Raw genomic sequence first — 57396 nt, 5'->3', positions numbered from 1 at the left:
GTGGCGCTGGGCGATCCCAAAAAGCTGGGTTCCATCGGTCTGAAGACCATGGCGCTTTATTTCGCCACTACCTTCTTCGCCAACATTATCGGCATCATCTTCGGCCTGCTCTTCAAGCCCGGCGAGGGTGTGGACCTGGGCGGCGCCGACGCGGTTCCGGTGTCCGGAGAAGCGCCGACTCTGGTCGAGCGCCTTCTGGGCATCGTGCCGGAAAACCCGGTGGCGGCGCTGGCGGACGGCGATGTTCTGGCGATCATCTTCTTCGCCGTGCTGCTCGGCATCGGCATCCTGATGGCCGGCCGTGACGGCAAGCTGGTGGGCGATCTGTTCACCCAGGCCGCCAATGTGGTCCTGAAGGTCACCCATCTGGTGATGGAAGTGGCGCCGTTCGGCGTGTTTGCGCTCGTCAGCCACACCGTCGCCTCGCAAGGCCTTGAGGCCCTCGCCTCCATCGCGATCCTGATCGCGGCGGTTTATCTGGGCCTTCTCACCCATGCGGTGCTGATCTATGGCGGCATTATCCGATTCGTGCTGAACCTGCCGGTGATGAACTTCCTGCGCGGCATGCTGGACGCCATAGCGGTGGCCTATTCCACCGCCTCCTCCAGCGCGACCCTGCCGGTGACCATCACGAACGCCACCGAAAACCTCGGCGTCAAACGCTCCATCGCGGGCTCGGTCCTCCCCTTGGGCGCGACCATCAATATGGACGGCACGGCGCTGTACCTGGGCATCTTGGCGCTCTTCACCGCCCAGGCCTTCGGCTATGACCTGACGCTGGCCAATTACATCCTGATCGCCTTCACCGCCGCCATCGTCTCCATCGGCGCGGCCGGCATCCCGTCGGCGTCTCTCTTCCTGCTGGCGATCGTGCTCGACACCTTCGGCGTCAGCCCCGAGCAGGTGGCGATCATTGTCGGCTTCATCCTGCCGGTGGACCGGATCATGGACATGGCCCGCACGGCGCTCAACGTCACCGGCGACGCCACCGTGGCGACGGCGGTGGCCAAATGGGAAGGCGAACTGGACGAGGACATCTATCGTCACCCGGCCGATGTCCCCTATGAGCCGAAGGTCAAACCCGACATCGCCGACGCCGACCGGGAATAGGCTTCGATGCGCTCAAGCCGCATCCGTGTGATCGAGATCATCGTGGCGATCGCCGTCACGACGATCTCGGTCGCCTCGCTGTTTGTGGCCGTGTTCCAGGGCGTGATCATGCAGCGCCAGCTGGAAGCCAGCGTACTGCCCATCCCCACCGTCGCCCACGGCAATTACGACAGCGATGAGCAGGCCTACCGGCTGAGCTTCATCATCGGAAATCGCGGTCTCGGTCCCGTCGATATCCGTTGGATGCACTTCATCCATGAGGGCGTGACCTATCCCGGCCCCGAATCCTATTTCGCCAGCCTTGTCGAAGGCCATGACGATGATCCCGAGGAGCGGATCGTGGCCATGCAGCGCATTTTCGATACCAATCAGGTGCTCACCAGTCCCGTCGCGCCGCAATTGCTGGCGCCCAATGATGAGAACACATTCATCGCCTTCACCCGGCCGCCCGAAGACACGCCCGATCGCGCGTATTGGGAGCGGCTGAACGCCGCCCGATGGCAAACTGATATTCAAGTCTGTTATTGCTCGGTCTTCGACCAGTGCTGGATCGGAACCTTCCCGCAAAACCATCGTGAGCGCGTAAACAGCTGCGAGGTGGACGGGTAATCCAGAACGCCCGCCGTCCCGTATTACCTTGTGACGCATTCACAGGAGCGGGACATGACAGCCTTTCGGATTATCGCAGCCTTGGGCGCGATCGCGCTCGCCGTCTCCATCGTCTGGGCGTCGATGACGGCGGGGCAATCGCTGTCAGAAGCGGTGGGATGGCTGGTCTCTGAGCCCTGGGGCGTGGTCAGCCTGATCGATCTCTATCTGGGCTTTGTGCTTCTGGCGATCCTGATCTGGGTGTTTGAACCCAACAAGCTGATCGCGCTGGCGTTCATCCTGCCGTTGCCGGTCCTGGGCAATGTGTGGAGCGCCGTCTGGGTCGCCTGGCGGCTGGGCCATGCCCTGGCCCGGACACGGCAGCCTGCTGACTGAAACAACAACTGAGCAGGAAGTGGAATGACAGGGCGCAGGCGCGGCTCTAGACAGAGACGATGTCCATTCCGCCCCTCACCCCTGATCGCCTGGATCCCAAACGCGCGGGCGCGGCGGCCCTGTCGGGCTATTTCATCTGGGGTCTCTCGCCGATCTTTTACAAGTTTCTGGCCTTCGCCAATCCCAGCGAGATCGTGCTGTGGCGGGCCATCTGGTCGGCGCCGGTCCTGCTCTTGCTCTTGTATATGGGACGGCGGATCGGGCCGGCCTTCGCGGTGCTCAATGATCGCAAGACCTTGCTGGTCATGCTGGCGACCTCGCTGCTGATCGCGGCGAACTGGTGGCTCTTTATCTTTGCGGTCAATTCCGGCCGGGTGCTGGAAGTCTCGCTGGGCTATTTCATCAACCCCCTGATGGTGGTCGCGGTGGGCGTCTTCGTGGCGCGCGAACGCTTTGGACCCTTGCGCGCCGTGGCGGTGGGTCTGGCGGTGATGGGCGTGCTGAACCAGGTGATCACCGTGGGCGAGCTGCCCTGGCTGGCCCTGGTGCTGGCGGGCTCGTTCACCGCCTATGGCTATGTGCGCAAGACGATCCAGGTGGACGCCCGCATCGGCCTGTTCTGGGAGACGGTGATCATCGCCATCCCGTCCATGTTCGTCTTGAGCTTTCTTGAAATCCAGGGCGGGGCCAATGCCGGGCATTTCCTCGACGGTCCGTATGAGACGATTCTGCTGATGATGACCGGCCCGATGACCGTGGCGCCCTTGCTCCTGTTCCTGCTGGGGGCGCGCGGGCTGACCTTCGCCACCATCGGCGTGTTGCAATTCATCGCCCCCACCCTGCAATTCATCGTCGGGCTGGTGTATGGCGAGCCGTTCAGCGTCGCCTATCTGTTCACCTTCATTTTCATCTGGTCGGGGCTGGCCGTTTTCGTGTTCGACCTTTTACACTTCGAGCGAAAACAAAAACGTGCGGGGATACGGCCCGCCTAGTTCGCCCCGGAGGACATCATGACTCACCCGCCCATGCCGCCTGCGCAAAAGATCAATGTGGGCGAGGTGAACCTCTCGGTGCATCTGGCCGGTCCCGAGGACGGCGTGCCGGTGCTGTTGATGCATGGCTGGCCGGAGCTGGCGCTGAGCTGGGCGCAGCAGATCGAGGATCTGGCGAACGCCGGCTATCGCGTCATCGCCGCGGATAATCGCGGGTTCGGCGCCTCTGACGCCCCCCATCCGGTCGAGGCCTATGGCGTGGATCATCTGGTGGGCGATTTCACCGGGCTTCTGGATGCGCTTGGGATCGATAAGGCCGTCTGGGTCGGCCATGACTGGGGCGGCATTCTGATGTGGCACGCGGCCTGTCTGGTTCCGGAGCGTTTTCTGGGCGCCATCGGTGTGAACACGCCGCATCTGCCGCGCGGATCGGTCCCGCCCTCCGAAGTCTTCAAGGAGCGCGGCGGGGAGGACCATTACATCATCGCCTTTCAGGACGAGGCGATGGACGACTATTTCAAGGGCCGCGAGGCGGACTTCTTCGCCTTCAGTTTCGGCGCGCCGGCCCCGGTCGCCGATCTCGACAAACTGCCCGCCTCGATCACCCATCTGCCCAAACGCTTTGATAAATTCGTCGAGCGCGGCGGCCTCAAGACCGAAGACGATTGCGTCGTCCCGCCCGAGACCCGCAAGATCTATGCGGACGCCTACGCCAGATCCGGCTTCCGCGGCGGGATGAACTGGTATCGCAATTTCGATGCGAACTGGGAGCGTCTGGGCGGCGTGGATCACCGCCTGTCGATGCCCTGCCAGATGATCGCGGCGGAGTGCGATTACATGCTGCCGCCCAAGCTCGCCGCCTGGATGCCCATGCTGTGCTCGAATCTCGACATGAATGTGATTGAAGGGATCGGGCACTGGACCCAGTATGAAGCCCCGCAGGAACTCTCTGAGCTGATGCTGGGCTGGCTCACACACCGTTTCCCCAGCGTTTGAGGCCCGAATGGCGCGTTCTGATCGTATCGTCATCCTCACCGGCGCGGGCGTCTCCGCCGAGTCAGGGCTCGGCACCTTTCGCGATGAAGGCGGGCTGTGGGCCAAGTTCGACCCGATGAAGCTCGCCACCCCCGAAGCCTTCGCCGCCGACCCGGAAACCGTGCTGGGCTTTTATAACGCGCGCCGCGCGAACCTGTCTGACGCCAAGGCCAACGCCGCCCATCATGCGCTGGCCGAGCTTGAGCAGAACTGGATGATGGACGGGCGGTCCGATTTCCTGCTGGTCACCCAGAATATCGACGATCTGCACGAGCAGGCGGGGTCAGCGAGCCTGCTGCACATGCATGGCGAACTCCTCAGAACCCGCTGCAGCCTGTGTGATCACCTGTTTTACGACCGTGAGGACATGGCGATCGACCGCCTGTGCCCCGCCTGCACCAAGGCGGGCGGCCTGCGCCCCCATGTGGTCTGGTTCGGCGAGATGCCGCTCGGGCTCGATCAGATTTACGCGGCGCTTTCCCGCTGCGACCTGTTCGTCGCCATCGGCACGTCGGGCACGGTCTACCCCGCCGCCGGTTTTGTCAGTGAAGCCCGCCGCAACGGCGCCCACACCGTCGAGCTGACGCTCGAGCCCGGCGAGATCAGCGACCTCTTCGCCGAACGCCATTACGGCCCCGCGACGGAAATCGTGCCGGAGTGGGTGCAGGGATTGGGGTGAGCGGAGACGTCCTCTCGGTCCTCGGGCTTGACCCGGGGACCCATGAACCCCTGCCACAAAAACAAAAACCCCGGCCAAGCGAGCGCCGGGCCGGGGTTCCAGATCGTAGAACGCAGACGCCTAGGCATCCACCTCCGCTTCCAGGGCGAATTCCTGGATGAAGTCGCGGCGGGGTTCGACCACGTCGCCCATGAGCTTGGAGAACAGCTCGTCGGCCACATCGGCTTCGGTCACCGACACGCGCAGCAGGGAGCGCGCTTCGGGATCGAGGGTGGTTTCCCACAGCTGGTCGGGGTTCATCTCGCCCAGCCCTTTATAGCGCTGGATTTTCAGGCCCTTGGCGCCGGCGGCTTGTACCGCGCTGACGAGCGCGTTCGGGGAGAAGATCTCGGTCTCCTCGCCCTTGCGGCGGAAGATGGCGAGGCCCTGATAATCGGCCGCGATCGCGTCGGCGCGATCAGACAGGCGCTTGGCGTCGGGGCTGGCGAGGATCTTGTCGTCCAGCGTGATGGATTCCACCACGTCGCGCACGGTGCGTTTGAACACCATGCCGCCTTCGGGCAGAAGCTGACCGACCCAGCCGTCTTCGCCTTCATCAGACTGCGCGGCGAGGCGCTCAGCGGCGGCGTCCACTTGCTCTTGCGTGGCGTCGGGATGCAGCGCGCCGGTGAGGGCGGCGGCTTCCAGCGCGAATTTCGGCGCACGCGCCGCGAGACGGTCGAGCGACAGGGCGATGCCGCGCGCGGCCTTCACCCGTTCGGCCAGATCCTGACCATAGACTTTTTCGCCGGTCGCCAGCTCCAGCACCGCTTCGGAGCTGCCTTCCTCGATCAGGAAGGCGTCCATTTCAGCCTGGTCGGTGAGGTAGCGCTCGGACTTGCCGCGCATCACCTTGTAGAGGGGCGGCTGGGCGATGAAGAGATGACCGCGTTCGATCAGCTCTGGCATCTGCCGGTAGAAGAAGGTCAGCAGTAGCGTCCGGATGTGCGCGCCGTCCACGTCAGCATCGGTCATGATGATGACCTTGTGGTAGCGCAGCTTGTCATAGTCGATCTGGTCGCGGCCGATGCCGGTGCCCAACGCCGTGATCAGCGTGCCGACCTGATCAGAGGACAGCATCTTGTCAAAGCGGGCGCGCTCCACATTAAGGATCTTGCCGCGCAGCGGCAGCACGGCCTGGTTCTCGCGGTGACGGCCCTGTTTGGCGGAGCCGCCGGCGGAATCCCCCTCCACGATGAACAGCTCGGATTTCGCCGGGTCCTTTTGCGAGCAATCCGCCAGCTTGCCGGGCAAGGACGTGATGTCGAGCGCGGATTTGCGCCGGGTCAGCTCGCGCGCCTTGCGGGCGGCTTCACGGGCGGAGGCGGCCTCGACGATTTTCGTCACGATCTGGCGCGCTTCGGCGGGGTGTTCCTCAAACCATTCGGTCAGCGTGTCATAGACCGCGCTTTCCACCGCCGGACGCACTTCAGACGAGACCAGCTTGTCCTTGGTTTGCGAGGAAAATTTCGGATCCGGCACTTTCACCGACAGAACGCAGGTCAGGCCCTCGCGCGCATCATCGCCGGTGATGGACACCTTGGCTTTGGTCGCAATGCCCGAATTGCCCGCATACTGGTTCACCACACGCGTCAGCGCGCCGCGGAAGCCCGCCAGGTGCGTGCCGCCATCGCGCTGGGGGATGTTGTTGGTGAAGCACAGAACGTTCTCGTGATAGCTGTCATTCCACTCAAGCGCGGCTTCGACGGTGACGCCTTCGCGCTCGCCGGTGATCAGCACCGGATCGGGGAAGATCGCGGTCTTGGTGCGGTCGAGGTGTTTGACGAAGGCGGCGACGCCGCCCTCATATTCCAGCACTTCTTCAAACGGTTCGGCGTCGCGTTCGTCGCGCAGCACGATTTTCACGCCGGAATTGAGGAAGGCCAGCTCGCGCAAGCGATGCAGCAGCCGGTTTCGCTCAAAATCAATGTTGGAGAAGGTTTCCTCAGACGGCATGAAGCGCACCTGGGTGCCTTTTTTACCGCCCGCATCGCCCACTTCGCGCAGATCCTGACCGTTCTCGGGATCACCGCGCCGGAACCGCATGGTGTGTTCGCGGCCATTGCGCCAGATCGTCAGGTCGAGCCAGTCCGACAGCGCATTCACCACAGATACGCCCACGCCGTGCAGGCCGCCGGACACCTTGTAGGAGTTCTGGTCGAATTTCCCGCCCGCGTGCAGCTGGGTCATGATGACCTGGGCTGCGGACACGCCTTCTTCGGCGTGGATCTGGGTGGGAATGCCGCGGCCGTCATCGGTCACGCTGGCGGAGCCGTCGGCGTGCAGGCAAACGGTCACTTGCGAGCAATGCCCGGCCAGCGCCTCGTCGATGGCGTTATCCACCACCTCATAGACCATGTGATGCAGACCCGAGCCGTCATCGGTGTCGCCGATATACATGCCGGGGCGTTTGCGCACGGCGTCGAGGCCCTTGAGGACCTTGATCGACTCCGCGCCGTATTCCTGATTCGGTGTCTCTGACATGACATACTTTTACCGCGTTCGCGGCGTTGTCACCATGTCTGAACGCACTGCAGGTGTGGACTTTTTTGAGGACCGCTCTACCGGACCAGCAGCAAGACCGCCACAGCCGCCATGATCACCGCCGTGACGAGGTCCGCCCAGCGTTTGACGCCCTTCGCCTTGAGCCAGCCGCGGGCTTTGTGCGCCAGCCCCACATAGACGAGCGCGAACAGCACGAACATTGCGCCCATCACGCCAATCATCGCCAGATAGCTGAGCGGGCCGACGACTGTCAGGTCAAAAAACGCAGGTAGGAAAGTGAGATAGAAGATGATCGGCTTGGGGTTGGTCAAAGGCATAGCGACGCCCGCCGCATAGGTCATCGCCAGACCCCGCTTGCTGACCGGCGCCAGGGGCGCGTCCGCCGGCGCCGGATTCCGCCAGCCCTGAAAGGCGCCCCAGGCGAACCACAGCAAGATGCCGGCGCCGATGATCTTGGCGATCCAGAAAAACTGCGCGTACTCGCCCGCGACCTCTGCGGCGGCGGCGAGGCCGAACACCGCCAGCGTCAGCCAGAAGATGTCACCCGTCAGAATGCCCAGACCATAGGTCACCCCATGGACCGGCCCGGCATCCAGCGTCCGGCCCACCATGGCGATATTGCCCGGTCCGGGGGTGAGAAACAGGATGAAGATGGCGCCGGCGAACGCGGCCAGGGTGATCAGGCTCATGGGCGCGGGAGGTAACGCGGAACTCACCTCAGGGAAAGCGCCAAGATGCACGCTTCAATCATGATTGACGTATACGTCATCTATATTACCATTGGGGAAAATAGACGTTCGGGAGATCCTCATGTCCAGCGCCCCCACATCCGCCCTCGCCCGGCCCTTTGACACGCCCGAACGCAAGGCGTTCCGCGAGAGCGTTGAGGGCTTCATCAATCGCGAGATCGAACCCTATGGCGACGCCTGGGACGAGGCGGGCGATTTTCCCTGGGACTTGCATGAAAAGGCTGGCGCGCTGGGTCTGTTCGGCTTCGGCATTGACGCCACCTATGGCGGAAACGGCTTTGAAGACGCGCTGATGCGCGTCGATGCGGGGATCGCGATGGGCTATGCGGGCGTGGGCGGGGTGAACGCTTCGCTGGGCTCGCGCGGCATTATGACCGGCCCGATCCACACCCTCGCCTCTGACGAGATCAAGGCGGAAGTCTTGCCCGGCATCATCTCGGGCAAAACCGGCGGCGCGCTGGGCATGACCGAGCCTTCAGGCGGCTCGGACCTCTCTCGTATTCAGACCAAGGCCCGCAAGGACGGCGACGACTGGCTGATCAATGGCGAGAAGACCTTCATCACCGGCGGCATGAAAGCGAGCTGGTTCGTGGTCGGCGCGCGCACGGGCGGCGAGGGCTTTGGCGGCATTTCGCTGTTTCTCGTCCCCGCAGAGGCGCCGGGCTTCACCCGCACCGCCATCACCAACAAGATGGGCTGGTGGTGTTCGGACACCGCGACCTTGCATTTTGACGATTGCCGCATCCCCGCCCGCTATCAGCTGGGTCAGGAAGGCCTGTGTCTGCTGGCGATCATGGACAATTTCAATTATGAGCGCCTGACCCTGTCGGCCGGGTGCCTGGGGATGGCGAAGCGGTGCCTCGATGACGCCATCACCTATGCTCAGGCCCGCGAAACCTTCGGCAAGCCGCTGATCAAGCACCAGGCGATCCGCCACAAGATCGCGGACATGTCAGGCAAGATCGACGCGCTGGACGCCTATCTGCAAATGCTCGCCTGGCGAGTGAACGAGGCGACCGACAACGGCGCCGCCATGCCCGCTGCGGAGCTGGCGAAAATCAAGGTGTTCGCGTCCAAAACCGCGGAGTTCTGCGCCAATGAGGCCATGCAGATCCTGGGCGGCGCGGGCTATCTGCGCGGCTGCGCGATCGAGCGTATCTATCGCGAAGTGAAGGTGATGGCCATTGGCGGCGGCTCCGAAGAGATCATGCGCGATCTCGCCGTCAAGCAAATGGGGCTTTAGGGGGCTAAACCCGCGACACCAGCCCCTGACAGCCCTTTTCGATGAGGTCGAGCACGCGCTCGAAATCCGCTTCATCCCCGTAATAGGGATCAGGGATGGAGGTGCGCGCCAGGCCCACCGACCAGTCCATCAGCAAGGAAATCTTGGTTTCGGGGAGTTGCCGGCTGCTGCGCGCCTCGGCCAGCCAGCGCCGATGCCCCTCATCCATGGCCACCAGATGGTCAAAGCGGATGAAATCATCATCGGTGACGGCCCGTGCGGACATGCCTGACAGGTCATAACCGCGCGCCTGCGCCGCCTGAACGGCGCGCGGGTCAGGACGTTCGCCCACATGCCAGTCGCCCGTGCCGGCGGAATCGAGCACCAGACTCTTCTCGGCCCTTTGCGCCAGCGCCTTCGCGACCGCTTCAGCTGTGGGTGAGCGACAGATATTGCCGGTGCACACAAACAGTATGGATGTTTCGCGCGACATCTTCCCCTCCTGACGCTGCGGGCAGGGTCGCCCCGGACCCGCAGGCATCAGCAGACCGTGTTCCCCGTGAAGCTGACGTTAACGACCGCCTCAGGCGGCGGTAATCCGCGCCGGAACGCTGAATTGCGGCGCGATCTTGAGATCGCTAGCCCAGCGCAACTTCTCAAACACCAGCAAGATGGTGCCGTTATAGTCCAGCAGGCGGTTCATCAGGCCACGACGGGGCAGGTGCAGCGCACTGACCGGCTCGTCATGGTGGTGATCGTGAAACGCTTCGCCGCCCGTGAGGATCGCCAGCAGATAATCCGCCCAGCGCGGGGTCTTGAGGTGACCAAACACGTTCACGCCGAGGATTGTCGCGTGGAACTGGATCGCCCGCGCCGTCACCGCCGCCGCATGCAGGATGAAGGTCAGCAGAAGCGAGCCGCCCAGCGCCCAGACGGTCAGATAAATGGCCGCCGGCAGCACCAGGTGCACCAGAAGCGTGATCAGCGAATAATGCCGGTCGAGGATCTGCACGGTCTTGAGATCCTTGAGCCACATGGCGGTCGGGCGCTGAAGATCGTTGGGATCGCGGAAGATCAACCAGCCCATCCACGCCCACATCTTGCTTTCATGGGGGTTGTGCGGATCACCGGCCTTGTCGGACAGGCGGTGATGCTGGCTGTGATAATTCACCCAGTCCTTCAGCCGCCCCTGCATGGCGATGACGCAATTGAGCGCGGTCAGGATCTGGGCGGGGGCTTTCAGCTCGCCCGCCTTGTGCTGCCAGACCCGGTGCAGAACGCCGATGCCGAAATTACAGATCACCAGCGTCACGGCGCCGACGAACAACGCCAGAACCGGATACCACCAGTGCAGGGTCAGCCCGTTCAGAGCCAGTCCGAGCGTGAAGGCGGTGATGAGACCCAATACGCCCAGGGCGGGGTAGATGATGGCGGCGAAAACGCTCGCCCAGTCCAGAGTGCTCCAGCGCTTCTGGATCGCCACGGAGCGTGGCGTCGGAGTGGCTTTCATACGTGTCCTCAATAGTCCTGATCCGCAATCGGCGCCCGTTCGGCGCTTGATCGCCGACCCTTTGATAGTCTGACATGAAGGCAAAAGTTTAACCAACGCCAAAACGCTGTGACGGCGATCACGCTTCAGTCAATCTCGACACCCCCGCCCGGTGTGCGCTATCAGCGAGCCCTGACACCGGGCGCACCGCACCGATATGCGCTGCGCCGTCCATCCAGTTTGCGCCTGATTCACTGGCGCCACCGCACAAAGAAGGGGACGGCCATGGCCGAGACCGAGTTTCCGACCGGCACGTTGATGAAGGGCAAGCGCGGCCTGATCATGGGCGTGGCCAACAAGAACTCCATCGCCTGGGGCATCGCCCAGCAATTGCACGCCCAGGGCGCCGAGCTCGCCTTCTCCTATCAGGATGAAGCGCTCGAAAAGCGCGTGCGTCCGCTGGTGGAGAGCCTCGGCGACGAGCCCTTCATGGTCACCGCCGACGTCAGTGATGACGCGTCCATGGACGCCTGCTTCAAGACACTTGAAGACAAATGGGGCAAGCTCGACTTCCTCGTTCACGCCATCGCTTTCGCCGGCAAGGACGAGCTTCAGGGCAGCTTCACCCACAACACCACGCGTCTGGGCTTCCAGCGCGCCATGGACATTTCCGCCTTTTCCTTCGTGGACGCCGCCAAGCGCGCCAGCGCCTTGATGCCGTCCAAGGAAGAAGGCGGCGGCGCCATGGTGTCGCTGACCTATCTGGGCTCGGAACGCGTCGTTCCGAACTACAATGTGATGGGCGTCGCCAAGGCCGCTCTGGAAGCCTCCACCCGCTATATCGCCCGCGATCTCGGCCCGCAGGGCATTCGGGTGAACGCCATTTCCGCCGGTCCGATGCGGACCCTCGCCATGGCCGGCATTTCCGGCGGCCGCACCTTGATGAAGACCGGCAAGGACTGGTCCATGCTCAAGGAAGACACCACCATGGAAGGCGTCGCCGGTTCCGCGCTGTACCTGCTCAGTGATCTGGGCAAGTCGTGCACCGGTGAAATCCTGCACGTGGACGCGGGCTTCCACGCCGTGGCCGTGCCGGACATCGAAGACTAACTCAACCGCGCTGAAAGGCGCGAGCCAGAATCGGTCGAGGGCCAGACGGGCCTTGGGCATTCGCGAAGACCTACAAAGCCGACGCAACCCGAGGAGCTCTCCCATGACCGATCAACTGGCTCGCGCCTGGCGCGGGACGCGCCTTGGCGTCTTCTTCACCACCGCCGGATTTTGCCTCGGGTTCTGCGCGCTGGCGGTGTTTGACCTCGGCGCGCTGTCACACTGGGTGGATGCGGGATCAAGCCTCATCGCCCGCGGTTTCGGCCTGTACTGGCAGATCCTGCTGCCCGCCATTTTCCTGATTGCCCTGGCGATCGCGCTGTCACCCGCGGGCAAGATCCGGCTGGGCGGTCGGGACACGCCTGAATTTCCCTATTTTCAATGGTCGGCGATGATCGCCTGCACGCTTTTAGGCGCGGGCGGCGTGTTCTGGGCGGCGGCGGAACCGCTGGCGCATTTCCTGACCCCGCCGCCGAACGCCGATGTATCCGCCAGCGCTGAAGCCGCGGTGGATGTGGCGCTGGCGCAAAGCTTCCTGCACTGGGGCTTTCCCGCCTGGGCGAGCCTCGGCGCGCTGAGCGCGATCCTTCTGATGTATTACGAACAAGCCAAGGGCTTGCCGTTGGCGCCGCGGACGCTGCTTTACCCGGTATTGGGCCGCAAACTCACCGACGGCCCGCTGGGCGGGGTGGCCGACACCTTCGCGCTGATCGGCGTCATCGCGGGCACCGTCGGGCCGATCGGCTTTCTGGGGCTTCAGGTCAGCGCCGGCCTGTCCAACATGTTCGGCTTTCCCGAAGGTCTGCCGACCCAGATCGGCGTGATCATCGCCCTGGCGTCAATCTACATCACCTCCGCCCTGACCGGCCTGTCGCGCGGCATCCAGATCCTCAGCCGCTTCAACATCATCCTGACCGGCCTCTTGCTGGTCTTCATTCTGGCGGCGGGCCCGACCGGCTTCATCATCCGGCACTTCCTGTCGGGGATGGCGCATTACCTGCTGAACTTCTTCCCCATCGCCCTGCAACGCGACGGGGCGGGCCTGTTTGGCGAGAGCGGCTGGCTGAACGGCTGGACCCTGTTCTTCTGGGCCTGGTTCATCGGCTATGGGCCGATGATGGCGATCTTCATCGCGCGCATCTCGCGCGGCCGCTCGATCCGCTCGATCATCTTGACCCTGTCGGTGGTCGCCCCTCTGGCCACCCATTTCTGGTTTACCATCCTGGGCGGCAGCGGGCTGGCGTTTGAATTGGCTGAGCCCGGCTCGGTGTCGGGCGCGTTTGAGGGCTTTGACCTGCCCGCCGCCCTGCTCGCCATCACCCAGAGCCTGCCATTGGCCCTGCCGGTCTCGATCCTGTTTCTGATCCTGACCACGGTGTTCGTCGCCACGACGGGCGATTCCATGACCTTCGCCATCTCCAGCGCGCTCAGCAAAGAGGGCGAGCCGTCCGGCGGCATGCGCGCCTTCTGGGGTCTGGTGATGGCGGCCATGGCCATCGTGCTGGTGAGCGCGGGCAATGGCGGGGGCGCCGTGGGCAAGCTGCAGCAATTCATCGTCATCACCGGCGCGCCGGTATCGTTGATGCTGCTGCCCTCACTGTGGGACGCCCCGCGCATCGCGCTCAAGCTGATGCGGGAGACACAGAGCTAGCCCGCGGAGACCGCGCGCAAGATTTCGACCGCCTGCTGAGGGTCAGCGCATGGAAAGCTGGCGTCCATGACCCCGCCCGCGCTTTCGCTGTGAGACCGCGAGCCGTTGGCGAAGACTGAAAAGCCGACCTGCTCCATCGCCTCATAGCGGTAGATCAAGGAAACCACGTCGTCGCCCGCCAGCAGGTCTGTCCAGCTCAGCGGCGCGCGGTAATAGGCGATCTCTCCATGTTCCGTGGCGCTGTGAACCGTCGCCAGCGTCAGATAGAGCATCGGTTCGGACGAGCCCGCCAGGCTCTCTCCGGACATGTCATGATAGATCGCCTCGCCAAACCGAGCGTCCACGTCGAATTCCGCTGCAATCAGGGTCGTCCGTCCATCCTCAAGCGCAGCGACGCCGCCCGCGGGCGCGCAGGCCTCGACCAGGCCGTCCACGCGCGGATAGACCCAGTCTTCATAGCCGTCTCCGACCACAAAGGCGTTCAGACCTGACCGGATCGGATCCACCGCCGGGCCGGAGGCGCGAAACAACGTGTTCAGCTCCGTCGCCGCCGCTTGCGCATCCTCACACGTCAACGCGATCCGGGCGCGCTCCAGCAAAGGCTCGGTGAAGATCACTTCGCCCGCCTCATCCAGCACGAAGGTCCGGCTGTTGAAGGCCCCGTCTCCGGTTTGAACGAACAATTCGCCATATTCGCTATAGGCCACCAGATTGTCAGCTGACGCAGTGAAACTGCGCAGCACATGAGCCTCGCCCGCTTCAGCCCGGTAGACGCCCAGAACGCCGGGCGCATCGCCGACCAGCCAGAACCCGCTCTCGCCTGCAGACAGGGACTCGCCAAAGCCGCACGCCGCGTTCGCAGCCGTGGCCTGGTTCTGCAAACCCGAAGCCTGGATGAAGCGATCAAATGGCGTCGCGGCTGGCGCAACGGCGGCAGGCGCGCCCGCCTCGCCCGGTTCGGCCAGATAGCCCGCGTCGCGCAAGGCGTCCGCCCCGAACACCGCAGCTACGCTGCCCGCAAGCGTCACGCCCAGTACAATGGCGGCCCGTGAAAAAGCGCCCATAGTCATCTCCCCCCAGAAAAGCCCGACCAGTTAAGCGCTTACGCGTACAGAGTCGAGCCTTTCAGGGGAGCCGAGACCTAGAGCTTCAGCCCGAACACCGGCCTGAGCGGCTTGATCCTGCGAATGATCTCAAACCCGGCGAACGCCCCGCCATAGGTGATGAGGGTGACCAGCGCGAACTCGGTCCAGACGTCAAAGCCCATGCGGGTCAGGATATAACCGGCTGAGACCGTGATCGTCTGGTGCAGGATATAGACCGGGAAGATCGCCTCGGTCAGATAGCGCCGCACCGGGCCGTCTCCGGTCAGGAACCGCCGCGCCAGACCCAAGAGCGTCACGATCATCGCCCACGCGTAAAGCACCCGCGCAGCGCGCGCGATCCACAGTGGAACCGCATGTTCGGCGATCTGGTCCCACCAAAGCGACCAGATCGGCGTCATCACGACGCCCAGAACGACCGTCAGCCCCAGCGCCAGCGGCAGCGCACGGTCCACACACGACCAGAACCTCTCCGATTTGGCCGCGAAGACGCCGTAGAGCAGATAGGTGAAGCTGATGGCGTGGTTCGCCCAATCCCAGGTCAGATTGTGAGTGGTTTCAAAATGGGGAACCAGAACAATGCGGTAGATCATCATCGGCGCAAAACCGAGCACGATCAGCCACAGCGGCCCAAACCGGCTGTCCAGAACATGACCCAGCACAGCGCCCGGGCCGCGGCCGAAGGCTTTCAGAAGCCCCATGATCGGCGCCAGGAGCAGCGCATAGACAAACAGGTAGACCACGTACCACAGATGATTCCAGGTCGGCACGGCGACGCCGGCGATCTCCCAATCCAGAATGTAACGCGGCCAGAACGCCAGAATGCCCGGCTCGATCTCACCCGCCTCGCGCAACTGGAAATAGGTCTGGGGCATCACCACGACGATCATGCCGAAAATGATGACCGGCAGCAGTCTGAGCGTGCGTTCGCCCGCAAAAGCCCAGCCGCCCTTCTTGTCGTGCAGATAAGCAAAGGCCACGCCCGAGATGAAAAATAACAATGACAAGCGCCACGGGTTCAACAGCATCATCAAGGGCTCTGCGCCCGAGCCGGCATGCACGCTTTTCACATGCCAGCCCCAGGGCACGTAGAACATGCCCACATGGTATAAGACCAAAAGACCGAACGCGATGATGCGCAGCCAATCAAGGTCGTAACGGCGGGTCGGAGGCGCGCTGGCGCGCGGGCCGGTTTCAGTCATCTCAGTCTCCCAGTCGAACCAGCGGCGAGACTGACGCCAGCGCCTCGTTCAGGCAGTCCCGAAAGGACAAACAGCGGACCCGTGGGACCAATACCGGCGCCCCAGGGACGAACCGCGGCTTAAACGGGATGAAACACGGCGCCCCGCGCTGGCGAGGCCAGACGCATCAGGGCAAGATCAGGCCATGCACACGCCCGATCTTGAACGCCGCGTCCTTCGAGGCGCCTTTCTGTTTTATCTGATCGCCTCACTGGGCTTCTGGCTGGTGAACGGTCTGTCCCTGGCCGAGGAATGGCGCCGGGCGGGCGAAGCCGGCGTCTGGCTGCGCGCCCTGACGCTGGAAGGCACCAGCAATCTGGTCATTCTGGCTCTGTTCGTCCCCGTCGCCTTGCTGGAACGTCGCTTTCCTCTGAGCCTGGAACGCTGGCGCACCGCGCTACCGGTTCATGCGCTGGGGGTCACAGCCTTCTCACTCGTCCATATTGTGACCATGGACGGTCTGCGCGCCTTGCTCTGGCCCCTCATGTTCGGGTTTTCCTATGAAACCTATGGCGGTCTGTTCGGTGAGTTTTTCTACGAGTTTCGCAAGGATGTGCTGACTTATGCCCTGATGCTGGCTGTGCTGGCGATCGTGCGCGAACTCGAAGACGCCCGCCAACGCCTGAGAGCCGCGCGAGAAGACGCCCGTGCGGATCATGTGATCACCCTGCGCAGCGGCGGCCGGGAAATCCGATTACCGGCCAGCGAGATCATCAGCGCCAGCGCGGCGGGCAATTATGTGGAAGTCATCACGCCCACCGGCGCTCATCTGGCCCGCATGACCCTCACCCGGCTGATCGGCCTGCTGGACGCCGCCGGCGCCGACCCGGTCCGCCTTCACCGCTCTCACTTGACCGTCCGCCCGGCCATACGGGAGCTGGTCCCCACCGGCGACGGCGACGCCGAAGCGCGCCTGTCAGACGGCCGGAGCCTGCCGGTGAGCCGCGGCTACCGCACACAGGTTTAATCGCTGATCAAGTTCAGTAAATTCTTTGTTAACCCTATTGGTACTAGGCCCATTCGCCAGGGCGCATGGGACTGCGCTTCATTCATACCTTTTTGGGGACAAGCAAATGAAATCCGTACTGATCGCAGGCGTCAGCCTGCTCTCTCTGGCTGTGGCCGCGCCAGCCCTGGCTGATGACGACGCCCGCATTGAAGAACTTGAAGCCCGCCTTGCGCAACTGGAAGCCACGAACCAGCAGTTGATGAATGTTCTGGTCGCCCAGGGCCTGCTGCCGCAGTCGGATGCGCAAAGCGCGCCCGCCGCCATGCCGCATCACCCCGCGGCCGCTCCGGCGGATGCTCCGATGCACACGGCCTCCCACGGTCATCACGCTCCGCAGGGCGCGCACGGCGCCCATCATGGTGACGACTTTCACCAGAACCTCGTCGGCGTCAGCCCCGAATACGGTTATGAGATCCTGGATCACGCTGAAGGCGTGAACACGCGCGCGCTGACCATTCTGAACGCGATAGACAATGGCGAACTTGATCGCCGGGTGACCCTGAGCGGCAATGTGACGGCGCTGGCCGATTACCAGGAAAGCAATTCCAACACCAAGTTTGGCTGGCTGATGCGCCACCCGACTTCAGCCAACCAGATCGGCGAAACGGTGTCTGAATTTATCGTCCATTCCGCCCAGTTGGCGGTGACCGGACGGATGACGGACAACATCACGCTGTATTCGGAGATGCTGTACGATCCCGAGCAAAGCTTCGGATCGGGCACGCTGACCGATCTCAATCGCAACCAGATCCAGCTGCGTCGCGCCTTCGTGCTGTTCGGCAATCTGTCCGAACGCCCCTGGTACGCCGCCATCGGCAAGATGGACACGCCGTTCGGCCTGAACGACACCGTCAGCCCGTTCACCAACTCCACCAGCTGGCACGCCTTCGCCGGTCTCGCGACGGGCGGCATGGTCGGATATTACAATAACGGCCTGCATGTACGCGCCATGGCCATTCAGGGCGGCTCGCAATTCCGCGCCCATAACGCCCCGGTCGAAGACACCAATGTCCCCAGCCGGGTCAACAACTTCGCCGTGGACGTGAACTACACGGCCGCATTGTCTGAAGGCCGCACACTGATGGCGGGCGCGAGCTATACCGAAGCCACCGCCTATTGCCAGGCGTATCCGGTCTTCCACTTCAATCCGTGCGACGAGAGTAATCCGGGTTGGGCGATCTACGCGCAAGCGGATCTGGGCCGTCTGGAGCTTCTGGGCGAATACGCCTCCACCACCGAGGACTGGGCGGGCACCGCCTCTCCCGTGCCGATCTATTCCGCTTTTGAAGCGGTGGCGCCGAACGCCTTCACCCTGGGCGGACGCTACTGGTTTGATGTGCAATCGAGTGAAGACTTCGCGCTGTCGTTTGAATTCAGCCGCTTTGTGTCTGGTGATAGCGGCGCGCCCTGGGAGAAACAGGACCAATGGGTTCTGGGCGGATCCTACTTCATCAGCCCGTCAGTCAATCTCTTCGGCGAGCTGATCCGCACCGAAGGCTGGGTGCCGCTGAACTTCCTGTCCGGCGGCAATCTGCCCACCGGCGAAAGCTGGTCGGAACGCAACGCCAGCACAAACGTCCTCGCGCTGGGCGTTCAGGCGAGCTTCTAAGCTCCCTTCCATCTGGCACAGAAAACCCCGCCGGAGCGATCCGGCGGGGTTTTTTATTGAGGCTCGGAAAGGCCTTATTCGACTTCGCGCTCACCCTGATCCGGCGTGTGCGGCACCACCGGCTCGTCCGGCTTCACATAGGTGTCGAGCCAGTCGATGGATTCCGCCAGCACGTGCAGCACGCTCTCACGGGCGCGGTAGCCATGGCTTTCATAGGGCAGCATGACCAGGCGCGCCGTGCCGCCATTGCCTTTGACGGCGGCGAACATGCGTTCGGACTGAATCGGATAGGTGCCCGAATTATTGTCCATCTGCCCGTGGATCATCAGCATGGGCTCATCAATGTCATTGGCGTGCATGAAGGGCGACAGCATGAAGTAGGACTCAGGCGCTTCCCAATAGGTGCGGCGTTCGGACTGGAAACCGAACGGGGTCAGCGTCCGGTTATAGGCGCCCGAGCGCGCGATTCCGGCGCGGAACAGATCCGAGCCCGCCAGAAGGTGCGCCGTCATGAACGCGCCATAGGAATGGCCGGCGACCGCCACGCGCTCGCCATCGCCATAGCCGCGCGCCACGCTGTCGGCGATGGCGGCTTCGGCGGACATCACCAGCTGGTCCACGAACGTGTCGTTCACCGTCAACGGATCATCGCCCACGATCGGCATGGTCGCCCGCTCCATCAGCGCATAGCCCTGGGTCACCAGGAAGCGCGGGCTGGTGCCCGCCACGCGAGAGAAGCGGTATTGCGAGCCCCGCACCTGACCGGCGTCGGACGCGGAGTTGTATTCCAGCGGATACGCCCAGATCAGCAAGGGCAGGGTGTCGCCCTCTTCATAATCGGCGGGCAGATAAAGCGTCGCCGACAGCGGCACGCCGTCCTCACGCTCATAGGTGATCAGCTCCTTGCGAATATCATTGAGCTGGGGGTGCGGGTTTTCAAAATCGGTGATGCGGGTGACGGTCTCGCCGTCATGACGCTGCACGTTCGGCGGGGTGGTCGGATCCTCATAAGAGGTCAGGAACACCGAGCCGTCCTCAGTCAGGACATCAATGACACGCTCATAGTTTTCACCCGAATTGCGCCACAGGATCTCGGTGTCCAGCGTGTCGAAATCCACGCGGCTGAGGAAGGGACGGTCCCCGTCGGCGCTGGCGCCATCGCCAGTGAAATACATCGCGCCGTCCACCACGGCCGCGACCGAACGGCCATACGCATTGCGCACGCTGAGCGGCGAGCCCGGATCGGCGTAATTGTCCTGGATCGAGCGTTCATTGAGCAAGCGCGGGTCTGCGCCGGGGGCCGCGAAATCCACCAGCCAGGACCGCACCACGCGGGTGTCACGGTCATATTCGGTGGCGATGCCGATCTGACCTTCAGACGTGAACTGGGTCCCGTAATAGCGGTCCTCAAAGCGGGCGATCTCCACCGGCTCGCCGTCAAACGGCGCCTCCAGCGCCCAGGCGCTGTCGCGCTCATCAGTTTCCACCCGCGGATCACCGCCATCGAGCGCTTCCGCCCAGACCAGGCGCGCCGCTGCAGAATCCTGCCAGGTGATGGACCGGCGCCCTTCGATGACGCCGCCGATGGGCACGCCGTCAGCGATGCCATGGCTGGCGATCTCCGCAACCACATCGCCGTCCAACGTCCAGACCTCGCTGGTTTCCGCAAAGCGCGACCAGGGCACGTCATAGGAGAAGGGCTGCTCAAGCGATTCCACCAGCAGATACTCGCCGCCCGGCGCCGGATCGACCGCGTAATAGAGCCCTGGCTCGCCAATCTCACGCACGCGCAAGCGCCGCGCGGTGACCTCCACGGACACGATCTGGCTTTCGGCCAGCCAGGCGAACAACGCTGCATCATCCGCGTCAGCGAGCAAATCCTGATAGGTGCGCACCGGCGCTTCATAACCCGCCGCTTCCTGGATCACCGGGCCGGTAGGCACGCGCGCGCGTTCCGGGCGCGGGCCGCGTTCATCACTGGTGAGGGTGACGAGCAAGGTTTCGCTATCGCTCATCCAGTCGAGCGCGGAGAAGACCGCGTTGACGCCCTCGTCGATAATCTCGCGGGCCTGAGCGCGTTCCACATCGGCGACCCAGACGCCGATCGAGTCGTCATCAGTCACAAGAAATGCGGCCCTGGAGCCGTCCGGCGACCAAGTGAAACCCGACAGGCCCACATCACCGGGCGTCGTAATCGCGGTTTCCTCGCCCGTCTCCAGATCAATCACCGACAGGCCGATCACAGTCCGCGGGCCATGACGACCATTGGTCTCGGCGTCGAGACGCAAACCCGCCAGACGCTCCATCGGACGCGCCATCTCGGAAATCGGCGGCAAGCCTTCGCGATGCAACAGCAGCAAATGGCGCTTGTTCGGCGACAGCGTGGTGTACGGCGCGTTCGGCGCATCCACGATATCGACGATCTCTTGCGGCGGCAGGCGATACGCCTCCTGAGCCGTCGCCGCGCCAATGGTGACGCCTATGCTCAGCGCGCCGCCCAGCGCCGCACGGATAAGTGTGGACATAAAGCCCTCCCCGGATTTGCGTTTTCGCATTCGGGACAGAGCATAGCGGAGGAATGCTGGCCGGGGGATGACGGATTGGTAAGGTTATAAAATTACGTCTGGCGTTCAGGCGCCGACACAACCCTTGGCCCGCCTCGCTGTATTGATGCAGGCCCGTGACGCAATGGCTTCATTCAATCGCTCGGTTCGGTCCCACAACGCTTGTCGCAAGGCGGGCAGGTTCGGCGCGGGCACGTTTCTCCGCAAGCGCTTCGCAATCGAACCGCTCCAATAGTCTCAAGTTGCATCTCGCCATCTTTACCCTCCAATATGGGAATTGGAGTTTAGGGGCGGTCCTCTGGGGGGCGGATATGTTGCGCGCGATCAGTACTGTCAGCCTGATGCTGCTCGCCGGTGCGTGTTCACAACCTCAGCCCGCCGCGCCCGAACCGATTGTCCTCCCCCATTGGCGCGCTTGTCTGGAATTGTATGGCGGCGATGTTCATCAAATGGCGGATGCCGTCGATGAAGGCGACCCTGACGCTATCGTATGCACGCTCGCCCTTCACGAAGGCCGGTATGTGGAGAGCCACAGGCGAGAACTGCTCTATCGCTATTACCGCGCCACAGGGCGCGAACCAGAGGGCCTGGACGCCTCAATCCGTCAGCTGGACCGGCAGGAGCTGGCCGCGAGCTTGCGCACCATTCATCGCTTCAGCCCCGAACTCGAAATGTTCGACACCGATTCCCGGGGCTGCCCGGTCTATGATCCCATTGCACGGGGACTGCTGATGCGCGTGGAAGCGCCGGACGACACGCACTGCCTGCCCCGTCGCTGGGGGTGGCGCTAACCCGTAGAGATTACAAAAAACCCCGCCGGCTTGCGCCAGCGGGGTTTCTTTTGATCTCGCGATCAAAGGGGAGAGGATTAGTCCTCGCCGCCTTCTTCGCTGATCTCTTCGCCGGTCTCCTGGTCGATGATCTTCATCGACAGGCGCACCTTGCCGCGGTCGTCAAAGCCCAGCAGCTTCACCCAGACTTCCTGGCCTTCGCTGACCACGTCCTTGGGATGACCCACGCGCTCGTTCTTCAGCTGGGAGACGTGCACGAGGCCGTCACGCGGGCCGAAGAAGTTCACGAAGGCGCCGAAATCGACGACCTTGACCACTTTGCCTTTGTAGATCTTGCCCACTTCCGGCTCGGCGGTCAGACCGTTGATCCAGTCCAGAGCCGCCTTGATGGAGTCGGCGGACACGGCGGAGACCTTGATCAGGCCGTCATCATTGACGTCCACTTTCGCGCCGGTTTCCTCGACGATCTGGCGGATGACCTTGCCGCCCGAACCGATCACGTCGCGGATCTTGTCGACCGGGATCTGGATGGTTTCGATCTTCGGCGCGTGCTCGTTCAGAGCCTCACGGGTGCCCGAAAGCGCCTTGTTCATCTCATCCAGAATGTGGATGCGGCCGCCTTTGGCCTGGTCCAGAGCGGTCTGCATGATGTCTTTGTTGATGCCGGCGATCTTGATGTCCATCTGAAGGCTGGTGACGCCCTCGGAGGTGCCGGCCACCTTGAAGTCCATATCCCCGAGGTGATCTTCATCACCGAGGATGTCGGACAGCACGGCCACGCCTTCAGGATCCTTGATCAGACCCATGGCGATGCCGGACACCGGACGGGTGATCGGAACGCCTGCATCCATCAGCGCCAGAGAGCCGCCGCACACGGTCGCCATGGAGGACGAGCCGTTGGATTCGGTGATCTCGGACACCAGACGCACGGTGTAGGGGAAGGCTTCCGCGTTCGGCATCACAGCCGACAGCGCCCGCCAGGCGAGCTTGCCGTGACCGATTTCACGACGGCCCGGGGCCAGACGGAAGCTGGTTTCACCGACCGAATAGGGCGGGAAGTTGTAGTGCAGCAAGAAGCGTTCTTTGTAGGTGCCGGTCAGGGCGTCGATGAATTGCTCATCTTCGCCGGTGCCCAGCGTCACAACGCACAGCGCCTGGGTTTCACCGCGGGTGAACAGGGCTGAACCGTGGGTGCGCGGCAGAACGGTGGCTTCCGACACGATCGGGCGAACCTGATCGAGCGAACGGCCGTCAATGCGCTTGCCGGTCTTGATGATGCCGCCGCGCACGACGCTGGCTTCCACGCTTTTCAGGACGTCCTTGAGGACAGCCATTTCGGCGCCGTCAGGATTGTCTTCGGTGGCTGCCAGTTCAGCGACAGCTTTCTCCTTGGCGGCGGAGACAGCGGCCTGACGCTCGGTCTTGTTGGTGATGGTGTAGGCCTTGGCGATCTCGTCGCCGACCAGACCGCGCACCTTGGTTTCGAGCTCTGAATTGTCGACCGGCACGAAATCCCACGGATCTTTCGCGGCTTTCTCTGCCAGGCGGATGATCATGTCGATCACCGGCTGGAACGCCTCATGGCCGGCCATCACAGCGCCGAGCATGACTTCTTCCGACAGCTCTTTCGCTTCGGATTCCACCATCATCACGGCGTCCGAAGTGCCGGCGACCACGAGATCCAGCTCGGACTCGGTCAGCTCGTCGACGGTCGGGTTGATGACGTAGTCGCCATCCTTGTAACCCACGCGCGCCGCGCCGATGGGCCCCAGGAAGGGCAGACCGGACAGGCACAGGGCGGCGGACGCGCCGACCATGCCGACCACATCGGGATCATTTTCCAGATCGTGGCTGAGCACGGTGAGCATCACCTGGGTGTCGTTCTTGAAACCCTTGGGGAAGAGCGGACGGATCGGACGGTCGATCAGACGCGAGGTCAGCGTCTCTTTATCGGTCGGACGACCTTCACGCTTGAAATAGCCGCCCGGGATCTTGCCGGCTGCGAAGTATTTCTCTTGGTAATTCACGGTCAGCGGGAAGAAGTCCATTCCCGGCTTGACGTCTTTCTGTGCGACCGCCGTCGCAAGAACAGTGGTCTCGCCATAGGTGACGAGCACTGCGCCGTTTGCCTGGCGCGCCATGCGGCCGGTTTCGAGGGTCAGCGTACGGCCGGCCCATTCAATCGTTTCGGTTTGGATATCGAACATTTATCTCTCGTTCGTACGGTCATGTGCGGCGCCGCCGGATTGCGGTCGCCGGATATGAAAACGCCGGCGCGCCCCTTGGCGGCCGGCGTTTCATCGGGAGCGCCTAGCGGCGCAGACCCAGAGCAGCCACAATCGCCTTGTAGCGGGCTTCGTCGATTTTCTTCAGATAATCGAGAAGGCGCCGACGCTGGGAGACCAGCTTCAGCAGGCCACGACGGGAGTGGTTGTCTTTTTTGTGCGTTTTGAAGTGCTCGGTGAGGTTGGCGATACGCTCGGTCAACACCGCCACTTGCACTTCAGCAGACCCGGTGTCGTTTTCGCCACGGGCATGCTCTTTGATCAGTTCGGCTTTACGTTCTGCCGTAATCGACATCGTCTAATCGGGCTCCTAATCCCATTGAAAGACACGAACAGGCGAAAATTGACCCGCGCGTGCTTCGCCGATCGCAACGGCCCGGTCCGACCCCATGGCCACGACAGCCTTCGAATAATCCTTCCCCGCGATGTCGCGAGGTTGGCGAAGATTGCGCAGCTCTGAAGCTCGCCGGGGAGGCAAGACGATCGACCGTCCTTGCCTCAACTGAAACGCCTCGTCCTCGGTCACGGCCGTCGCCGGGATGTCGTCCAGCGCGGTCTCGACCGGAAGCAGGGCCTCCAGCGCGTGGCCCTTATGGACCAAATCCTCAAACGCGTCCAGCGAAACGGCCTGTGCGGCGCTAAACGGGCCGACCCTGGTGCGACGCAGCGCCGCCACATGTCCTTCCGCGCCCAGAGCCATCGCCAGATCGCGTGCAATCGCGCGCACATAGGCGCCCTTGCCGCATTTCATCTCCAGCACCGCCAGATCAGGGCTTGGCGCATCCAGAAGCGTCAGATCGTCAATGCGCACAGGGCGGGAGGCCAGCTCGACCTCTTCGCCGGCCCGCGCCAGATCATAGGCGCGCTCGCCATCCACCTTGATGGCGGAGAATTTGGGCGGCACCTGGTCGATCTCGCCGATGAACTGGCCCAGAGCGGCTTCAATGGCGTCACGATCGGGGCGCACATCGCTTTCGCCCGTGACCTCGCCTTCCGCGTCCAGCGTGGTGGTGGAACTGCCCCAGCGCAGGGTGAATTTATAGGTTTTCGAGCTTTCCTGGGCGAAGGGCACGGTCTTGGTGGCTTCGCCGAACGCAATCGGCAAGACGCCCGACGCCAGCGGGTCCAGCGTGCCGGCATGACCGGCCTTTTGCGCCTTCAACAGCCAGCGACAGCGCGACACCGCCTGGGTGGAGGTCATCTCCAGCGGCTTGTCGAGGATCAGCCAGCCATGGATCTTCTCGCCCTTCTTGCGACGCGCCATCAGTCCTCGCCCTCGTCATCGAGATCGCGTTTGACGGTGGGACGGTCCAGAACCGCGTCCACCTGGGCCACATCCTCGATGCGGTCATCCACGGCGAAGCGAAGCTTGGGCGTGAATTTCAGCTCGATCTGCTTGCCCAGCTCGCGCTGGATGAAGCCCGAAGCATGATTGAGCGCTTCAGCCACGGCATTGCGGTCACCGCCGCCCAGCAGGTCCACATAGACCGTCGCGTGACGCAGGTCAGGGCTGGTGCGCGCTTCGGTGATGGTCACTGCCGCCGTGTTCACATGGGGATCGTGCACGCGGCCTTCGCGAATAATGTCCGACACCGCGCGACGCACGAGCTCGCCGGCGCGCAGCTGGCGTTGGGATTGGGCTTTCATGAATTCCTCTTGGGTCGCCTGGACGCGTCCGGAGTCCAACCGGGGCGCATCGAGTTTGCGAAGGGCGGGTGTGTACGGCGCCCAGCCCTGTTATGCAAGGGCGGCGCGCCTAGTGATTGACCACCAGCCAGGCCCCGACGCTGAGAAAGCCGGCGCCCAGAACGCGCAGCAGGGTCACCGACCGTTCCTCGATCCCGAACAGGCCGAAATGGTCAATCGCCATGGCCGCGATCAGCTGGGCGGCGAATAGAAGCGCAAAGAACGATCCCGTGCCGATCTTCGGCGCCGCCCAGGAGGCCGTGGTCACAAACACCGCCCCCAACGCCCCGCCGATGACAAACAGGTGCGGCGGGGTGTTGCTGATCCGCTCAAGGCTGGGCCAGCCGGCGCGATAGGCCAGCACCGACACCGCCGCCAGCATGATCAGCGCCCCGGCGGTGAAACTGACCAGCGCCGCACGCAAGGGCGACCCCAGATGCCCGGAAAGCTGACCGTTGAACGCCGGTTGCGCAGCGACCATGGCGCCGGCGATCACGGTGAGAAGAAACGGGGCGAGCGTGTTGATCGGCATGGATCAGCCTCCTTCACAGCGGGTCAGCGCATCCAGAAGCGCGGAGTGAGGACATAGAGCGCCACCAGGATCTCCAAACGCCCCAACAGCATTTGCAGACATAAAATCCATTTTGCCGGATCGGGAAGCGTCGAGAAATTCCCTGCCGGACCAATTACCTCGCCCAGACCCGGCCCCACATTCGCAATGGCGGTGGCCGAGGCGGTCACCGCGGTCAGAAAATCAAGACCGAAGGCGGACAGGGCGACCGCCCCCGCCGCGAAGCACGCCACATACAATCCTGCAAACAAGGCCACCGAGGCGCTGTCCGTCGGCGTCAGACGCCGTCCGGCATGATGGGCCACCGTGATCGCATGGGGCGATGAGGCGGCCTGCAGACTGGCCCAGGTCGATTTGAGCATGATCTGGATGCGAAAGACCTTGAACCCGCCCGCCGTCGAGCCGGCGCACCCGCCCAGAAAGGTCAGGAAGAAGATCGTGGCCATCGCCAGCGGTCCCCAGAGCTGGTAATCGCCCGCTGCATATCCGGTGGTCGTCAGAACCGAGACCGCATTGAACAGCGCCAGACGCAGAGCGTCAGGATGCTCGGGCGGACCGCCCAGCTCGGCGGCGAACAATAATCCGCTCGCCAGGACCACGATCGCCAGCAGGCCCATGATCTCTTCGAACGCGCCCGGTCGCCGGCCTTCATGACGGCTGACCGCTCTCACATAGGCCAGAAACGGGATGGCGCCCGCCAGCATGAAGACGATCGCCACCCATTGCGCGCCGGGGGAAAAGCCGCCCATGGACTGGTCCGTCGTGGAATAGCCGCCTGTGGACACAGTGGTCAGGGCGTGCAGCACGGCGTCAAACCTGCTCATCCCGCTGAAGACATACCCCAATGCACACAGACAGGTCAGCGCCAGATAAAGCCCGGCGATGACGCCCGCCAGATGACCGGGCCGGGCGATCAGCTTGTCCGGTGAGCGATCGGAGGATTCCAGATGAAACAATTGCATTCCGCCTGAGCGCAACAAAGGCAGGATGGCGATGGACAGGCCGATGATCCCGATCCCGCCAATCCATTGCAACAGGGCGCGCCAAACCAGCAAGCTGGGCGGCTGCGCCTCCAGATGGCTGATCACCGTCGAGCCTGTGGTGGTGAGCCCGGAGACCGTTTCAAAGATGGCGTCGGTGATGCTCAGCCCCACCGCTTCTTCATGCAACGGGATCGCCATCAGCAAAGGCAGGCCGAACCAGGCGCCCAGGGTCAGAATGACAGCGCCGCGAAACCCCAGCCGCGCCCGCTCTCCCAGCCCGACCAGCGTCAGCACGCCGCCGAGAAAGCCGGAGATCAGCATGCAGGCGGCAAACCCTTCGCCGGCCCCGTCATGAACCAGAAGGTGCGAAGCCGCCATATGCAGGCCCGCCAAAACAGCCAGGCCCAGACACAAGACGCCCCAGATCAGGGACACATTTCGCAAATGGGGCATCATGCGCGCACCTCCAATGCCCATCCGGAACCGCCGGAGGAAAGGCCATGTCGCGATAAGGCGGGGTCTTTAGACCTGTGTTTGAAGGGGTTCAAGTCTGTCGCCTCCTGAAGAAGGGATATCCCCGGGCTTGAACTTGAATTGAATTCAATTCAAACTTTTGTCTGGAGGTGATGATGAACGTCCTGACACCCATGACATCCGGTCAGACTGGCCTCGTGTCAGCCCCCACCCTGCGGGGTCGGCGCACGCGAGAAAAACTGATTGATGCAGCCCGCGGCGCGTTGATTGAGGGCGCCGGAGCAGCCGAAATCACCGATATCGCCAACCGCGCCGGCGTCTCAGCCGGACTCGCCTATCATCATTTCGGCTCCAAGGACGGTCTGGTCGCGGCCGTCGTGGAAGATTTTTATGACCGGTACGCCAGCATTGCGAACCAGAACTTTCGGGGCGAGACCTGGACCCAGCGTGAAGTGCAGCGCGTGCGGGCGGTCGTCCGCTTTTTCCTGGAAGAGCCCTTTACCCGCACCCTGTTTGGCCCGCTGGGCCGTTCCAGCAGCGTCATGCAAGCCGAAAGCGTCTGCATGGCCATGCTGATCGAGCGTGGCGCGCGCAATATTTCACAAGGCCAGATGGACGGAGACCTGCCACGGCAAGCCGATCCCGAGATCGCCGCAGCCTTCGTGCTGGGAGGCTTGCGGCAATGCATGTCGATGGCGCTCAAAAACGCCGCCAATCCGGATGTGGACCAACTCGCGCACGCCATCTGGATCCTGATCGCCCAGAGCCTGGGACTGAGAGAGGGCAGCAAGTCATGAGCGAGACCCGAACCCTTGAAAGTCAGAACGATCTGTTCACGGCGGACCTGGCCGGGAAGCACAAACAGACCGCTGTGATTGGCCATCCGCCATCCAGTGATCTGCTCAAAGCCTATGATCGCGACGGCTATGTCATTTTGAAGGGGCTGCTGAGCGATGAGGTGCGCGAGACCGCTGAGGCCGCTTTGCGCAACCTGCTGGGTCCGACGGGCCGCAATGATTTTGAAGGCTTCAAGACCCAGCGTGCGTATGCGGTGTTAGCCAAGACACGCGCCCTGGACCTGCTGATCGCCCATCCGCAAATCCTGGGGATTCTCAAAGCACGGCTCCACGCCCAACCGCTATTGTCCGCCAGCCTCGCCATTAATATCGGACCCGGCGAAACGCCGCAGCTGCCCCACGCCGATGACGGGTTCTACCCGGACATGCGGCCGGACGCCCGCCATGGCCTGTCTGCGATCTGGGCGTTTGATCCCTTTACGAAAGACAATGGAGCCACGCGTATCTGGCCCGGCAGCCATCGCTGGGCTTCCGACCGCCGTCCCGGCCCTGAAGACCCCTGGACGCCCGCTGTCATGGAGCCGGGCGACGCTCTGGTTTTTCATGGCGGGCTCTGGCATGCGGGCGGCGAGAACGCCACAGGAGACGGACGGTTGGCGCTAACGGCGCAGTATTGCGCGCCCTGGCTGCGAACCCAGGAGAATATGAGCCTGTCTGTGCCGCCAGACATTGTGAGGACGCTCAGCGCTCCATTGCCTTCGCTGTTGGGCTATCAGATCCATCCCCCCTTCATGGGCCATGTGAACGGCATGCACCCCAACCGGCTTCTGGATCCGTCACCCTGATCCTGCCTGGACTCAAACCCGCAGATGCGGGGCGCGTTCGTCGCGAATCGCCATCTTCTCGGCGATGATCTCAACGGCCAGGCGCTCATAAAACGCCTGGTCTCGCACCGTCCGCCGCCAGTACAGCAACACCGGATGAATGGCGTCCGGGTGCGCCAGACGGCGAACCCGGAACGCAGGGTCCCGGATCGCCTCGCCGAGCGCATAAAGACTGGGCAGGACCGCAACAGCAGAACTGCGCGCCGCGATCTGCCGGATGGCGTCCAGACTGGATCCGCGATACTCGGTGCTGAGTTCGGCGCCAGCCTTCTGAGCCAATTCAGCGACAATCTCCGACAGGTGAAAATCCGGGCTCAGCGTCACAAGCCTGCGTCCTTTGAGAGCCTCGAGCGGCGCCGGCTCCACAGGCTGCATCAGCTCATCTTCCGGCGTGCTGCAAATCCACAGCGTCTCTTCAAACAGGGACTTGGTGCAGAAATCAGCCTGCGGTCCGCGTGAGGCGATGACAAAATCCACCTCCCCCTGAGCAAGCTTTCCCAAAAGCTCCTGGGAGGGCCCTTCAATGAAGCTGATTTGCAGATCGGGAAAAACCGACCGCAAACGCTGCGTAAATCGCGGCATGAAATAGGCGCCGATGGAGGGCAAAACCCCCGCGTTCAGATGATAGGCCTGCCGTGTCCGCAGCTCTTTGGTCTTCGCCTTGAATCCATAGGCCTGATTGAGCAGGGCGCGGGCGTCTTCCAGCAAGGCCTGGCCGGGCTGGCTGAGCGTGACCTGTCGCGATGACCGCTCAAACAGGCTTACTCCCAACTCCGCTTCAAGCGTTTGTATTTGCTTGGAGAGGCTGGGTTGAGTGACCGCCAGCTTGTCCGCCGCCTTACGGAAAGAGCACAGCTCCGCCACGGTCACAAAATACTCGATCTGGCGCAGCGTCGGCCGCATATCCACCCCTATCCATGCCCTGAAGCTATCAATCTAAGGCATAGTTTCCATTAGCAAACATCGCAACGCCTCACTAGCTCAGTGCGTATGGGCGACACGCCCTCCACAGCAAAGGGATTGTCATGAAAACATTCACTGTTTCCGCCATGCTCGCGTCGACATTGGCGCTGGGCGCCGCGCAGGCCTCCGATCATGCGATCACGGACGCTGATGTTCAGGCCGCTCAAGAGGCCTGGGGCGCAGGTATCGTCGCGATCGGCGCCGCCTATACTGCCGGTGAAGACTACGAGGCTGCTGCGCGCGCGCATATCGAACAGTTCTACGCCTATGACGGACACACGGTGTTGTTCAAACCGACTTTGGCGTCTGAAGACCAGTTCCGTGGCGACTTTGACGAAGCCCTCTCCTACTTCGTGGGCGGTGAGATCGAGGAAGATGGCGGCTTCGCCATCGCGCCCTACACCCAGGTGCGCTGGGAGAATGAAGCCACAATCATCGATTCCGACAGCGCGATGGCCATGGGCAATTACTTCTTCACGACAACCGAAAGCGAAGAAGTGAAGGTGGAATACAGCTTCGGCTATGTTCAGGATGAAGACGGCGAGCTGAAAATCGTCCTTCACCATTCCTCGCTGCCTTACACCCCGAACTAGATCGGGCAACGCAGCGCGGGGGTGACTGCTCCTCGCGCTGCGCATTCATCAAGGCATGCGACCACGGATCGTGCGGACTGCCCTGTTTGGAGCAATGTCCCCTCGCCACTCCGGTCAGACGCACGAAAAAGGGCGGCTCTATGAGCCGCCCTTAATCATTTCCAGTCCATCAAAGCGAGGTCTACAGCGAGCGCTGGATTTCCTCGACTTCGAAACATTCGATCACGTCGTTGACCTGAATGTCCTGGTAGTTCTCGAACGCCATGCCGCACTCGGTGCCGGCGCGCACTTCAGAGACTTCATCCTTGAAGCGGCGCAGCGTGGACAGGTGGCCCTGGTGGATCACCGTATCGTCACGCAGCAAACGCACGCCACAGCCGCGCTTCACCACACCCTCGGTCACGCGGCAACCCGCCACGCGTCCGGTCTTGGTGATGTTGAAGACTTCCAGCACCTGGGCGTAACCGATGAAGGTTTCGCGTTTTTCCGGCGCCAGCATGCCTTCCAGCGTGCCTTTCACGTCGTCGATCAGATCGTAGATCACCGAGTAGTAACGGATCTCCACGCCTTCTTTCTCGGCCAGGTCGCGCGCCTGCTTGTTGGCGCGGACGTTGAACGCGAAGATCGGCGAACCTGAGGCCTGGGCCAGCAGAACATCGCTTTCGGACACGCCGCCGGCGGCCGCATGGACGATCTTGGCCCGGACTTCCTCGTTGCCGACTTTTTCCAGGGCGCCGATGATCGCTTCGGCCGAACCTTGCACGTCCGCCTTGATCAGCAGCGGCAGCTCCTGAACTTCGTTGGACTTCAGCTTGGCCATCATCTGCTCAAGCGATGCGCCGCCGCCCGTCCGGGCCGCCGCAGCCTTGTCTCGCTTGACGCGTTCGCGGTATTCCACCAGCTCGCGCGCACGCGCTTCGCTGTCCACCACGGCGAAGACTTCACCGGGCTCCGGAGCGCCGTCGAGGCCGAGAATTTCGGCCGGCAGGGACGGACCCGCCTCTTTCATTTGCTGGCCGCGCTCGTTGACCAGCGCGCGCACCTTGCCCCACTGGGCGCCGGCCACGACGATGTCGCCGCGCTTCAGAGAGCCGCGCTTGACCAGACAGGTCGCAACCGGGCCGCGGCCCTTGTCGATCTGGGATTCAATCACAACGCCTTCCGCAGAGCGATCCGGGTTGGCTTTGAGCTCCAGGATCTCGGCCTGAAGGTTGATGGCGTCCATCAGCTCATCAAGGCCGGTTTTCTTCAGCGCCGAGACCGGCACCGCCTGAACGTCGCCGCCCATGTCTTCCACGAACACTTCGTACTGAAGCAGCTCCTGAAGCACTTTCTGAGGATCGGCGTCCGGCTTGTCGACCTTGTTGACCGCCACGATCATCGGCACGTTCGCCGCTTTGGCGTGGCTGATCGCCTCGATGGTCTGGGGCATGACGCCATCATCGGCCGCCACCACCAGGATCACGATATCGGTCGCCTGAGCGCCGCGAGAGCGCATGGAGGAGAACGCTGCGTGACCTGGCGTATCCAGGAAGGTGATCTTGTCACCGGATTTCAGCTCAACCTGATAGGCGCCGATATGCTGGGTGATCCCGCCCGCTTCGCCAGCGGCCACATCGGTGGACCGCAGGGCGTCGAGCAGCGAGGTCTTGCCGTGGTCGACGTGACCCATGACCGTCACCACAGGCGGGCGCGGCTTCTGGCTGTCTTCGGGATCCTCATCAGAGATGAAGCCGGTCTCCACGTCCGCCTCGGCGACGCGTTTCACGGTGTGACCGAACTCCTCGACAATCAGCTCGGCGATGTCGGCGTCCAGCATGTCGTTGGCGCGGACCATCTGACCCTGGGTCATCAGGAACTTCACCACGTCCGCCGCACGCTCGGCCATACGCTGGGCGAGGTCCTGCACGGTGATCGCTTCGGGCACGACCACTTCGCGAGCGACCTTGTCGCGCGACTGGCCGCCCTGGCTGCGACGCTGCTTTTCACGCTCGCGCGCCCGGCGCATGGACGCCAGCGAACGCTGACGGCCTTCATCATCCTCAACGAGGTTCTGAATGGTCAGCTTGCCCTGACGGCGCTTGGGCTCTTTGGTGCGCGAAGGTTGCGCCTTGTCGCCGCCCGGCGCGTCTTTCTTGGACTTCACCCGGCCGCCCATGGACTCAAGGATGTTGCGCGTATCCTCGGCATCGCCGCGATCGGCCTTGTCCTTGCCTTTGTCCGCCTTGCGAGACGGTGTCTTGCCAGACGGTTCCTCGGGCTGCTCGATGTCAGCCGGCGCAGACTTCTTGGCGGGCTTGGCGATCTTCGCCTGTTCGGCGGCGAGACGCGCAGCTTCCGCTTCAGCGATCGCGCGGCGCTCGTCGTCTTCACGACGCTGACGCTCTTCTTTCTCGCGCTGACGCATGTCCTCGAGCGCGCGACGTTCTTCGTCTTCGCGCGCCTGACGGGCCTGCTCTTCGACCTTCTGCTTGGCGGCGCGCTCTTCTTGCTCGGAGCGGGCGCGCAGAATGGCCTGCTGGCGCTTGATCAGTTCTTCTTCAGACAGACCCAGCTGCTTGGCTTTGGCGGCCAGCGCCGCGCGCGCCTTGTCTTTCTGGGTCAGCGGCGCGCCGGATTTGCCCGTCGCGGCGTCCTTGCCGGCAGGCCCGGGGCGCTTGCGCTTCTTCTCCACTACGACAGACTTCTGGCGTCCGCGCGCAAAACTTTGCTGCACGGTTCCAGAGGAACGTCCACCGATGGAGAGAGGCTTGCGGCCCGAATTATTGCGTTCGTCAGCGTCGCTCATAAGCGTCCTTGCCGCGGCTTTAGACATCTTCGGGCGGAACCCGGCCGCCGCGTGCGCCAGGGTCCGTCATCTGTTCAGGTCGCCTCCGGGAAGACCCGGCCTGAAGGCCCGCTAAACTAGCCAGCTTCCAAGGCGTTTCAACTCTTCTGTGCGCCTAGGCCCGCAGGATCGAGGTTAACGAACCCTGCAAGCTTCGACGCGAGGGCGGAAATCCCCGCCGCTTCCGGTCCTTGGGCCAAAGCCCCGTGAACCGCATTCCCAACGCCCAAGGCCCGACTGAGGGCGTCAGCGTCATAACATCCCAGCACCGGCGCGTCGCTTTCGATCGCCTTCGCCAGGTGGTCCAGCTTCTTGCGCCCGTCAGGGGCGGCGTCACTGGCTTCCAATCTCCACGCCGGTCCTGGCTCGGTCTGCAGCGCCAAACGCACCGCATCACTTCCCAGTTCCAGCCGGCCGGCGCGTCTCGCCAGCCCCAAAAGGTTCAGAACGCGCGCTTTCAGCAGCGCTTCGAACTGATCGGCCAAATCGTCAGGGGCCTCGACCGGTTGCTCGAACGCCCGGTTGAACAGGCGTTTTTTCACAGCCTTGTCGACCAGGGCCCTATCCGCCGTCACCCAACCGCCTCGGCCAGGCAAGCGCGCAGCCACATCGGGGGTTACGCGCCCTTCAGGGCTCAGCGCCACGCGAAGGAGGTCTTCCTCCCCCTTCACCTCTCCGGTGGCGACGCATCGGCGTTCGCGCACCGGTTTGGATCGGCCATGTCGCGCCCCGCGGCTCACGACTTCTCGTCTTCCTCCGTCGTGTCAGCGTCCAGGAGGTCAGCCAGATCAACACCCAGCTTTTCCGCTTCTGCTTCCAGATCGGAAAGGTCGATGTCTTCCAGATCGACATCGGAAGCCTCTTCGTCAAGGGCGTCGGCCTCAACCTCTTCAGCCTCGGGCTCAACTTGCGGCAGATCCTCTTCGGAAATCCAGCCGGCGATCACGCGCGCGCGCATGATCAGCATCTCGGCGTCTTCCGCCGACATGTCAGAGCCTTCCAGGATGCCCGGCTCGCGCACGCGCTCGCCATCGCGCGTCTCATACCAGCCGCGCAGATCGTCCGGGGTCAGACCCGCAAGATCCTCAATGGTGCAGATCTCGTTTTCGCCGAACTTGACCGCCATCGGCAGGTCGACGCCTTCGACCTCAAGAACCGCATCTTCAACGCCCAGCTCTTTGCGGCGGGCGTCTCGCTCAATGTCGCGCTTGTCGAGATACTCACGCGCCCGGGTCTGGATTTCCTGAGCCGTGTCGTCGTCAAAGCCTTCGATCACCGCAATTTCTTCGAGATCGACGAACGCGATGTCTTCCACTTCAGCAAAGCCTTCGGTGGCCAGCAGCTGGGCGATGACTTCATCCACATCCAGCGCATCCATGAAGGTGCTGGTGCGAACCGAGAACTCTTTCTGACGGCGCTCGGATTCTTCTTCCTCGGTCAGGATGTCGATGGCCCAGCCGGTCAGTTGGCTGGCCAGACGCACATTCTGGCCGCGACGGCCGATGGCGAGCGAGAGCTGGTCGTCAGGCACGACCACTTCGATCCGCTCGGCTTCATCATCGAGCACCACTTTGGCGACTTCCGCCGGCTGCAGGGCGTTGACGATGAAGGTCGCGGGATCGGGATTCCACGGAATGATGTCGATCTTTTCACCAGCCAGCTCGTTGACGACAGCCTGGACCCGGCTGCCGCGCATGCCCACGCAGGCGCCGACGGGATCAATGGAGCTGTCATTGGAGATAACGGCGATTTTCGCGCGGCTGCCCGGATCGCGGGCGACGCGCGGAATCTCGATCACGCCTTCATAGACTTCCGGCACTTCCTGCGCGAACAGGGCGGCCATGAAGTCCGGATGCGCGCGTGACAGGAAGATCTGCGGACCGCGGGTCTCTTCGCGCACGTCATAGATATAGGCGCGCACGCGGTCATTGACCTGCAGGCTTTCGCGCGGAATGCCGTCCGAGCGACGGATAATGGCTTCCGCCTTGCCCAGATCGATGATCACATTGCCGTATTCGACGCGCTTGACGATGCCGTTGACGATCTCGCCGATGCGATCCTTGTACTCGTTGAACTGGCGCTGGCGTTCAGCTTCGCGCACTTTCTGCGTGATCACCTGCTTGGCGGTCTGCGATGCGACGCGGCCAAACTCGATCGGGGGCAGTTCTTCTTCGTAGAAGGCGCCGATTTCGGCTTCGGGATCGCGTTTCTTGGCCTCATCCAGCGTGATCTGGTGCGCCTCGTTCTCAACCTCTTCAACCACGGTCGTGCGGCTGGTCAGACGCATCTCGCCGGTCTTGGGGTTGATGTTGCAATGGATGTCGAGCTCCGCGCCATAGCGCGAGCGGGCCGCCTTCTGGATCGCCTCTTCAATGGCTTCCAGCACGATCGACTCGTCGATCATCTTCTCCTGCGCCACCGCGCGGGCGATTTGCAGGATTTCCAGCTTGTTGGCGCTGACCCCGATGGCCATATCCGCGTTCCTTCTCGTTCTACTCGTCGGCCTGACCGTCTTCGCCCTCGATGGGACCGCGGGCCTTCAGGCTCGCCTCCACCAGAGCGTCGGTCATCACCAGCTTGGCGTCTGCAATCCAGTCAAACGGGATGACAGCCGTGTCTTCCTCGCCCGCCAGATCCATCAGCACGTTCTCATCCTCGATCCCGGCCAGCATGCCGCGGAAGCGCTTGCGGTTCTCCACTAGGCGATCGAGCTCGATCTTGGCTTCAAAGCCTTCCCAGCGCTGAAAATGCGACAGCGCGGTCAGGGGACGGTCAATGCCTGGCGAGGACACTTCAAGATCATACTCGCCAGAGACCGGATCCGTCTCCTCGAAAACGTCCGACAGCGCGCGGGACAGGCGCGCGCAGTCTTCCACGACCATGGTCCCGTCATGACGCTCCGCCATGATCTGAACCAGGGTCTTCTTGCCGCCCATCACGCGCACGCGCACAATCTCAAGATCCAGCGTTTCGGCGATCGGTTCTGCGATCTCGAGGATCCGTTGGTCTTGAGGGCTGCGTGCTTTCATGGGCGTCAAATATCTGTGTCTGGTCCGGACTGCGAGTACGAAAAAAGCGGCCCGGATGCCGAGCCGCTCGAACATGCCGTCCGGCATATCGAACTGTTGCGGGGCTTATACTTGCAGATCCACAAAAAAGCAATGGGGCGGGCTCAGCCACCTTTCCATACTTTAACTCCTCACGCCCGCACATTCGCGGACAATGAAGATCCAACAGGAGGCTCACCATGGTTATCGCACTGACCGCGCTCACGCTGGGACTGACCCTGCTCGCCCAGGATGCACCGAGTTTTGACGCCCTTGCCCCGGACGCGCGCACGCGCCTGGCTGGCTGCGGCGTTGATGAGACCCGGTTTCTATCGCTTATGGCGCTGGAGCAAAACGCCTTTGATCAGGATTTTTCAGGCGGCTGGCGACCTGTCGGCGATGAGCCTGGCTGCGAACAAGCCGCTGCGGATCTGCTGATCGCTTACATGGATCAGTCGCCGCATTTCAATCCTGAGCGGCCCGGCGTAATCGGCTGGCATGCAGGACAAATGCTCGCCATGAGCGGCGAAACAGAACAGGCCATCGCCTATTTCGACGCCGCCCGCTTCTCCAACGCCGACTGGAATCTCTATGTCGACGCCACCATCGCCTTCATGCGCAGGGACCGAGCGGCGGCGGAGGCGGCGCGGGCCGCCCTTGCGACCATGCCCCCCAGCGAGGAGGAGATGGCCGCACGCCGTCAGTTCCTCGCCGACAATCCACACATTCGCATGCCGGATGGCTATGTGGAGCAACCCCAGAATCTGAATGTGGTCGACCGGCTTTTGACCTGCTGGGACGCGCCCTATGCCGACGCCTATTCGGGCGCCTGTTAGAGCTAGATCTTCAGGAAATCAAAGAACACCGGCTCGATGTCGCCCAGATGCTTGGACTGATAGCGGGTGACAATGTGGTCGGGCGGATTTTCACGCCAGTCTGACGCCTGTTCGCCCGTCCATGTCAGCCCCTCCGTATCCATCAGGATCGGCAGGGCGTGATCGGCGTAGGCGCGCACATCCGTCGCCAAGCGCAAACGCCCGCCCGGCTTCAGAAGCCGGGCAAATTCCGCTGCGGTGTCGGGCTGAACGAAGCGGCGCTTGGCGTGGCGCTTTTTCGGCCAGGGATCGGGGAACAGCAAGAAGATCTTCTCGAACGCCCCATCGGGCATGCGGATCATTTCATCGCGGGCGTCCGAGCGTTTGACGCGCACGTTCTTGAGATCGTGATCGTCGATGCCCACCAGCGCTTTCGCAACACCGTTCAGAAACGGCTCAATTCCGAAAAAGCCGGTCTTTGGCGCGCGTTGCGCCTGACCGATCAAATGCTCGGCGCCGCCAAAGCCCACTTCCAGCACGTATGTCTCAAAGCCAGGAAGCAGCGCCTTGGGGTCCAGATCACCTTCATCGGGCCATTGCAAAGCCGGCAGGCGCGTCTCCACCAGCGTTTGTTGACGCTCGGTCAGTTTGTGCCCGCTTGCGCGGCCATACAGGCGCCGGTTCTGGGGACGGTCTTGAGATTGGGCGTCGGGTCGAGTCTGGGTCATGACGGCCCTTTACCGGCCCTGCGCAAAAAAACAAAGAGCCGGGCTGAAACAACCCGGCTCCCTGCACAGTCCGTTCGAGGCGCTTACGCCAGCGATTTCAGCGCGTCGACGAGATCGGTCTTCTCCCAGGAGAAGCCGCCATCCGCGTCCGGCGTGCGGCCAAAATGACCATAGGCCGAGGTGCGCTCATAAATCGGACGGTTCAGTCCCAGATGGGTGCGGATGCCGCGCGGGCTGAGATCGACCAGCTCTCGCAGGCGATTTTCCAGCCTGGCTTCATCCACATCGCCGGTTCCGTGCGTATCGACATAAACCGAGAGCGGCTTGGACACGCCGATGGCGTAGCTGAGCTGGATGGTGCATTTGCGCGCCAGACCAGCCGCCACGACGTTCTTGGCGAGATATCGCGCCACATAGGCTGCGGAGCGGTCCACCTTGGTCGGGTCCTTGCCCGAAAACGCACCGCCGCCATGAGGCGCCGCGCCACCATAGGTGTCCACGATGATCTTGCGACCGGTCAGACCGGCGTCGCCATCAGGTCCGCCAATGACGAACTTGCCGGTTGGATTGACATAGAACTCGTCTTCAGGCGGGAACCAGCCCTCGGGCAGCACCGATTTGACGACCGGACGCACCAGCTCTCGCACGTCGTCCAGGCTCACGCCGTCCTTGTGCTGGGTGGAGACGACCACGGAGGTCACGCCGACCGGACGGCCGTTCTCATAGCGCAAGGTCACCTGGGATTTGGCGTCCGGCTCGAACTCGGGACGTTCGCCAGACTTACGCTGCCGCGCCATCTCCTTGAGGATCTGGTGGGAATAGGTGATCGGCGCCGGCATCAGCTCAGGCGTTTCATCACAGGCGAACCCGAACATGATGCCCTGATCGCCTGCGCCTTCATCGGCGAACGACCCGGAGCCTTCATCCACGCCCTGGGCGATGTCCACGGACTGTTCGTGCAGATAGTTCTGAACGTCAGCGGTCTCCCAATGGAAGCCGTCTTGTTCGTACCCGATATCACGCACGGCGCGGCGCGCAGCCGCTTCAATCTCGTCATCCTTGATCGCGCCGGCGCAACGCACCTCGCCCGCCAGAACGATACGGTTCGTGGTCGTCAGCGTTTCACACGCCACACGGGCCACCGGATCCTTGGACAGAAACAAGTCCAGAATCGCGTCGGAAATGCGGTCGCATACTTTGTCCGGGTGACCCTCGGACACGCTTTCGCTGGTAAAAAGGTAAGACGAACGGGCCAACAGCGTGCTCCATATAAAGCGATCTTTATATGGCTGGCTTAAAGCCTATTGGCGCACGGAAAGCAAGACCCGACCGGTCACGCTTGAGTTAGGACGCAGGCTCGGTCGCAGTTGCTTCCGCTTCTTCAGCGGCCAGCGTCCGCACCAACTCAAGAATTCGGCGGCGCACCTTGGAATCCTTGATGCGCGCGAACGCCTGCGCCAGCGCCACGCCATCAGCAGACTGGATGAAGTCATCGACGATCGGAGTCTGATCACCCTCAGAAAAGCCAGGCTGCCCTGCGCCCTCATTCACACCGTCGTAGAAAAAGGACACCGGCACGTCGAGCACGCGCGCCAAATTCCAAAGGCGTCCTGCGCCAACCCGGTTCGTGCCGCGCTCATACTTCTGAACCTGCTGAAAGGTCACGCCCAGCTCTTCACCCAGCTTTTCCTGGCTCAGATTCAGAAGCTGACGCCGCAGCCGGATGCGCGATCCCACATGGCGATCAACCGCGTTCGGACCTCTCGGATTGGCAGTCATCTCATATTCCTTATCTGCGAAAGCATACAACCATAGTTTGGTCTGATGCGATACGCTCAACGCCCCTCAGCCGGTCGCGCGCCTCTACCTGAATGCGTAAATGACACAACCGTTAGACAATGCATGACTGCAGCCAAAACAAGCGAAGCAATCACCCAGAGTACATTTCCATACACCCCATACGGCGTATCGCCTAATCCTTCAAGCAATGTAATCAACAATACTTCAGTTGATCTTGACGGAATGGATTCAATGAGCCGACCATAAGGATCGATCTGGCCGGATATACCTGCAGCTGCGACTCTAACCAGCGGCAATCCTTCTTCTATCGCGCGATATTGAGTTTGGTTAAGCAACTGTTGAGGGCCAGCGGAATTCCCGTACCAAGAGTCATTTGAAATATTCAACAACCAATCGGGTCTATTTGACTGTCTTGGTGAATACCTGGAGTACACAGCCTCATAACAGATCAAAGGCGCCAGACTCGGCAACCCGTCCAGTTGGAGAGTCTGCGCTCCGCTGCCTGGACTGTAATAGGGCGCGATCTCGGACAAGCTTTCAAAGCCCATCCAGTCGGTCAGCGATAGAAATGGATTGCTTTCGCCAAACGGCACCAGTCGCGATTTATCGTACTGCGCCTCAAGGATCGGGCGATTGTCGTCGATTTTTATGGAAACGAGTGAATTAAAATATGCGCGCGGGCGACCGTTCAGGCCCCGATCCGTCCGCGCCGTGCCGGTGATCAACCGCGTTCCGGAGGGTAAGGCGTCCGCGATTTCCGCCAACAGATCAGGCGACTCCAGCAACATCGCCGGGATCGCGCCTTCGGGCCAGATAATCGCATCCACATCGGTCAGGTCCGAGGACAGCGCCAGATACTGATCCAGAATGTCATGACGCGCCGCGTAACGTTTCTCCTCCTGAGGCAGGTTGAGAGACACCAATTGCAACTGATAATCGCTTTCGACTAAAGTCTGAGCCTGACTCAACCTGATTTGTCCGAAACTCCAGCTGGCGGCGATCAGAACAAGCCCGACAATCAGAGGGACAGACCTCGACAGGCGCGAGCCTGGACCACTGAACGCGGCCGGTGCTGTAAACAGGCAAAGCGCGAGCACAGACAAGCCGTAAGCGCCCACCAGAGCCGCGCTCTGGCTGATCGCGCCTCCAGCTTCAAACACATGGCCCGGCAAGTTCCACGGAAAGCCTGACAACACCGTGCTGCGCAGATACTCCACAGCCATCACAATCAGGATGAACACGGCGATCCGGCCGGCATGAGCCGGAGCGCGCCTGACATAGACGGCGCCCGCCAGCCCCCAGAACAGCGCCAGCCCCGCCGGCAGCAAGATCAGAGGCGCCCATATCAGCCAGGCATGGTCGCCAGCGCTGACCAGGAAGGCGTTCGCCACCCAGCCCGTCCCCGCCAGAAACTGGCCGCTGGCGAACCACCAGGCGCGGACGAAGCCACTGCGCAAAGGTTTCGGGCGGCGCTTGGCGTCATCCAGCGTCAGGACCAGAGCAGTGAGCGCCACGGCGTAAGCAGGCCAGATGAAAAATGGTGCATGCCCGAGCACACCGAATGCGCCCAAGCCGAACAGCACGGCGAAGAGCCGCCAGCCTGACAGCGCGCGATATCCCGCCCGAAGCCGGCGCAGGCGGGGCAGGACGCCGGTCATGGTCTAGTCCGGACTGATGGCGCCAGCGGCCATCCGGCTGGCTTCATCGCCCGCCAGCGTCGATCCGGCGCCCGGCTTCACGCGCAGGCGCTTGATCCGACGCGGATCAGAATCGAGCACTTCAAATTCAAAGCCGGAGGGGTGCGCCAACACCTCGCCGCGCTCGGGCACGCGACCGGCCAGGTGGAAAACCAACCCGCCGAGCGTGTCCACATCATTCTCTTCCTCTTCGGTGGCGATCTCGCAGCCCACGACCTCTTCAAGGTCCTCGATCATGGCGCGCGCATCCGCTTCCCAGCAATTCGGGCCCTTGGCGAGGATGTTGGGCGTCTCCGCCTCGTCATGCTCATCCTCGATGTCGCCGACAATGGGTTCAATCAGGTCTTCAAGGGTGACGAGCCCATCCGTGCCGCCAAATTCATCAACCACCAGGGCCATGTGCATGCGCCGAGACTGCATCTTCAACAGCAAGTCGAACGCGCGCATGGAGGCGGGCACATACAGCAGCGGGCGACGAATAGCGGGCAAGATGCGCATATCGCCCCAACCATCCGGCCCGCCCTCAGAGCCTTCCTCTGCGAAGCGGGACATATAGCCCAGCACGTCCTTGATGTGCGCCAGCCCCACAGGGTCATCCAGCGTCTCGCGGTAGACCGGAAGGCGCGAATGCGTGGCGTCGCCAAAGGTGCGCGTCAATTCCTTGAGCGGCGTTTCAATGTCGATGGCGACGATGTCGGCGCGAGGCACCATCACATCATCCACGCGCATGTCCTGAAACTCGCGCATATTCACCAGGAATGCGCCAGCATCCATGGGATCAGGCGCGCCGTTCACAATCGGCTCAACGTCCTGGATTTCGGGGCGCGCCCCGCCAAAGGCCCGTTTGAAACGGGCCAAAAGACTTCGCGAAGACGGATCGTCGTTCATGCCTATTCCTGTACGAGGTAGGGATCTGACATCCCCAGACCAGTGAGAACCGCCGTCTCCAGCGCTTCCATCTTGGTCGCCTCGTCTTCCTCCTGATGGTCAAACCCGTTTAAATGCAAAACGCCATGAAGCGCCAGATGCGCAGCGTGATCAATGAGTGAAAGCCCCGCCGCCTGTGCTTCGCGCGCGCATGTCTCATACGCCAGGATCACGTCGCCCGGATAGCCTTCACGGTCTGGCGCCGGGAAGGACAGCACATTGGTGGGCTTGTCCTTGTCACGAAACCGGCGATTGAGCTCATGCACGGTGGCGTCATCTGAGAACAAGATCACGGCCGCTCCGGCGCGCGGATCCTCCAGCTGATCCAGCCCGGCTTCGATGGCGGCGCGGCAGCGGTCCAGCAAGCCCTCATGCTCGCTCCAGTTCTCAGCTTCGAGAACAAACTCCACGCAATCCGCCTCAATCACCGCCTCAGACATGGCTCGCCTCGTCGCTGCGCACGGCGTCATCGCGTTCATAGGCGTCCACGATGCGCGCCACCAAACCGTGACGCACCACATCATGGCGGGTGAAGCGATGCACGGCGATCCTTTGTTCATCCTGAAGCAGGCGTAACGCATGCGGCAAGCCCGAAGGCTCCCCCCGACGCAAATCCGTCTGGGTCGGATCACCCGTCACCGCCATGCGCGAGCCTTCACCCAACCGGGTCAGGACCATGCGCATTTGAGGAATGGTGGCGTTCTGGGCCTCGTCGACGACGACAAAGGCGTTGTTGAGCGTCCGACCGCGCATGAAGGCCAGCGGAGCCACTTCGACCCGGCCCTCCTCGCGCATTTTCTCACTCAGGCGCTGACCCAGAGCGTCCCGGAGCGCATCCCAGATCGGCAGCAGATACGGATCGATCTTCTCGGTCAGGTCACCAGGCAGGAAACCCAGCCGTTCGCCGGCCTCGACCGCAGGACGGGTGATGATCAACCGGTCCACGCTGCCCAGCGCCAGTTGCGAGGCGCCATAAGCGACCGCCAGCAGCGTCTTGCCGGTGCCGGCCGGGCCGACGCCGAAGATCATGTCATAGGCGCGATCGTTTTTGAGCGATCTCACATAGCCCTGCTGACCATCGGTGCGGGCGGCGAAGCTGGCGCCCCGCGGCACCCGGATCACAGCGTCGATCTCTTCGCCGGCGTCGTCATCGGCCATCAGGCAGGCGGCTCGAGCGGCGGGCGGATCAATGGGCAGGCCTTCGCTTGCCCGGCCATAGAGCGCATTGAGCACACGACGCGCCTCGATCCGCGCTCGCGCCTCTTCGGCAGTGATCACGATCTGACCCCCGCCCGGCGCTTCAAGCTGAACCTCCAGTTCATGCTCGAGCGTGGCGAAGTTTTCGTGACCCGGCCCGGCGAGGATGCGAACGAGATCGGAATCTTCAAAATGAAGCGTTTCGGACGCCGCCCGCTTGGGGCGACGCGGTTTTGATGAGCGGCTCACGCGGCTGCGATTTCCTTTGTAATCAGACGTCCGGACAGGGCGTTCTGGCTTGCCCCTGTGATCTCCACATTGGCGATCTGACCGATGAGTTCAAGCGGGCCTTCGCAATGAACCGCCTGCAGATAGGGGCTGCGGCCTGACAATTGGCCCTCAAACCGGCCTTCGCGCTCAAACAGGACAGGCAAGGTCTTGCCGATCATGGAGCGATTAAAGCTGATCTGCTGCTCTGACAAAAGCGCCTGCAAGCGCGCCAGGCGCTCGCTTTTCACCGCTTCATCGATCTGGTTGAACATGGCGGCGCCCGGCGTGCCGGGGCGCTTGGAGTATTTGAACGAGAAGCAGGACGCGTAATTGACCTGGCGCACCAGCTCCATCGTCGCTTCGAAATCCGCATCGGTCTCGCCGGGAAAGCCCACGATCATATCGCCGGAAATGGCGATGTCGGGGCGAGCTGCGCGCAGTTTCTCGATGCTCTCGAGATAGTCCGCGGCCGTGTGCGAACGGTTCATGGATTTGAGGATCTTGTCCGATCCCGCCTGCACCGGCAGGTGGAAATACGGCATCAGCTTGGGCTCGTCCGCAAAGGCCTGGATGAGATCATCGTCCATGTCCTTGGGGTGAGAGGTGGTGAAGCGGATCCGCTCAATGCCGCCGATCTTCGCCAAATGGCGCACCAGCTGGCCAAGCCCCCAGACCCCGCCTGCTGCGTCGGCCTTCGGCGCATCGCCATGATAGGCGTTGACGTTCTGGCCCAGCAGCGTCACTTCGCGCACGCCCTTGGCGGCCAGCGCCCGCACTTCGGCGACGATCTGATCCACCGGACGCGACCATTCCGCGCCGCGCGTATAGGGCACGACGCAGAAGGTGCAGAACTTGTCGCAGCCTTCCTGCACGGTGACAAAGGCGGTGAAGCCCTCCACATGCCGCTCGGGCGCGGCGAGGGCGTCAAATTTCTCTTCGACCTCGAACTCGGTGTCGAGCGCTTCGCCGCGCGCGCGGTGCACATTGGCGATCAGTTCAGGCAGCTTGTGATAGGTTTGCGGGCCGACCACCAGATCAACGACCGGCGCGCGGCGCTGGATCTCAGCGCCTTCCGCCTGGGCCACGCAGCCGGCGACCGTGATGGTCATCGGCTTGCCGGTGGAGGCTTTCTCTTCCTTCAGAGGCTTCAGACGCCCCAGCTCGGAATAGACTTTTTCAGCCGCTTTCTCGCGGATATGGCAGGTGTTCAGGATCACCAGATCCGCGCCGTCGGGCGCGTCGGCGGGCTCATAGCCCAAAGGCGCCAGGACATCGCGCATGCGCTCTGAATCATAAACGTTCATCTGACAGCCATAGGTCTTGATGAACAGGCGCTTGCGGTCTTTGTGCGTGGTGTCGGCGTCGCGGATGATATCGGTCATGGGCGGAGCCGGCCTCCCTGGCGGCGAAAGTCTGTGGATAAGGGAGGACGGGTTATGGGGATAGAGTGGGGCGGATGCAAGGCGCCGCTTGACGATCCGCTGCCTGAAGCGCGGTTAACGCCCCTCTATTTGCCGTCCTCGATCTTTACGCCGTAAAGCTCAAGCCGGTGATCGACCAGCTTGTAGCCCAGGCGCTTGGCGATGGCCTCTTGCAGGCGCTCGATCTCTTCATCCATGAATTCGACCACTTCGCCGGTCTTCAGGTCAATGAGATGGTCGTGGTGGTCGTCTGAGGCTTCTTCATAGCGCGAGCGGCCGTCGCGGAAGTCATGACGCTCGATGATGCCGGCTTCTTCAAACAGGCGCACGGTGCGGTAGACGGTGGCCAGCGAAATACGCGAATCCACGTCCGAGGCGCGGCGATGCAGCTCTTCCGCATCGGGGTGGTCTTCAGCTTGCGACAGGATGCGCGCGATGACGCGGCGTTGTTCTGTCATGCGCAGACCTTTTTCCACGCAGAGCTTCTCAATCCGATCCGGCATCGCCAACTCCCTAACCTGTGGGGCGTGCGCCCCGTCCTGTCCTTGATAGCCAGCCTCGGCGGGGCGTGTCCATATGTCGCGCGACTTCGATGTCAGACCAGATCGCGCGCCAGAACCCGTGCGGCGGCCCCGTCGCGATAATATCGCTTGCGCAAGCCGATCTGACGATAGCCTGCCCCCTCATATAGGGCGCTCGCAGCCGTATTGCGCTCCGACACTTCCAGAAACAATCGCCGGGCGCCCGAACGGTGCGCCGCCGCCTCGCTTTGCGCCAGCAAGAACGCCCCGACGCCCGACCGGCGCGCATCGGGCAGAACACCGATGGTCAGAAGCTCGCATTCCCCCGCAACCGTACGGATCAGCGACAGGCCTTGCGGGGTCTCATCAGACCGCGCGATCAGGCCTTTGACGCCGGATGACGCCAGCAAGCGGGCAAAGTCCGCCTCGCTCCAGGGGGCGTCAAAGCAGGCGGCGTGAAGGGCGGCGAACAGCGCCGCCGCTTCAGCGCCCGCTTCAAACCCCTCAGTTGCGCTCATGCCGGCGTATGGCCGCCAGGCAGTTTTGCATCCGGCGGACGCGCATAAAGCGGGGAGGGAGACGGCGCGTCATCGGGCGCGGCTTCGGTCAGCTGCAGCAGTTCGCGCAAGGGCGGCGCGGGATCGAAATGGCTCGGATCGGCGCCCACCAGCGCCGCGCCAGACCCGGTCAGATACAGCCCGCCAAAGGCTTCCATTTCATCTTGCGCGTCATGGGCGTTGCCATGGCAGATGTCCGTCACCGGACGGCCATGCGTGTAAAGCCGCCAGACCAGATCGCCGCGCCTTGCGTCATGAATGGCCATGACCGTGCGTTCGCCCTTGGGGTCGGTGCGCAGGGCCAATGCATCCAGATTGGACACGCCCAGCGCCTTCGCCCCGGTCGAGAGCGCCAGTCCGCGCGCGAACGCAACGCCCACGCGCGTGCCGGCAAACCCGCCCGGCCCCACATTCACGCCGATCCGGGTGAGAGATTGCGGGCTGACGCCGGCCTCTGAAAGACAGTCCTCGACCATCGGGGCCAAGGCTTCAGCATGGCCGCGGCCGATTTCTTCAGCCCGCATCACGATTCGATCCCCGGCTTTCACCGCGCAGGCGCACCAGGGACCGATCGTGTCCACCACCAGAAAGGCGGGTTTGCTCATGGCTTACTTCATCAGCTTGGCGCCCTCGTCGAAGCTGAGCTTCGGCAAGCGCGGGAAGAGTTTCTCAGTGGTGCCGTATCCAAGATTGATCAGGAAATTGGAGCGCCAGGCGCCCATTTCGGGATCATTCTTGAAAAATTCCTCGTCGACGCCGTCCTTGTCAAAGCCTGACATGGCCCCGCAATCAAGGCCCAGCGCACGCGCCGCCATGATCAGATAGGCGCCTTGCAACGTGCTGTTGCGGAAACCGTTTTCAAACCGGGCCTCGTCGGACTCAAACCAGTCTTTCGCTTCCGGATTGTGCGGGAAGAGCTGGGGCACTTTCTCGTGGAAGTTCCAGTCCCAAGCCAGAACCACCGTCACGGGCGCCGTAACGGTCTTTTCGATGTTGGGTTCGATCAGGTGCGGTTTCAGCCGGGCCTGATGTTCACCCTGCAGGAACAGGAAACGCGCCGGAGACTGATTGGCGCTGGTCGGGCCATACTGCAAAAGCTCGTAGAGCGCGCGGATGGTCGTCTCCGACACCGGCTTGTCTTCCCACGAATAAAAGGTGCGCGCGCCGCGGAACAGCTGGTCCAGCGCGTGATCGGGCAACACCCCATGACGGTCTTCCAGGGCGAGCGGGGCTTGGGCGTCGGTCATAAATGCGGCTCCGATACGATGACAACGGGTGAATCAGCCTGAAGGCGATCAACTTGAAGATCGACCATACTTGTCTGATTTGGTTCTGAAGCGATTAAAGCACAGCCTCGACGCTGCTCACTTCAGGCACATAGTGCTTGAGCAGGTTTTCGATGCCTTGCTTGAGCGTTAGGGTCGAGGAGGGACAGCCTGCGCAGGCGCCGCGCATGTGAAGCTGCACCACGCCCGAGCCTTCATCATAGCTGTGAAAGACGATGTCGCCGCCATCGCGCGCCACGGCGGGGCGGACGCGGGTGTCGATGACATCCTTGATCTCTTTCACGATCCCGGCGGCTTCACCTTCATAAGCGGCATGGCCGTCATGCTCGGCGTCGCCGAAGAGCGCCTTGTCGCTTTCCAGGCAATCCATGATCGCGCCCAATACGGCGGGTTTGATATGGGGCCAGTCCACGCCTTCAGCCTTGGTCACAGAGATGAAGTCCTGACCGGCGAATACGCGGATGACGCCATCAACCCTGAACAACTCACGCGCCAGATATGAGTTTTCCGCCTCTTCCGGCGTCGCGAAATCACGCGGACCTTCCATGGAAACGGACTGGCCGGGCAGGAATTTCAGCGTATCAGGGTTCGGGGTGTCTTCGGTCTGGATAAACATATCGGGCATCCTGCGCGGCTCTGTGAACCCTTGAAATGGCCCGTGGCGCGGCGGCGTTCAACCCCAGACGAAGTAAGGGATCATGGCCTGTCAGGTCAGCGCCTTGATATCGGCGCGTGACAGATTGCCGGGCACCACCGTCACCGGAATGGTCCGGTCTTCAAACAGACCCTTGCCGCGGCCCAGCGCGCTGACCAGCGGGCCAGGGCCGTCCTTGCCGGTCGATGCGCCCAGAACGAGGATTGAAATCGCCGGGTCGGTTTCCAGCAGATCACGCAGGGCCTCGATCAGATCGCCGTCGCGCAAGATCACTTCCGGACGGGTCTCGGTGACCTCCTCGACATCCTCTGACAGGCTTTCAAGCGCCGCTTCGGCGGCTTCACGCGCTTCCGCGCGCATGGTCTCGCCCACACCCAGCCAGTGTTCGAACCCGCCTTCAGTGTCCACCACGGCCAGCACGGTGACGACCCCACCCGTATTGCGGGCGCGGCGGGCGGCGAAATAGGCGGCGGAGCGGCTTTCTTCGGTGCCGTCAGCGATCAGGAGGAATTTACGCGGCGTGCTCATGTCTGCGACGTTGCCGCGTTCCGTCATTTCCGGCAAGAGGGCTCATGACGCAGCCCCTTGAGACACACCATCATGACTGACGCCCCGCTCGCCCAGATCACCGACCAACGCAACGCCCTGCGCCCGGCGCGTCAGATCATGCTGTACGCCGATCGTATCGAATGGGTGGAAGAGGGGCGGCTCGAGCGCCGGATTGCGTTGGACGCCGTCAACGGCGTGCGCCTGTCCGTGGAGATGGCGGGCGCGCAAAGCCAGGTGGTGTGCCGGGTCAGCGGCCCGTCTGGCGAGATCCTGTTTGGCAGTCGACGCGCCGTATCCTTGAGTGACTGGCAGGATAATGCGTTGGAGTTCCAGACGCTGCTGGTCGCCCTTCACGAGGCCTTGCGTCCCCGGTTCGGCACAGTGCGCTTTTCAGAAGGGCAAACATTGGGCTCACGCCTGATCCTGGGCGGGGGCGGGGTGGCGATGACCAGTATGGCGATCAGCTATATGGGCTGGATGATGCTCAATGAGCAAAGCGCCATGTTGGCGCTGGCGGGTCTGCCCTTTGCGGCGCTCGGCGGCTATCTGGCCTTCGCCTTCCGCCCCGGACGCCCTGTGCCCTACGACCCCGAAGCGCTGATCACGCGCTTCACCGCCAAACCGGACGCGGGTTAGGCAAGCTTGTCTTTCAGCGCTTCGACGAACACCGCGCCCATGTCCGGGCCTTGTTCAGGATAGAGATAGGGCTCGATGATCTCGAGCTCCATAACCACCAGCCCGCCCGTCAGGCCGCGCACCATGTCGACACGAGCATAGAGAAACTCATCCTCGCCGGTGATGGTGCGGGCGGCGCTGAGCACCTCGCGCGCCAAAGCGAGATCCGCCTCGGACGGCTCCCAGCGCACTTCGGTGGCGCCATACAGCGACTGCACCCGGTAATCGCCGGACTTGGGGCGCTTGTTGAGCGCATGGGAGAACCGCCCGCCAAAGAAGATCATCGAGTATTCGCCCTCTTCCGGCACGCCGGGCAGGAAGGGCTGGATCAGGCAGGCGCCGAGCGGCAGATCATCTGCGTCGGGCAAGGCTTCGCCCTTCTTGATCAGCGCCTGACGCCAGGCGCCGCCGCCCACCAGCGGTTTCACCACGATCTTGTCGCCGCCAAACCGGTCAAACCCCGCTGCAATGGCGTCCGCATCCGCCTTGTCCGCCCAGAGCGTCGGGATAGAGGGAGCGCCCGCGTCATCCAGCGCCTTGAGATAGGTTTTCTCGATGTTCCAGCGCACCAGGGCCGGGCTGTTATAAACGGGGGCGATCTCATTGAGACGATCGAGCGTCTCAAGGAAGAGCTGCAGCTTGGGCGGATAATCCCAGACCGTGCCCACCATGAAGCCATCAAAGACCGAGGCGTCAAACGGCTGGTCCCAGATGCAGGCTTCCAGGGAGATCCCTTCCGCCGCGCACGCCTTGGACAAGGCGCCGAATTCCAAATCGAACTCGAACCAGTCGTCACGGGCGCCCGGACGATCCTTCATCATGTCGGCGGAGGTCAGAAAACAGATGCGGGTCATGGGCTTCCTCGGTCAGATGGCGCTGGCGCAACCGCATAACCCGTCCCATAGAGGTTTTCCAGAACCCTTCTGCGGGTTGAGTTTGCCGTGCCCCCGCGGTACACGCCCCCCGATTTCAGCTGCAGGATGACCCTCACATGACCGAAACCCGCTACGACGTTCTTGGCGTCGGCAACGCCATTGTGGACGTGCTCGCGTCTGTGAATGACGCCTTCATCGAGCAACACGGTCTGGCCAAGGACGCCATGCTGCTGATTGACGAAGACCGGGCGCAGGCCCTGTATGAGGCGTTTCCGCCGGCGCAGGAAATCTCCGGCGGCTCTGCGGCCAACTCTCTGGCGGGCGTCGCCAGCCTTGGCGTCCGCGGCGCCTATATCGGCAAGGTCGCTGACGATCAGCTGGGTGAAGTATTCGCCCATGATTTGCGGTCGATCGGCGTGCATTACGACACCAAGCCGCTCAAGGACGGCCCCTCCACAGCGCGCTGCCTGATTGCTGTACCAGCCGATGCGCGCCGGGCGATGAACACCTTCCTGGGTGCGTCCACCCTGATGGATGAAGCCGATATCGACCCCGCACTGGTCAAGTCTGCGACCGTGACCTTCCTGGAAGGCTATCTGTTTGACCGCCCCGAAGCGAAAGCCGCTTTCGTGCGCGCCTCAGAAATCGCCCAGGCTGCTGATCGCCGCGTGGCCCTGACCCTGTCGGACATGTTCTGTGTGGAGCGTCACCGTGACAGCTTCCGCCATCTGGTGAAAAACCATATCGACGTGTTGTTCGCCAACGAGGCCGAGATCAAGGCGCTGTACGAAGTCGATGATTTTGAAACGGCCCTTGCGAAAGTGCGCGCAGAAACCCGCGTCGCCGCCATCACCCGCTCTGAAAAGGGCGCCGTGATCGTGTCCGGTGATGAAGAAGTGCGCGTGGACGCCGACCCCGTTGAAACCATCGTAGACACGACCGGCGCCGGCGATCAGTTCGCCGCGGGTTTCCTGGCCGGGTATTCGCGCGGCGCGGACCTTCACACCTGCGGCCGTCTGGGCGTCATCGCCGCCGCTGAGGTGATCTCGCACATGGGTGCGCGTCCGCTTGTCTCGCTGAAAGATTTGGCGGCGCAAAAAGGCGTCACGCTGGACTAGAATTCAGCCTGTACTGATCTGAAAAGTGCATAAGACTTCATCAAGGACTCCGCCCCAGGCGGGGTCCTTTTTGACTTTTCGCTTCGTCCTTAACCTGATTTTTAGCACATCAGTTCAGCCTCACGGTGTTTCGTGTGCATTCCGCACGCCTTTCGCCTGCAGCTGGGGTCCTGATGGCGCCTATCAGACACGCAATTTCCAGAGTGATGCGATCTCTGGTGATGAAGTTCACTTTGCTTTGCGGGGTGATCCTTGTCGCCGCGACGACTGCGCTCATGGCTGTCGAATACCAGCTGAAGTCCCAAGACAATAATTCGGCGGGCCTGGTCCATGCCGAGCTGATCACTGAATTGTTCACCTCCACAGCCGCCAACGCCATCGCCGTGAGTGACATTGAAGGCCTGACCAATCGTCTGCTGGCTGATTTCGGCGCGCGGCCGGACGTCAGCTCTGTCTATGTGGCCGATGTGAACGGGCGCGTCATCGCACTCAATGGCGAGGTGCCCTACGGCGTCGGTGATCGCGCTGCAGATCATCTGGTGCAGTCCGCTATCGGCGCTGTGGACACCCGCGTTGAACGCGTGGGCGATGATATTCGCGTCGCCGAGCCTGTGTTCTTCAACGGCCGCCTGATCGGCGCGGTGGTCGCCACCGTGCCCATGTCCGCCGTGGTGACCCCGGCCATCGACATCATCATCCGCCAGCTGGTGATCGCCATAGCGGCCCTGATCGTGTTCCTGCCGCTGGTCGCGCTGATCGTGCGCAAGGCGCTGGGCCCTGTCCGCCGCCTGACTGAGGCCGCGCGTCTGGCGTCTTCGCGAAAGCTTGATCTGCGTATCGAAGTGCATACCGGCGATGAGCTGGAAGTGCTGGCGAACGCCTTCAACCGCATGTTTGCGCGTCTCGACGCGTCCGTGAAGCGCGTGCATCGCCTGGCCTATGTGGACATGATCACCGAGCTGCCCAACCGCGAACGCTTCCGCAAGGAAGTCGAGCGCGTGGCGCGCGAAGCGTCTGAATCGGGTGAAGAAGGCGCGATCCTGTTTCTCGACCTCGACCGCTTTAAACGCGTCAATGACTCACTCGGGATTGGCGAAGGCGACCGTCTGCTTGAAGCCGTCGGACGCCGTTTGCGCGAAGCCGTCCGGGGCTGGGATCTGTCTCAGGGCGATCTGACCAAGGAACCGTCCATGGTCGCACGCCTGGGCGGGGATGAGTTCACCGTCCTGCTGCCGCGCCTGCGCGACAGCGCAGACGCCGCGCGCCTGGCCCGCCGCATCGTGGATTCGGTGCGCCGCCCCTTCGAGATTTCAGGCCATCAGGTCTTTCTGGGCATTTCCGCGGGCATCGCCTGTTTCCCGCGCGACGGATCGGATCCGGAAACGCTGCTGCGTCACGCCGACCTCGCCATGGCGTCGGTGAAACGCGCCGGCGGCAATGCCTGTGAATTCTTCGAGACCTCCATGAACCAGAGCGCGTTTGAGCGACTGGTGCTGGAGAACGAGCTGCGTGAAGCCGTGCGCGACGACCAGCTCGTGGTCTTCTACCAGCCCAAGATCTCCATGGTGGACGGCTCGATCGCCGGTTCAGAAGCGCTGGTGCGCTGGCGCCATCCGACGGCAGGCCTGTTGTCGCCCGGCGCCTTCATCCAGGCGGCGGAAGAGTGCGGCCTGATCGGTGAAATCGGCGACTGGGTGCTGCGCCGCGCGTGCCATGAAGCCCAACAATTGCGTGAACGCGGCCTGGATGTGCCGGTGGCTGTGAACGTCTCCGCCATGCAGTTTGAAAGCGAAGGTTTCTCCCAGACGGTGCTGGAGGCCTTGCAGGACAGCGGCTTGCCGCCTGAGTTCCTGGAACTGGAGCTGACGGAATCCACCGCCATGCGTGAACCCGAGCGCGTGATCGAACAAATCGAACCGCTGCGCCGACTGGGCGTCACTTTCGCCATTGACGATTTCGGCACAGGTCACTCCTCCCTATCCTATTTGACCCGCATGCCCTTTGACGTCTTCAAGATCGATCAGAGCTTCGTGCGCGATATGAGCCAGGACGAGCACGCCCGCATTGTGGTTGAAACCATCCTGGCCATGGCCAAATCCCTCAAGCTGAAGACCGTCGCCGAAGGCGTCGAAACTCATGACCAGTACCGCGCCCTGCGCGCGCTGGGCGCGACGTTGGCGCAAGGCTATCTGTTTGGCCGTCCCATGCCCTTCGCCGAGCTTGTGACCTTCGCATCTGCTGGTGGTCGGGAAAGTGTGGCCGGCTAGTTCCGGTCTCTCCCCGGATGATGCATAAATATCACTTACAAGATATTTCCACTTTTTAATTCGCTTTTCTATAAATCTGTGGCATTCTTACACCTGCAGCTGAGGGCTGCTCCTGAATGCGCGCCGTCCCCCCGACGCTTCAGGACGTCGTGACGCTCCCCCCAGCGTCATGACACCGCGTCTTCCCTGATGGACGCGAGGCGAAACGCCCGGCGACTTCACCCCAGGTCGCCGGGCGATTTTCGTTCAGCCCCACTATCATGACCGCTGTCGTCTTCCTGCAAGGCGCGTTAAACAGAGGGCATGACCGATTTTGATCCCTCCCCTTCGGACTATAGCGGCGCGGAAGACGAGATTGCGCGCCTGCTTGATGAAATCCCGCTCCTTTACAAGGCGCGCGCCTTCGCAGAATCCGTCGGCGATCCCGCCTTTTTCTCGCGCCTCGGCGAACCGCTCGATTCACGGGAACTGGCCCTGGCCCGCGCCTATCTGGATGGGCTGGGCATGCCCGAGGCCGAGCCCGCGGAGATGGGCGACTGGTCTGACGCCATTGCGGCGGCCGAAACCCTGGACCGGGACCCCTGGGCCTGGGAAGCTGAGGAAATGCAGCGCTCCGCACTGGTCGAGCGCGCACTGGAACGGCTGGATGAACAAGCGCTTCAAGCGGCGTTGACGCTTGTCGCGTCAAAGATTGGCGAGCTCGCCAAGGAGGCCGCCGAAGCCAGCGCCTCCATGGACGACATGTTTGATGAAACCGTGATCAACGCCGCCGCTGGCGGTCTGGTTCAGGCCGCTCATGGCGCCGTGCTCGTGCTGATGGCGGAAGCGGAAGACGAAGACCCGCCGCATCCCTTCCTGGCGCGCTGGCGGCTGTATGTGCGCGGGCGCTGGCCAGTCGGCGTCGCCGGCGCCACCTACAATATCCTCTGATCTCATCGACGCATTTTTCTCGCAGGATTTCCTATGACCCCGTTCACCCTCGCCACCTGGAACATCAATTCAGTCCGCCTGCGCGCCCCGCATGTGGCCAGCTTTGTGCAACAGGCGAACCCGGACGTGATCGCCCTGCAGGAGATCAAATGCCTGCCTGATCAGTTTCCGCGCGCAGCCTTTGAGGAGATGGGCTTTCCCCATCTGCATATCGTCGGCCAGAAAGGCCTGCACGGCGTCGCCATCGCATCGCGCACCCCGATCGAGGCGCTGGATCAGGACCCGCTGTGCCCGCGCGGCGAAGCGCGCTTTCAGCGGGTGCAAGTGAACGGGGTCGAGCTGCAGAACTATTACATTCCTGCCGGTGGCGACGAACCTGACCCCGAGATCAATCCCCGCTTCAAGCACAAGCTGGACTTTCTGGACCGGCTCAAGGGCTATGCCGCTGATCGCGCCAAGGAAAACGCGCCCATCGTCATGGTCGGCGATTTCAACATCGCCCCGCGCGAACATGATGTGTGGTCGCACAAACAGCTTCTGAAAGTCGTCTCGCACACCCCGGTCGAAGTGGAGGCGCTGAACGCCTGGATGCAGGCGGGCGACTATCTCGACGTGGCGCGCGAACTGATTGACGAGCCTGAAAAGCTCTTCACCTGGTGGAGCTATCGCAGCAAGGACTGGCGCGCTTCCAACCGCGGCCGGCGCCTCGACCATATCTGGGTCAGTCCGGCGCTGAAGGACGCCGCCCTCAAAGACGGCCGCGACAGTTTCAAGATCTGGGACGAGGCCCGCGACTGGGAGAAGCCCTCAGATCACGCTCCGGTAACGCTGCGCCTAGGATAGAATAGTTAATATATCTTAATTCAACTGAGTATAAAGAATACTGAATAAGTATATGAATTACCATTGCAGCTTTGATGAATCTCTCAACAGTCAAATCGACTGTGGAGGGAAGCATGCAAGAACACGATCGGGCGGAACGTCTGGACTTTCTGGGGTTTGACGCGCCAACGCGGGAGGCCCTGTCTCAGTGTCGTCCAACCATTGAAGAGACGTTGCCCGGAGCGCTCTCTGCGTTCTACGACGTTATCAAATCGACACCGGCGGCTGCACACTTCTTCACAGATGAAGACCACATGGCCAGCGCCAAGGGGCGCCAGCAAGCCCACTGGATGTCCATCGTTTCCGGTCGATTTGACAGCTCCTATTTCGAAGGCGTTCGCAAGATCGGTCTTGCCCACAGCCGGCTCGGACTTGAACCGCGCTATTATATCGGCGGCTACGCGCATCTGGCCTCCGCCCTGATCAGAGCAGTCGCCAAGTCCCAAAGCGCCGGGATCATGGGGCTTCGTCCGCGCCAGACTGAAGTGCTGGACAACCAACTGGACGCCTTGGTCAAAGCCATCTTCCTGGACATGGAACTGGCTGTTTCCTTGTACCTTGAAGAAACCGAAGCCAACGCAGCGCGCGAGAGACATGAGCTCGCATCGCAGTTCGAGCAAAATGTCGGCAATCTGGTCGGCACGCTGACATCCGTCTCGGAAACAATTGGCGACGCCTCACAGAAAGTTGCGTCCACGGTCGAAGCCACTCTTGAACGGGCCGTGAGCGCGGCTTCCGGCGCAGAAGAATCCGCCGCCAGCGTTCGAGCCGTCGCCGCGGCCTCCCATCAGATGGAATCTGCGACGCGCGAAATCGCAGAACGCGCAAACAGCCAAAGCGACATCGCCCGGAAAGCAGAGCAGCTCGCCACAACTGCGGTCACAGACATAGAACGTCTCAATCAGGCGGCGTCACAGATCGGCGGCGTTGTCACCCTGATCCAGCAAATCGCTGAACAAACCAATCTGCTGGCGCTGAACGCCACCATTGAAAGCGCACGCGCCGGGGAGGCCGGCAAAGGGTTCGCCGTCGTCGCCCAGGAAGTCAAAACGCTGGCCAATCAAACCGCAAAAGCCACGGACGAGATTGGTGGTGAAATTGCTGAGATTCAGGCTGCGACCGGCACTGTCGTGGAAGCGATGTCGCTTATCAAGGACACCATTTCCAAAATCTCGGAAACGTCGATGGGAATTGGCGCAGCCGTCGAAGAGCAAGCCAGCGCCACCACCGAGAT

General features: G+C 62.5%; 55 protein-coding genes. 22 read left to right on the top strand and 33 right to left on the bottom strand.

The window, feature by feature from the left end; all coding sequences use genetic code 11:
* The 6 genes from B3M53_RS03740 to B3M53_RS03715 all read left to right on the top strand — a co-directional run.
* On the top strand, positions 1-1110 hold a 1110-nt coding region (locus tag B3M53_RS03740), incomplete at its 5' end, for a dicarboxylate/amino acid:cation symporter (protein ID WP_286799650.1).
* Positions 1111-1116: 6 nt separating this feature from the next.
* Entirely contained in the window at positions 1117-1719 is a 603-nt protein-coding gene (locus tag B3M53_RS03735) for a hypothetical protein (protein ID WP_273021001.1), read from the top strand.
* 54 nt (positions 1720-1773) lie between these two features.
* Positions 1774-2094, top strand: coding sequence for a hypothetical protein (locus B3M53_RS03730; protein WP_273020999.1), 321 nt, complete (start codon positions 1774-1776; stop codon positions 2092-2094).
* A gap of 59 nt (positions 2095-2153) precedes the next feature.
* The gene (gene rarD, locus B3M53_RS03725) at positions 2154-3086 is read left to right on the top strand and encodes an EamA family transporter RarD (protein ID WP_273020998.1); all 933 of its coding nucleotides are present in this window, start codon (positions 2154-2156) and stop codon (positions 3084-3086) included.
* An 18-nt stretch (positions 3087-3104) separates the two neighbouring features.
* Positions 3105-4082: an alpha/beta fold hydrolase gene (locus tag B3M53_RS03720; RefSeq protein WP_273020997.1), complete on the top strand. Its 978-nt coding sequence runs from the start codon at positions 3105-3107 to the stop codon at positions 4080-4082.
* 7 nt (positions 4083-4089) lie between these two features.
* Positions 4090-4800 (top strand): NAD-dependent deacylase, encoded by a 711-nt coding sequence (locus B3M53_RS03715; protein ID WP_273020996.1) that lies wholly within the window; start codon positions 4090-4092, stop codon positions 4798-4800.
* 120 nt (positions 4801-4920) lie between these two features.
* Here the strand turns inward: B3M53_RS03715 and gyrB are convergent, their stop codons facing one another.
* Both gyrB and B3M53_RS03705 read right to left on the bottom strand, forming a co-directional pair.
* The gene (gyrB, locus tag B3M53_RS03710) at positions 4921-7323 is read right to left on the bottom strand and encodes a DNA topoisomerase (ATP-hydrolyzing) subunit B (protein ID WP_273020995.1); all 2403 of its coding nucleotides are present in this window, start codon (positions 7321-7323) and stop codon (positions 4921-4923) included.
* Positions 7324-7400: 77 nt separating this feature from the next.
* Positions 7401-8033 carry a LysE family translocator gene (locus B3M53_RS03705; RefSeq protein WP_273020993.1) on the bottom strand — a complete coding sequence of 211 codons (633 nt, stop codon included), beginning with the start codon at positions 8031-8033 and terminating at the stop codon, positions 7401-7403.
* A 121-nt stretch (positions 8034-8154) separates the two neighbouring features.
* Here B3M53_RS03705 and B3M53_RS03700 point away from each other — a divergent pair, with 121 nt between their 5' ends.
* The gene (locus tag B3M53_RS03700) at positions 8155-9336 is read left to right on the top strand and encodes an acyl-CoA dehydrogenase family protein (RefSeq protein WP_273020992.1); all 1182 of its coding nucleotides are present in this window, start codon (positions 8155-8157) and stop codon (positions 9334-9336) included.
* Between the two features lie 4 nt (positions 9337-9340).
* Here B3M53_RS03700 and B3M53_RS03695 read toward each other — a convergent pair whose 3' ends face one another.
* Positions 9341-9808, bottom strand: coding sequence for a low molecular weight protein-tyrosine-phosphatase (locus B3M53_RS03695; RefSeq protein ID WP_273020990.1), 468 nt, complete (start codon positions 9806-9808; stop codon positions 9341-9343).
* 90 nt (positions 9809-9898) lie between these two features.
* Complete coding sequence (locus tag B3M53_RS03690; RefSeq protein WP_273020989.1) at positions 9899-10825, bottom strand: acyl-CoA desaturase; 927 nt, start codon at positions 10823-10825, stop codon at positions 9899-9901.
* Between the two features lie 264 nt (positions 10826-11089).
* Between B3M53_RS03690 and B3M53_RS03685 the strand changes: the two genes are divergently transcribed.
* Positions 11090-11914 carry an enoyl-ACP reductase FabI gene (locus B3M53_RS03685; protein ID WP_022700779.1) on the top strand — a complete coding sequence of 275 codons (825 nt, stop codon included), beginning with the start codon at positions 11090-11092 and terminating at the stop codon, positions 11912-11914.
* A gap of 103 nt (positions 11915-12017) precedes the next feature.
* The gene (locus B3M53_RS03680; RefSeq protein ID WP_273020987.1) at positions 12018-13565 is read left to right on the top strand and encodes a BCCT family transporter; all 1548 of its coding nucleotides are present in this window, start codon (positions 12018-12020) and stop codon (positions 13563-13565) included.
* Here the strand turns inward: B3M53_RS03680 and B3M53_RS03675 are convergent.
* Positions 13562-14629 carry a hypothetical protein gene (locus B3M53_RS03675; protein WP_273020985.1) on the bottom strand — a complete coding sequence of 356 codons (1068 nt, stop codon included), beginning with the start codon at positions 14627-14629 and terminating at the stop codon, positions 13562-13564. The genes B3M53_RS03680 and B3M53_RS03675 overlap by 4 nt on opposite strands.
* Before the next feature lie 77 nt (positions 14630-14706).
* The gene (locus B3M53_RS03670) at positions 14707-15870 is read right to left on the bottom strand and encodes an acyltransferase family protein (protein ID WP_160092852.1); all 1164 of its coding nucleotides are present in this window, start codon (positions 15868-15870) and stop codon (positions 14707-14709) included.
* A gap of 184 nt (positions 15871-16054) precedes the next feature.
* Here B3M53_RS03670 and B3M53_RS03665 point away from each other — a divergent pair, with 184 nt between their 5' ends.
* The gene (locus B3M53_RS03665) at positions 16055-16876 is read left to right on the top strand and encodes a LytTR family DNA-binding domain-containing protein (RefSeq protein ID WP_273020983.1); all 822 of its coding nucleotides are present in this window, start codon (positions 16055-16057) and stop codon (positions 16874-16876) included.
* Positions 16877-16982: 106 nt separating this feature from the next.
* Positions 16983-18527 (top strand): porin, encoded by a 1545-nt coding sequence (locus tag B3M53_RS03660; RefSeq protein ID WP_273020981.1) that lies wholly within the window; start codon positions 16983-16985, stop codon positions 18525-18527.
* Positions 18528-18601: 74 nt separating this feature from the next.
* On the opposite strand, the gene B3M53_RS03655 is transcribed toward B3M53_RS03660, so the two are convergent.
* Positions 18602-21052, bottom strand: a complete 2451-nt coding sequence (locus B3M53_RS03655) for a S9 family peptidase (protein ID WP_273020979.1) — start codon at positions 21050-21052, stop codon at positions 18602-18604.
* Between the two features lie 350 nt (positions 21053-21402).
* On the opposite strand from B3M53_RS03655, the gene B3M53_RS03650 reads away from it, so the two are divergent.
* Positions 21403-21882 (top strand): hypothetical protein, encoded by a 480-nt coding sequence (locus tag B3M53_RS03650; RefSeq protein ID WP_273020978.1) that lies wholly within the window; start codon positions 21403-21405, stop codon positions 21880-21882.
* 77 nt (positions 21883-21959) lie between these two features.
* Here the strand turns inward: B3M53_RS03650 and pnp are convergent, their stop codons facing one another.
* The 6 genes from pnp to B3M53_RS03620 form a co-directional block, all read right to left on the bottom strand.
* Entirely contained in the window at positions 21960-24089 is a 2130-nt protein-coding gene (gene pnp, locus B3M53_RS03645; RefSeq protein ID WP_022700790.1) for a polyribonucleotide nucleotidyltransferase, read from the bottom strand.
* A gap of 103 nt (positions 24090-24192) precedes the next feature.
* Complete coding sequence (rpsO, locus tag B3M53_RS03640) at positions 24193-24462, bottom strand: 30S ribosomal protein S15 (RefSeq protein ID WP_022700791.1); 270 nt, start codon at positions 24460-24462, stop codon at positions 24193-24195.
* A gap of 15 nt (positions 24463-24477) precedes the next feature.
* Positions 24478-25431, bottom strand: a complete 954-nt coding sequence (gene truB, locus B3M53_RS03635; RefSeq protein ID WP_273020977.1) for a tRNA pseudouridine(55) synthase TruB — start codon at positions 25429-25431, stop codon at positions 24478-24480.
* Positions 25431-25853 carry a 30S ribosome-binding factor RbfA gene (gene rbfA / locus B3M53_RS03630; RefSeq protein ID WP_028284601.1) on the bottom strand — a complete coding sequence of 141 codons (423 nt, stop codon included), beginning with the start codon at positions 25851-25853 and terminating at the stop codon, positions 25431-25433. The genes truB and rbfA overlap by 1 nt, the downstream gene beginning before the upstream one ends.
* A 70-nt stretch (positions 25854-25923) precedes the next feature.
* The gene (locus B3M53_RS03625; protein WP_273020975.1) at positions 25924-26385 is read right to left on the bottom strand and encodes a DMT family transporter; all 462 of its coding nucleotides are present in this window, start codon (positions 26383-26385) and stop codon (positions 25924-25926) included.
* A gap of 23 nt (positions 26386-26408) precedes the next feature.
* On the bottom strand, positions 26409-27860 hold the full coding sequence (locus B3M53_RS03620) for a TrkH family potassium uptake protein (RefSeq protein WP_286799648.1): 1452 nt from the start codon (positions 27858-27860) through the stop codon (positions 26409-26411).
* A gap of 176 nt (positions 27861-28036) precedes the next feature.
* On the opposite strand from B3M53_RS03620, the gene B3M53_RS03615 reads away from it, so the two are divergent.
* Both B3M53_RS03615 and B3M53_RS03610 read left to right on the top strand, forming a co-directional pair.
* Positions 28037-28678 carry a TetR/AcrR family transcriptional regulator gene (locus tag B3M53_RS03615; protein ID WP_273020971.1) on the top strand — a complete coding sequence of 214 codons (642 nt, stop codon included), beginning with the start codon at positions 28037-28039 and terminating at the stop codon, positions 28676-28678.
* The gene (locus B3M53_RS03610; protein ID WP_273020969.1) at positions 28675-29523 is read left to right on the top strand and encodes a phytanoyl-CoA dioxygenase family protein; all 849 of its coding nucleotides are present in this window, start codon (positions 28675-28677) and stop codon (positions 29521-29523) included. Before B3M53_RS03615 ends, B3M53_RS03610 begins: the two co-directional genes overlap by 4 nt.
* Before the next feature lie 12 nt (positions 29524-29535).
* Here the strand turns inward: B3M53_RS03610 and B3M53_RS03605 are convergent, their stop codons facing one another.
* Entirely contained in the window at positions 29536-30465 is a 930-nt protein-coding gene (locus B3M53_RS03605; protein ID WP_273020968.1) for a LysR family transcriptional regulator, read from the bottom strand.
* A 122-nt stretch (positions 30466-30587) separates the two neighbouring features.
* Here B3M53_RS03605 and B3M53_RS03600 point away from each other — a divergent pair, with 122 nt between their 5' ends.
* Positions 30588-31118, top strand: a complete 531-nt coding sequence (locus B3M53_RS03600) for a hypothetical protein (protein ID WP_273020966.1) — start codon at positions 30588-30590, stop codon at positions 31116-31118.
* Positions 31119-31299: 181 nt separating this feature from the next.
* Here B3M53_RS03600 and infB read toward each other — a convergent pair whose 3' ends face one another.
* From infB to rimP, 4 genes are all read right to left on the bottom strand, one after another.
* Complete coding sequence (infB, locus tag B3M53_RS03595) at positions 31300-33906, bottom strand: translation initiation factor IF-2 (RefSeq protein ID WP_273020964.1); 2607 nt, start codon at positions 33904-33906, stop codon at positions 31300-31302.
* 137 nt (positions 33907-34043) lie between these two features.
* Positions 34044-34685, bottom strand: coding sequence for an RNA-binding protein (locus B3M53_RS03590; RefSeq protein ID WP_273020962.1), 642 nt, complete (start codon positions 34683-34685; stop codon positions 34044-34046).
* Positions 34682-36418: a transcription termination factor NusA gene (gene nusA / locus B3M53_RS03585; protein WP_160092861.1), complete on the bottom strand. Its 1737-nt coding sequence runs from the start codon at positions 36416-36418 to the stop codon at positions 34682-34684. Before nusA ends, B3M53_RS03590 begins: the two co-directional genes overlap by 4 nt.
* A gap of 19 nt (positions 36419-36437) precedes the next feature.
* Complete coding sequence (gene rimP, locus B3M53_RS03580) at positions 36438-36974, bottom strand: ribosome maturation factor RimP (RefSeq protein WP_022700802.1); 537 nt, start codon at positions 36972-36974, stop codon at positions 36438-36440.
* Positions 36975-37192: 218 nt separating this feature from the next.
* On the opposite strand from rimP, the gene B3M53_RS03575 reads away from it, so the two are divergent.
* Entirely contained in the window at positions 37193-37828 is a 636-nt protein-coding gene (locus B3M53_RS03575) for a hypothetical protein (RefSeq protein WP_273020959.1), read from the top strand.
* A 2-nt stretch (positions 37829-37830) separates the two neighbouring features.
* Here the strand turns inward: B3M53_RS03575 and trmB are convergent, their stop codons facing one another.
* The 14 genes from trmB to B3M53_RS03500 form a co-directional block, all read right to left on the bottom strand.
* Positions 37831-38535: a tRNA (guanosine(46)-N7)-methyltransferase TrmB gene (gene trmB / locus B3M53_RS03570; protein ID WP_273020958.1), complete on the bottom strand. Its 705-nt coding sequence runs from the start codon at positions 38533-38535 to the stop codon at positions 37831-37833.
* Positions 38536-38618: 83 nt separating this feature from the next.
* Positions 38619-39791 (bottom strand): methionine adenosyltransferase, encoded by a 1173-nt coding sequence (metK, locus tag B3M53_RS03565; protein WP_022700805.1) that lies wholly within the window; start codon positions 39789-39791, stop codon positions 38619-38621.
* A gap of 88 nt (positions 39792-39879) precedes the next feature.
* Positions 39880-40314 (bottom strand): helix-turn-helix domain-containing protein, encoded by a 435-nt coding sequence (locus B3M53_RS03560; protein WP_028284604.1) that lies wholly within the window; start codon positions 40312-40314, stop codon positions 39880-39882.
* A gap of 56 nt (positions 40315-40370) precedes the next feature.
* On the bottom strand, positions 40371-41918 hold the full coding sequence (gene lnt, locus B3M53_RS03555) for an apolipoprotein N-acyltransferase (protein ID WP_273020956.1): 1548 nt from the start codon (positions 41916-41918) through the stop codon (positions 40371-40373).
* Positions 41919-41996: 78 nt separating this feature from the next.
* The gene (locus tag B3M53_RS03550; protein WP_160092865.1) at positions 41997-42920 is read right to left on the bottom strand and encodes a hemolysin family protein; all 924 of its coding nucleotides are present in this window, start codon (positions 42918-42920) and stop codon (positions 41997-41999) included.
* Positions 42921-42922: 2 nt separating this feature from the next.
* Positions 42923-43399: an rRNA maturation RNase YbeY gene (gene ybeY / locus B3M53_RS03545; RefSeq protein ID WP_273020955.1), complete on the bottom strand. Its 477-nt coding sequence runs from the start codon at positions 43397-43399 to the stop codon at positions 42923-42925.
* A complete protein-coding gene (locus B3M53_RS03540; RefSeq protein WP_199318913.1) occupies positions 43392-44405 on the bottom strand; it encodes a PhoH family protein in 1014 nt (337 codons plus the stop codon). Before B3M53_RS03540 ends, ybeY begins: the two co-directional genes overlap by 8 nt.
* Positions 44402-45808: a tRNA (N6-isopentenyl adenosine(37)-C2)-methylthiotransferase MiaB gene (miaB, locus tag B3M53_RS03535; RefSeq protein ID WP_273020953.1), complete on the bottom strand. Its 1407-nt coding sequence runs from the start codon at positions 45806-45808 to the stop codon at positions 44402-44404. Before miaB ends, B3M53_RS03540 begins: the two co-directional genes overlap by 4 nt.
* Before the next feature lie 125 nt (positions 45809-45933).
* A complete protein-coding gene (locus tag B3M53_RS03530; protein WP_028284606.1) occupies positions 45934-46350 on the bottom strand; it encodes a Fur family transcriptional regulator in 417 nt (138 codons plus the stop codon).
* Between the two features lie 92 nt (positions 46351-46442).
* Complete coding sequence (locus B3M53_RS03525; protein ID WP_273020952.1) at positions 46443-46886, bottom strand: GNAT family N-acetyltransferase; 444 nt, start codon at positions 46884-46886, stop codon at positions 46443-46445.
* Positions 46883-47530: a tRNA (adenosine(37)-N6)-threonylcarbamoyltransferase complex dimerization subunit type 1 TsaB gene (gene tsaB / locus B3M53_RS03520; RefSeq protein WP_160092869.1), complete on the bottom strand. Its 648-nt coding sequence runs from the start codon at positions 47528-47530 to the stop codon at positions 46883-46885. Before tsaB ends, B3M53_RS03525 begins: the two co-directional genes overlap by 4 nt.
* 3 nt (positions 47531-47533) lie before the next feature.
* Positions 47534-48172 (bottom strand): malonic semialdehyde reductase, encoded by a 639-nt coding sequence (locus B3M53_RS03515; protein ID WP_022700815.1) that lies wholly within the window; start codon positions 48170-48172, stop codon positions 47534-47536.
* A 94-nt stretch (positions 48173-48266) separates the two neighbouring features.
* Positions 48267-48827, bottom strand: coding sequence for a NifU family protein (locus tag B3M53_RS14675; RefSeq protein ID WP_028284608.1), 561 nt, complete (start codon positions 48825-48827; stop codon positions 48267-48269).
* 90 nt (positions 48828-48917) lie between these two features.
* Positions 48918-49421 (bottom strand): universal stress protein, encoded by a 504-nt coding sequence (locus B3M53_RS03500; RefSeq protein WP_022700817.1) that lies wholly within the window; start codon positions 49419-49421, stop codon positions 48918-48920.
* Between the two features lie 45 nt (positions 49422-49466).
* Between B3M53_RS03500 and B3M53_RS03495 the strand changes: the two genes are divergently transcribed.
* On the top strand, positions 49467-50051 hold the full coding sequence (locus tag B3M53_RS03495) for a hypothetical protein (RefSeq protein ID WP_273020949.1): 585 nt from the start codon (positions 49467-49469) through the stop codon (positions 50049-50051).
* Here the strand turns inward: B3M53_RS03495 and B3M53_RS03490 are convergent.
* The gene (locus tag B3M53_RS03490; protein WP_273020948.1) at positions 50048-50944 is read right to left on the bottom strand and encodes an ATP-grasp domain-containing protein; all 897 of its coding nucleotides are present in this window, start codon (positions 50942-50944) and stop codon (positions 50048-50050) included. The two genes, B3M53_RS03495 and B3M53_RS03490, sit on opposite strands and share 4 nt — an antisense overlap.
* A 137-nt stretch (positions 50945-51081) precedes the next feature.
* Here B3M53_RS03490 and B3M53_RS03485 point away from each other — a divergent pair, with 137 nt between their 5' ends.
* From B3M53_RS03485 to B3M53_RS03465, 5 genes are all read left to right on the top strand, one after another.
* A complete protein-coding gene (locus B3M53_RS03485) occupies positions 51082-52083 on the top strand; it encodes an adenosine kinase (RefSeq protein ID WP_160092872.1) in 1002 nt (333 codons plus the stop codon).
* A gap of 221 nt (positions 52084-52304) precedes the next feature.
* Positions 52305-54350 carry a putative bifunctional diguanylate cyclase/phosphodiesterase gene (locus B3M53_RS03480; RefSeq protein ID WP_233346049.1) on the top strand — a complete coding sequence of 682 codons (2046 nt, stop codon included), beginning with the start codon at positions 52305-52307 and terminating at the stop codon, positions 54348-54350.
* Positions 54351-54653: 303 nt separating this feature from the next.
* Positions 54654-55280: a hypothetical protein gene (locus B3M53_RS03475; protein WP_022700822.1), complete on the top strand. Its 627-nt coding sequence runs from the start codon at positions 54654-54656 to the stop codon at positions 55278-55280.
* A 33-nt stretch (positions 55281-55313) separates the two neighbouring features.
* Positions 55314-56123 (top strand): exodeoxyribonuclease III, encoded by an 810-nt coding sequence (gene xth, locus B3M53_RS03470; protein ID WP_273020945.1) that lies wholly within the window; start codon positions 55314-55316, stop codon positions 56121-56123.
* Positions 56124-56197: 74 nt separating this feature from the next.
* Positions 56198-57396, top strand: a 1199-nt coding sequence (locus B3M53_RS03465) for a globin-coupled sensor protein (protein WP_349678819.1), incomplete at its 3' end; no start/stop codon positions are given.

The organism is Oceanicaulis sp. UBA2681 (genome assembly GCF_002354675.1).
Lineage (GTDB): Bacteria > Pseudomonadota > Alphaproteobacteria > Caulobacterales > Maricaulaceae > Oceanicaulis > Oceanicaulis alexandrii.
This window is presented reverse-complemented; position numbering and strand designations above follow the sequence as displayed.

Coding starts and splice junctions, on each gene's coding strand:
- B3M53_RS03735 (WP_273021001.1), top strand. CDS start 1,117: ATGCGCTCAAGCCGCATCCGTGTGATCGAGATCATCGTGGCGATCGCC.
- B3M53_RS03730 (WP_273020999.1), top strand. CDS start 1,774: ATGACAGCCTTTCGGATTATCGCAGCCTTGGGCGCGATCGCGCTCGCC.
- rarD (WP_273020998.1), top strand. CDS start 2,154: ATGTCCATTCCGCCCCTCACCCCTGATCGCCTGGATCCCAAACGCGCG.
- B3M53_RS03720 (WP_273020997.1), top strand. CDS start 3,105: ATGACTCACCCGCCCATGCCGCCTGCGCAAAAGATCAATGTGGGCGAG.
- B3M53_RS03715 (WP_273020996.1), top strand. CDS start 4,090: ATGGCGCGTTCTGATCGTATCGTCATCCTCACCGGCGCGGGCGTCTCC.
- gyrB (WP_273020995.1), bottom strand. CDS start 7,323: ATGTCAGAGACACCGAATCAGGAATACGGCGCGGAGTCGATCAAGGTC.
- B3M53_RS03705 (WP_273020993.1), bottom strand. CDS start 8,033: ATGAGCCTGATCACCCTGGCCGCGTTCGCCGGCGCCATCTTCATCCTG.
- B3M53_RS03700 (WP_273020992.1), top strand. CDS start 8,155: ATGTCCAGCGCCCCCACATCCGCCCTCGCCCGGCCCTTTGACACGCCC.
- B3M53_RS03695 (WP_273020990.1), bottom strand. CDS start 9,808: ATGTCGCGCGAAACATCCATACTGTTTGTGTGCACCGGCAATATCTGT.
- B3M53_RS03690 (WP_273020989.1), bottom strand. CDS start 10,825: ATGAAAGCCACTCCGACGCCACGCTCCGTGGCGATCCAGAAGCGCTGG.
- B3M53_RS03685 (WP_022700779.1), top strand. CDS start 11,090: ATGGCCGAGACCGAGTTTCCGACCGGCACGTTGATGAAGGGCAAGCGC.
- B3M53_RS03680 (WP_273020987.1), top strand. CDS start 12,018: ATGACCGATCAACTGGCTCGCGCCTGGCGCGGGACGCGCCTTGGCGTC.
- B3M53_RS03675 (WP_273020985.1), bottom strand. CDS start 14,629: ATGGGCGCTTTTTCACGGGCCGCCATTGTACTGGGCGTGACGCTTGCG.
- B3M53_RS03670 (WP_160092852.1), bottom strand. CDS start 15,870: ATGACTGAAACCGGCCCGCGCGCCAGCGCGCCTCCGACCCGCCGTTAC.
- B3M53_RS03665 (WP_273020983.1), top strand. CDS start 16,055: ATGCACACGCCCGATCTTGAACGCCGCGTCCTTCGAGGCGCCTTTCTG.
- B3M53_RS03660 (WP_273020981.1), top strand. CDS start 16,983: ATGAAATCCGTACTGATCGCAGGCGTCAGCCTGCTCTCTCTGGCTGTG.
- B3M53_RS03655 (WP_273020979.1), bottom strand. CDS start 21,052: ATGTCCACACTTATCCGTGCGGCGCTGGGCGGCGCGCTGAGCATAGGC.
- B3M53_RS03650 (WP_273020978.1), top strand. CDS start 21,403: ATGTTGCGCGCGATCAGTACTGTCAGCCTGATGCTGCTCGCCGGTGCG.
- pnp (WP_022700790.1), bottom strand. CDS start 24,089: ATGTTCGATATCCAAACCGAAACGATTGAATGGGCCGGCCGTACGCTG.
- rpsO (WP_022700791.1), bottom strand. CDS start 24,462: ATGTCGATTACGGCAGAACGTAAAGCCGAACTGATCAAAGAGCATGCC.
- truB (WP_273020977.1), bottom strand. CDS start 25,431: ATGGCGCGTCGCAAGAAGGGCGAGAAGATCCATGGCTGGCTGATCCTC.
- B3M53_RS03625 (WP_273020975.1), bottom strand. CDS start 26,385: ATGCCGATCAACACGCTCGCCCCGTTTCTTCTCACCGTGATCGCCGGC.
- B3M53_RS03620 (WP_286799648.1), bottom strand. CDS start 27,860: ATGCCCCATTTGCGAAATGTGTCCCTGATCTGGGGCGTCTTGTGTCTG.
- B3M53_RS03615 (WP_273020971.1), top strand. CDS start 28,037: ATGAACGTCCTGACACCCATGACATCCGGTCAGACTGGCCTCGTGTCA.
- B3M53_RS03610 (WP_273020969.1), top strand. CDS start 28,675: ATGAGCGAGACCCGAACCCTTGAAAGTCAGAACGATCTGTTCACGGCG.
- B3M53_RS03605 (WP_273020968.1), bottom strand. CDS start 30,465: ATGCGGCCGACGCTGCGCCAGATCGAGTATTTTGTGACCGTGGCGGAG.
- B3M53_RS03600 (WP_273020966.1), top strand. CDS start 30,588: ATGAAAACATTCACTGTTTCCGCCATGCTCGCGTCGACATTGGCGCTG.
- infB (WP_273020964.1), bottom strand. CDS start 33,906: ATGAGCGACGCTGACGAACGCAATAATTCGGGCCGCAAGCCTCTCTCC.
- nusA (WP_160092861.1), bottom strand. CDS start 36,418: ATGGCCATCGGGGTCAGCGCCAACAAGCTGGAAATCCTGCAAATCGCC.
- rimP (WP_022700802.1), bottom strand. CDS start 36,974: ATGAAAGCACGCAGCCCTCAAGACCAACGGATCCTCGAGATCGCAGAA.
- B3M53_RS03575 (WP_273020959.1), top strand. CDS start 37,193: ATGGTTATCGCACTGACCGCGCTCACGCTGGGACTGACCCTGCTCGCC.
- trmB (WP_273020958.1), bottom strand. CDS start 38,535: ATGACCCAGACTCGACCCGACGCCCAATCTCAAGACCGTCCCCAGAAC.
- B3M53_RS03560 (WP_028284604.1), bottom strand. CDS start 40,314: ATGACTGCCAATCCGAGAGGTCCGAACGCGGTTGATCGCCATGTGGGA.
- B3M53_RS03550 (WP_160092865.1), bottom strand. CDS start 42,920: ATGAACGACGATCCGTCTTCGCGAAGTCTTTTGGCCCGTTTCAAACGG.
- ybeY (WP_273020955.1), bottom strand. CDS start 43,399: ATGTCTGAGGCGGTGATTGAGGCGGATTGCGTGGAGTTTGTTCTCGAA.
- miaB (WP_273020953.1), bottom strand. CDS start 45,808: ATGACCGATATCATCCGCGACGCCGACACCACGCACAAAGACCGCAAG.
- B3M53_RS03530 (WP_028284606.1), bottom strand. CDS start 46,350: ATGCCGGATCGGATTGAGAAGCTCTGCGTGGAAAAAGGTCTGCGCATG.
- B3M53_RS03525 (WP_273020952.1), bottom strand. CDS start 46,886: ATGAGCGCAACTGAGGGGTTTGAAGCGGGCGCTGAAGCGGCGGCGCTG.
- tsaB (WP_160092869.1), bottom strand. CDS start 47,530: ATGAGCAAACCCGCCTTTCTGGTGGTGGACACGATCGGTCCCTGGTGC.
- B3M53_RS03515 (WP_022700815.1), bottom strand. CDS start 48,172: ATGACCGACGCCCAAGCCCCGCTCGCCCTGGAAGACCGTCATGGGGTG.
- B3M53_RS14675 (WP_028284608.1), bottom strand. CDS start 48,827: ATGTTTATCCAGACCGAAGACACCCCGAACCCTGATACGCTGAAATTC.
- B3M53_RS03500 (WP_022700817.1), bottom strand. CDS start 49,421: ATGACGGAACGCGGCAACGTCGCAGACATGAGCACGCCGCGTAAATTC.
- B3M53_RS03495 (WP_273020949.1), top strand. CDS start 49,467: ATGACTGACGCCCCGCTCGCCCAGATCACCGACCAACGCAACGCCCTG.
- B3M53_RS03490 (WP_273020948.1), bottom strand. CDS start 50,944: ATGACCCGCATCTGTTTTCTGACCTCCGCCGACATGATGAAGGATCGT.
- B3M53_RS03485 (WP_160092872.1), top strand. CDS start 51,082: ATGACCGAAACCCGCTACGACGTTCTTGGCGTCGGCAACGCCATTGTG.
- B3M53_RS03480 (WP_233346049.1), top strand. CDS start 52,305: ATGAAGTTCACTTTGCTTTGCGGGGTGATCCTTGTCGCCGCGACGACT.
- B3M53_RS03475 (WP_022700822.1), top strand. CDS start 54,654: ATGACCGATTTTGATCCCTCCCCTTCGGACTATAGCGGCGCGGAAGAC.
- xth (WP_273020945.1), top strand. CDS start 55,314: ATGACCCCGTTCACCCTCGCCACCTGGAACATCAATTCAGTCCGCCTG.